Here is a 56,797-nt window from a genome sequence, read left to right as displayed (position 1 = left end):
CGATCGATACGTAAGGTCCAGCAACGTCATCAGCGATAGCGAAGAACACGCGTTGCCGGTTCCCCCGAAGTCCATTCGGCAGAAAACAAGTGGCATTGAGAAGCACCCGACCGTCCGGCAACTCGACCAGCTGTGCGCCTTCTATGCCCCATTCATAGTCGGGATCCTCTCTCGTATTATGGTGAGGGACATCATTATGGTCGAGGATCTTGCCGATCCGCTTCCAGGGACCGAACCACGAGTCGGATTGGCTCCGTGCGAGGTAGATGTCGGGTTGCGGCACCCTGGTGAATTTTGGCATCGCGGAATAGACGAGGTAGCGCTTGCCGCCAATAACTGCGGGATGCGGATCGTAAATGCCGTCCTCCTCGGTGTCCGGGATGGCAAGGATCGCCGGGCTGAGAACCACCCACTGGAATCCGTCATTGGAAACCGCGTGCTCGCACCGGCCGCCAGACTTCATGAACTCGGTCTGGATGAACATATGAAAGACGCCGCTTTCGTGGATGACACCGGGAGCCGCAACACCACTCCCGTGGATAGGAAGTTCGATCGGGGGATGCTCGGTCCACGGTCCATAGAGATCGGGCGCCGTGGCATGAAGGATCCTCCACGTCTCGGTGGTCACCGTGCCACTTGAGCCGAAGACGTGCCACAGACTGCCATCGAAGACAGGGCACGGGTCTTTGAGATCATCGACGCTTTGCGGATGAAACAGCGGAAAAACATTGGTCGCAAAGTCGATCTTCATATCAGCCCCGGAATCTTGCCCTGCCAAAACCGAATCGCCAGTCATGTAGGCGAATCAACGTGATGTTCTGCACATTTTATAGCCGACAAGTTCAACGCAAATACGGCAATGCCGTTTTCCACCAGCATTCCCCAGTCGCCCCGCGCCTCAAAGCCCGCCGACACACGACAGCCGTTCCCGACTCAGCTAGCGGGTCTCGTTTTCGTCTATCGAGCGGCGACTGAAGGCGCTCCATTTCACCTTGGAACAACTCACCTCGTTGAAAGTTAGGAGACGGGAACGAAGTTTAGTTCTCTCCCGTCCGCGACTAACAAATGTTAATCGGAACATAAACGACAGACTAAAGGAAGGAAATCTTCAATGGAAGCAGCCTTGGGTGGGGCAGTCGCCAGTAACCGCGCTGGCAGGGAAAATCTACTGGTTTGCTTCTCCCATTTGCGGTGGAATTTCGTTCATCAACGCCCGCAACATATCCTCAGTCTCGCCTCCATGCAGCAGAGAGTGGTCTACTTCGAAGAGCCTGTTTTCGAAGCCCTGCCACAGCCGCTGATGCGGACGAGCGAGGCAGCGCCAAGCATTCTAATTGTGACGCCAGTGCTTCCGCTCGGCATGTCGGCCGCGAAAGCAGATGCCGTTCAGCGGAGATTTGTCCAGCAGATCATAGCTTCAATGCCGCACAGCCGGTTGATCGCTTGGTACTACACGCCGATGGCTCTGCGCTTCACCGAGCACCTCGACCCAGACATATGCATCTATGACTGCATGGACGAACTCTCCGCATTCAAGAATGCGCCGCCCGAGTTGGGGCAGATGGAAAAGGCCCTGCTGCGCCGCGCCGATCTCGTTTTCACCGGAGGCCTAAGCCTGTTCGAGACCAAGCGTCACCTGCACCACGCGATCTTCCCTTTTCCTAGCAGCATCGATGTGAAGCACTTTCACACTGCGAGACGCCCAGGAAAGGAGCCAACCGACCAGGCCGGCGTTCCTCATCCGAGGGTCGGATATTTCGGAGTTATCGACGAGCGGCTGGACGTCGAGCTCGTAGCGCAGGCGGCGGAGACTATGTCGGACGTGCATTTCGTGATGCTTGGCCCGGTCGTCAAGATCGACCCCGCAACCCTGCCCAGAGCCGAAAACCTGCATTGGTTGGGCGCGAAGGCCTACTGCGACCTGCCCCACTATCTGCGCCATTGGGATGCCGGTTGGATGCCGTTTGCACTCAACGAAGCGACCCGCTTCATCAGTCCGACCAAGACGCCAGAGTTCCTAGCGGCCGGTCTGCCGGTGATCTCGACGGCAATCGTTGACGTTGTGCGCAGCTACGGCGCTGCTGGACTGGTGGAAATCGCCGACAGTGACGATCTGGAAATCAAGCTGCGCTCCATTCTATTGCGACCTCGTGAGACGTTCCTGCCGCAAGTCGACGCCTATCTTGCGGACATGTCTTGGCAAAAGACATGGAGTGGCATGACCGCTCACATCGAGCGTGCCTATCGAGGTAAGAAGGTCATCCCTCTCCGCAGGAGTGCATAGCCATGTTCGATTGGCTGATCGTCGGCGCGGGATTTGCCGGCAGCGTGCTTGCTGAAAGGATAGCCTCCCAGCGCCACGAAAGTGTTCTCCTGGTCGACCGCCGCAGCCATGTCGGCGGCAACGCCTATGATTGCTATAATGAAGCCGGCATCCTCATCCATCGTTATGGGCCACATATTTTTCACACCAACAGCCAGTCGATCGTGGACTACCTCTCGCAGTTCACGGAATGGCGCACATACGAGCATAGGGTGCTGGCGGCCGTGGATGAGAAACTGCTTCCCATTCCGATCAATCTCGACACGGTAAATCGCCTTTACGGTCTCGACCTGAATTCCACACAGTTGGAGGAGTTCTTCGCGTCGCGGCGCGAAACCGTAGAGGACGTACGAACGGCCGAGGACGTCGTCGTCAGCACGGTGGGACGCGAACTCTATGAGAAATTCTTCCGTGGCTACACCAGGAAGCAATGGGGCGTCGATCCTAGCCAACTGAGCAAATCAGTGACGGCACGAGTGCCGACCAGAACCAACCGCGATGACCGCTATTTTAGCGACAGCTTCCAGAAGATGCCGGCCGGCGGGTACACGAGAATGTTCGAACGCATGCTCGACCATCCGAACATCAAGGTCATGTTGCAGACCGACTTCCGCGAAATTCGTGACGAGATACCATTCAACCGCCTGATCTATACCGGCCCGATCGACGAATACTTCGGCTGGCAGCTCGGGCGTCTTCCTTATCGCTCGCTCCGTTTCGAGCACGTCACCCTCGACCAAGAGCAGTTTCAGCCGGTTGCCGTCGTCAACTACCCCCAGACGGAAGATTACACCCGCATCACCGAGTACAAACATCTGACCGGCCAGCAGAACGCGCGGACCAGCCTGACCTACGAATATCCCACCGATATCGGGGACCCGTACTATCCGGTGCCGCGGGCCGAAAACGAAGAGCTCTACAAGCGTTACGAAGCGCTCGGCGCAACCTGTCCCGACGTGTGGTTTGTCGGCCGCCTGGCAACCTACCGCTACTACAACATGGATCAGGTGGTCGGGCAGGCCCTGGCAACCTTCGCCCGCATCCAAAAGAGCGTCCCGGAATGGGCGAGCGCGGGGAAGGCGTCGTTGGCCGAAGGGGCGCTGTAGCTCCCCACCTAGACGTACTTGGGAGCATCGGACGTGGCAACGCGGCGCCAACAGGCGCTCGCAACAGTCCTCGTGCCGCTGATGTATTTAACGCGTCAGGTTCGCCGCGAACAAAGTTTGCTGGCGGGCCAATTCATCCGCGATGGGCGTGCGGACGTGTCGGCTGCCGTTCGCCTGGGTGACCGAAAACAATCCCACTTCCGCATGCCGCGAATTGTCCCAGCCCGGATAGGCGGTTATCGGGTATAGGCAAATACCTTCGATCGGCGCTTCGAGACCCATTGCGGCACGCACCTCGTCGCAGACATAATGGAGCCAAGCCGCCCCGCCCGATCCTTCGGAGCCGGTCTCGGCGATGAACATCGGCTTGCCGTATCGACGCGCGACCTCAATCAGCATCTCCGATAGGTCGCGATACTCGTGATGCCCCATCGGAATCGTCGGCCCGTTTAGGTACCACTGATTGTGTGGGTAGAAATTCAGGCCAACGACATCGACAACATCTTCGCTGCCCCCCAACTCAGGTTCTGCCCGGCCCAGCAGCATGTCGTAAGCTTCGAACTGTCCGAGACGGGCATTTTCGGCCCGGCGCCGTTCGGTCCGCGTTCGGTCGCGAGGAGCAATGTGGATAAGCGGCTCGGCCCAGACAAATCTGCAAGCGGGATCGACCTCCCGCATCGCGCGAACGCCAGCTATTGCAGCTTTCACGAGGTGCCGCTTGAACCATCCCCGCTTCTTCGGACCGACGCGCGGGAAATACCCGACCTCAACAGCCCAGGCGAAAAACGAAATTTCGTTGATTGGGCACAACAGAGGCGCTGTACCGGCGATTGAACGATGAACCCTCACAGCTTCCGCGGCGAACGAGGCATAGGCATCGATGAAATGCATCGATCCCTGATCAACGTGGTCTGGAGATCCGTAGTGGAAAATGTCCCAGATGACCTGGACACCTGCCGATTGCGCTGCTTCGACCATCGGCGTCCAGCTTGACCAGTCATAGGTCCCAGGAGCGGTTTCGATGAGGTGCCAGCGCAAACCGTCGCGGATGGTACGAAGACCGAGTTCGGCGCAACCGCGGTAGTCGCCCAGGGCATGCAAATAATGCGACGTCGCGCGGATAAGATCGAGGCGAACGCCGTCCTTGCGCCGGTGCGACGAGCACTCAAAGCCAGCCATGAAAAAACTGGCGAACGCCGACGTGCCCGCAATCGAAGTCAAGCCATCGCTATCGCTTTGTGCTGCTTCGCTCATGCGGCAACCCCTTCTCATTTGCCATGCTGCACCATCGTCCAGTGTATTACTGAGGGCCAAACCCGGATGGTCGAGCCTTTGTTCCCCGATCGAGCCCACCGAGCCGGTGGAGCAGACAGGAGCCAGGGAACAAGGTGCGCCGAGGCAAGTTCGGGACCGAGCCGTCATCGATTGTCCGGCGGTTACAACGGAGGCAGGGAACAGCATGACCGTTCAGATTCGACTTTCCGACATCGACCATGCCAGGCGCGAGGATCGTGGCGACGGCGTCTGGAGCATCGCGCCGGATTTGGCCTATTTGCGGCTGACAATCGTGAATGTCGTGTTCTTCGGCGCTCCCGGCAGCGGAGATCGAAACTGGGTCCTGATCGATACGGGTTTGCCGACGTCGCAAAGCAGCATCCTGGCGGTCGCGGAAAAGCGCTTTGGAGCCGGCGCGCGGCCCGCCGCGATCATCTTGACCCATGGCCATTTCGACCATGTGGGAGCGGTTGTGGATCTGGCCGGCACATGGGATGCGCCCGTTTTCGCGCACCCGCTCGAGCGTCCCTATTTGGACGGAACCGAGTCCTATCCACCGCCTGATCCTTGGGTGGGGGGCGGCCTGATGGCGCTGCTTTCGCCACTCTTTCCTCGTGGCCCAATCGATCTCGGAGATCGCCTGCAACTCTTGCCGGCCGACGGATCGGTCCCCGGCATGCCCGGATGGCGCTGGCTGCACACGCCCGGGCATGCGCCGGGGCATGTCTCTCTCTGGCGCGAAGAAGACCGCTCGCTGATCGCTGGGGACGCCTTCATCACCACGGGTCAGGAGTCGGTCTATGAAGTCGCCGTTCAGGACTTGGAGATGCATGGTCCACCGCGCTACTTCACACCGGATTGGGATGCGGCGGAAAAATCCGTGAAACAACTGGCTGCGCTGAAGCCGCAGATGGTGATCAGCGGACACGGAGCGCCAGTTGCGGGAGTTGGCATGCGCCAAGCCCTCGACAGACTGGCTGAGCGGTTCACGGCATTCGCCGTGCCGCCGCGGATGAAGTTCGTGCGTGAGCCAGCCACTGTTTCAGATGGCGGAGCTTAGCGGAGCGTCAGGAGCTGTATTGCCGCTCCAAGTTGCTTGCAGATTGTCTCGGCTGAACAACCTCGTAGCGCCAGTTGGGGCATATGTTCCGTTGCGGACGTCAAAGCCTTGCCGAATTGGCGCCGATGGTTATCTCAGCGACAATTTCGAACACAGTCCATGTCATAGGTTAATGCGTAGCTCCGCAGGCTCCCCTATGGGCGGCATAACTGCGGGCTCGATTGTGCGGCGGTCCAATCACCCGCCGAACCGCGCCCGTTCTCCGCCGCCGCTCTGTAATGTCACGGAACTTTCAGCGCGATTGCAAGTTCGATAAATAACATAAGCTAGGTAGCCAATTTGTCTCCCACCTCATCCTCGGATGTACTTATCCGCAAACTCCTGAGCATCTCGGATGTTCGACAGACCGACATCGACGTTTTGAAGAGCATCCCGATCCAGGAGAAGGATTTTTTGCCCAACTACGACCTGGTGCGTGAGGGGGACCGTCCTGTCAGTTCGTTTGTCGTTTTGGATGGCCTGCTCGGTTCCACCAAACTTACCGGCGACGGCAAACGGCAGATTACATCCTTCTTTGTGGCTGGGGATATTCCGGATCTGCACGGACTGCATCTGTCGATCATGGATTGCAATTTTACGACCCTCACAGCAGCTAGACTGGGCTTCATACGACATGACGCTCTTCGCGCCGTTTGCGAACAGCATCCTCGAATCGCGACGGCTTTTTGGCGGTCGACCCTGATCGATGCAGCTATTTACAGGGAATGGGTCACTAATGTGGGAAGACGCGAGGCATACACGCGCATGGCGCACATATTGTGCGAATTGATTTTTCGCTTGCGCTCGGTTGGACGCATCCAGGATCACGTCGCGGATCTTCCCATTACCCAGGCAGCCCTTGGCGATGCATTGGGCTTGTCCACAGTCCACGTCAACCGAATGCTTCAGGAACTTCGACGTAGAGGCCTCATCGCCACCACAGGATCAAGAGTGCATGTTCTGGATTGGCTTGGCCTCACTCATGCAGGTGATTTCGACACGACCTACCTGCACCAAAGGAACCCTGCAGTTTAGTGGTGACGGAAGCTCTCGCATGGCACGATTTTTCTTTGATAGTGGCGATCACGATCTGGTCTTCGAGGACCAAATCGGCATCGAATGTGCCGGTTTGGAGGAGGTGCGCCGCGTGGGCTTCGAGGGTCTTATCGACCTTACGAGAGATGCACTCACTGAGGTGGACGGGCAGCAAGTGTTTGTTGAAGTGCGGAACGAAAACGGCGACAGGATTCTGAGGCTGAGCATCTCGCTTCAGATCAAGTTGATGAGGTGACGTGCGCACCGGACTTGCTGCGTCAGAAGGCTGCCGAGCGACGGCACATAAACCCGAACGCCGCGTGATCGGACAGTCGCACGAAGATGTCGCCGCATTTGCGACCTACAGGCAAGCTTCGGTTCCCCGCAGGGAAGAAATCGGCAAGGCACAGCAGAAGGCCATGACCCGTCCCATACTTGGCCCAACCCGACTGATTTTAATCGGTGTCGCGTATTTTTTGATGAAGTTCTGGAACGCGCACTTTCGGCGCTCGTTCATGTTGTCTCAGCAGTGGGTGTCGAAGTGCAACGAAAAGCGAACGAAGCAAGCCGGGTAGCGAAAGGCCAGGAACTTGAGGTCGAACATCTGGTCGAGCTCACGGACATTGACCCCAAGCAGGCCCGAACGCTGCTTCGCAAGCACGGCGCCGATTGGCCGAAGCTCAAAGACGAGGCGGAAGCTCTGAAGAAGGAAGACTAATCGTCACCTTCCCAGCGGTTGGCGAGAAAGCTGTTCTAGCTCATCCTCGTCCGTGATCCCCGCCTGGTAGTAGGCCAGAATACGTGATGCGCGGCGTTCCCTCTCGGTTGCGGTTTCGTTTTTGATTTTGCTGCGTGCGAATACGCGACTGAGTAGGGCAAGTTCTGATGGCGTGAAGGCGTCTCTATGCATCGCATCTCAACTCCGCGCGCCGCCCGTCTCGAGAGGGGCCGAGGCGGGCTGAAGCTGTGGTTGCAACCTCTGATGCCGGCCAGCAAGAGATCGCAGAACAGGTCGTCCGGCGCGCGCTAACGCTGGACGAGAAAGAATGTTCCACGTGTTCTCGGGAGCAAACAAAATGGCGTCCGCTCGAACCAGCAACGGCCTTTTATCGGTCTACGGCGTGATCTGCCTCAACTACATCCGGAAAGCCTCTTCTTAGATGGAAAGCCCGCCCCGGACAAAGCCGAGACGGGCCGAAGCTGCTTCGGCAGCCTCAAGGCCCAGACAATGAGGGAGGATTGTAGGCCTGCAGCCAAACTTCGTGCCGCAGTGAATGTTCCGGGGCTGTAACTGTTGGCGGGATCATCTGCTGCGATTGCAGGGCGCGGCAACTTCTTGTCGGCCGGGGTCGAGACGTTCCGACGCGCCGTCAAGCGGCCGACATCCCGATCAGCCGCGTGGTGTCATGTTCATTGAGAAGGCTGATCTGCAAATCCAGTCCGCTCAGCACTCTCCAACTCTCTATGGGCATGCGACGCGGCAATGGCAGCCTGTCCAAAAGCGACAGCTATCTGGTTCAACGCTTTGACAACGTCACCGATGGCGTACATGCCGTGGATGGAAGTCTGCTGATGCTCGTCGACTGTGACATAGCCGTCTTCACAACATCTTGCGCCAATGGCCTCGGCGAGTTGAGAACGAACCTTGCATCCCAGTGCCAGATAAATGGCATCGAAGCGGTATGACGTCCCATCTTTCAAAATCGCCTCGCAGCCATCTGCTGCCGGACAGAGCGTGTCGAGAGCGTCACCGATGACTATGCCTCTTGCCCTCGCCGCGCGACGAGTGCTGAGCGAAAAGTCGGATGCGTCGCTCCCAAGCATCGTTATGAGCGGTGTAAACCGACTGAGGAAAATGGCCTCTTTCAAGGCTCTCACGTCGTGCCCGACGACCGCAATCTTCTGGTCGATCGCCTCATACCCGTCGCATACCGGGCAGAGTCGAATGACACCTGCGGCAATTGCCTCGCGTAGACGCGGAATGACGGGTGTCGTGTCGGTGATCCCTGTCGCCAAAAACACCTTGCGTGTCCGGATTGCGCCAATCGATGTCTCAATGACGAACCCCCCATGGGCAGAGGCGAGGGAATAGACCTGCCCTCCAACCAGAGTGGCTCCATACAAGGTGGCGTGACGTCGAAGGCGATCCAGAATATCGGCTCCACTTATCCCTTCGGGAAAGCCAGGACAGTTATGGCTCGTTGGAATCAAAGCGGCACGAGGATCGCCGGCATCGATCACCAGCACGCGATGGCGAAAACGGGCAAGATATTGAGCGGCGGTCAGTCCTGCCGGCCCGCCTCCGACGATCAGGACATCTTCGGTCTCGGCGGCCGGTCGACTGACGTGGCTATCGTGCATGGTTCGGCGCATCACCGGCGAACGATTTGGTTCGTACGATGTTCCAAGGGCGGTCTTCGGGACATCCGGCTCGATGGCGACAGCGTAGACACCGGGCTTCAACCCGACCGCAAGACGCCAGGCTCCTCTGTTTCCTTGAACTCTTCCGTATCCTTGGGCGCGGCGACCAGATCCTGGAATCCGAGAGTGGCGACGAGATAGCCTGCCTCATCGTAAACCTTCGTCACCCAACTGGTCGGGTCCACGCCATCGACAATTCCGTCGAGCATGGCCTCTTTGGCAGCGCGCTTTGCCTCCCTGACAGCCTCATCTCGATCAGCCATATCGGCGAAGATCGCAGGCTGCGACATGCCTTCGATAAACTCGAAGCGAAATTTCGGCATCGGTTGCTCCAGTCGGTGTGCCAGCGGGTCGGCCATTCTGGCAGGTTTGACGGTCAACGCGGTGGTGCCGAAAAGGATGCAGCGGGTGGTGTTCGCATGACCATCCAACGTCAGGCAGCGTTGCTGCGCCCCATCTCCCAATCGTCCCGCCAACGTGCGCGCACGGCAATCATCAGCGTGGCCGCTTCCGTCATTCCTGTTTGGAACAGCCTGATCAGCTCTCTTGCGACGGCATAGGCCGCCGCCGTGTCAGGCAAAATGGCAAATTCCTGGCACAGCGCGTCAAATGCCGCGCGAAGGATGTTCAGGTCACTGGGGTAGAGAGCTTCTGTGTTCATGCGGATGGGTCGGTTAAGCATCAGGCTCCTCCAAACGGGCGAGAGTGCGATAGTGCTCCAAGCAGCGAAACCCGTTACACAGCCGCTGACCACGGCTTTATGCGGCACAGCCCACCAGCTGTCATTAAACTATGATGCACTCGGCCGTTGTTCATGCGTGAAGATCGCCCCACCGCCCATTCATCGCTTAACCTTCGCGCAAGGGTGTAGACGGCGAAGCCCTATACTCCAGCGACTATAACTCTTCGCGGCGCGATTGATGGGGCACAACGTGCAGCAGAATTTACCAAGCGGGTGCCGAAGCGGCTGAATCCAAATCGCCTCGTCGCCGATATGAGCGTTTGCTGAACCGAACGCTTGGCGAGACTATCCAAATCAAGACCGTTCTCGATGCCGGATGGCATGTGGGAGGGCCGACGCAGGACACCTGGAAAGCGCGCGCTGCTCAACTGTACCTTTTGTTGATTCATGGCGGGGGGATATAATGCCCCGCGGAACCAGGGGCACTGCCGCGAGTTCTTTGGAATGGCAAATCATCCGGTCACGAGCGCCCTTACCTCAATCGGCACATTGACTTCCCGTCCCGCAGCGTTCCTGGTGTTGCTGGCCTATGCAATCCTTTGGATGATTTTCGAGCGACAGAGCTTGGATTGGCATGGAGCCGCTACATTGTTTACTTGGGCGATGACGCTGTTCATCCAGCGCGCGGAGCACCGCGACACTCAAGCGATCCACGCCAAGCTTGACGAGATTCTGCGGTCAGATCACGCGGCTTCAAACATCACGCGGATCGACGATGAAGAGCCCGAGGAGATCGAGAAACATCGCCATCGCCAGCAGCGGGGCGATTGACGTGCAGCCTTTCGGTTCCGTTGCGTCAGGCGCCCGCAAGAAGACCTCCGGCATTGAGTTCTGGCGAAAGGTGCTCATTTATCTGGCCATTGCCGCTATCGCCAGCCTGCTCACGGTGTTGATCATAAATCTCACTCCAGAGTCGCGCGTTCTACGATCAATCGTTCCCCATCGGTTCGACGCTACGGATCCCCAATTTTCCAAGACGATGAGCAGCTATTCGCAAGGGCAGATGTTCGGTTCCAATGCGGTCCAAACTCTCATCAACGGGGACGAAATATTTCCGTCAATGCTGCAAGCAATCGGGGCGGCTCGATCCAGCGTCGACATCGAGACATATATTTATTGGTCGGGAGCCATCGGCTACGAGTTCGCAATCGCATTGGCGGCCAAGGCCAGCGAAGGCGTCGAAGTCCGCGTGAACGTCGACGGGGTTGGCAGCCTTCCCTTCGACGAGGACTTGATCCACATCATGACCACGGCCGGTGTGAGGTTCGAACGCTATCGGCCGCTACGCTGGTATACGTTGGACCGTGTAAACAACCGAACTCATCGCAAGCTGCTGATCGTCGATGGCCGGGTCGCTTTCACTGGCGGGGTCGGCATTGCCGATAATTGGCGCGGGAACGCACGCAACTCAAATGAATGGCGCGACACGCACTACCGGATCGAAGGACCCGCCGTGGCCGCATTCCAGGCGGCGTTCGCCGAAAACTGGCTGGAGACGACCGGTGAGACATTGCAGGGCGGGAAGTTCTACCCTGCAGTTGCGCCCGCTGGTGGGCTCGATGCCCAACTAATACTTTCTTCGCAGCCAAACGGCTCGGAGAACATGGAGTTGATGATGTTGGCGGCAATAGCCGCGGCCAAGGACCATCTGCGCATCGGCATGGCCTACTTCGTGCCGGACGACATAGCCCTGCAGCAGATTCTTGATGCAAGGAGGCGAGGCGTCTCGGTCGATGTCATCGTTCCCAATTGGCTGACGGACGTGCCTATAGTGCGAAAGGGTTCACGTTACTTCTGGGGCGAATTGCTCAAGGCCGGTGTGCGCATCTTTGAGTTTCAACCCACAATGTACCATCCGAAGCTTTTGATCGTCGACGATGTCTGGGTGAGCTTTGGCTCGGCTAATTTGGATGAGCGTTCCTTGCGCCTCAACGATGAGGCCACTCTGAATGTCTACGGCATGGAATTCGCGCGGACGCAAATAGACGTTTTCAACGAGGACCTGAAACGATCAAGGCAGGTCAGTGTGGAAGAATGGCAAGCTCGTCCGCTAAGCGAAAAGGTCACCGACTACTTTGCGAGCAGGTTTCGCTCCCAGCTTTAATAATAGCGAGGGTGCGGAGATGCAAAGTACCCGCGATTGCTCGCCATTGGTATTGATAGACGCTCTCGGTCGAAGTTAAACGCCGTGCCGTGGTTCTGCACGGATGTGGAGATCCTAAAATACTTCAATCACCTTACGGCTTCTCTTTTTGAGAGCCTGTATGGATTTGCGATGAATTTGCGGTTGCGCCGGCGACGTCTCCACCAGATGCTGTGCAAGCCTTGCTTGTCTCAGCCGCACCGTCTTCTCGGCCCGTTCCGCTCGTTCAGCGTCCAGCATCTCTTGGCTGATACGCTTGGCGCGGTCGTATCTTTCCTTGTCGTGATTGCGAGTCACGGACACCTCCTAGCCAGCAACAAAAATCCTGCGAACCTTTTTGGTGACACGTGGCTTGCGTTCGATGGGACCGCGCGTGACGGCTTGTGCCAGGCGCGCTTCCTTCAATCGCGCCGTCTTGGCGGCGCGCTCAGCACGTTCCTTGTCGACAATGAGTGCTGCAGCCGATGTGGTCTTCTCGTTGCGACCGTCATCATTGGTCCGCGGCATCTCAGCGCCTCGCCTTAATTCTTGCCGCCCGCGGAGCCATTTTGTACCTGGGTCGTGCTCTAACCTGGTCTATCGTCCTCTTGGCGGAGCTTTTGCCTGCATGAGCCGGCTTCTTGCGCAGGTGGTTGTCGTTGTCCGCTTGTGGGATGGCCATCTCGGTTCTCCTATGCGGGCCCAACTTCGAAATGGCGGAAGTGTTCCCAGCCAACTCGCAAGTTGCTGGGCTATTTCGGATGCAGCGGCGGATCCCAAGGCATGCGATCCGGGCTTGGCGTCGTTTGCCAACTCGCGTCCAGCGATTGATAACGGCCCACCTTGCAGGTGCGCGAATGAGCAGCGGGACGGCTCGAGGCAGGTTCAAGCTGATTTGACTTGGAACACGTTGTCGGTCTTTAGGTTGTCCAAACGGTGTGAGGCCGCAGGTGTCGACGATGAACTTTCCTCGCGACGCGATGGTTCAGACTTTGCTGCAGCAAGGGATCCCACGGAAACGCATAAGCTCGGCATTGCAGGGAATTGGGCGCTTGAGTCGTTGAACCACTACCGGGTGCGTCTGCAGTCAACCTTACAGGCAGCCGCAGTTCCAGACGAGGAGCACGGTTCCAAGCGCATACGGGACAAGAAGCAAACCTATCGACACCCAGAAAGCCGGCTCTGCCAAGGTGGCCATGTCCTTGCGAAACTGCTCCATAGGGCTACCCCGGCAACTTCGACAAACGAATAGAGCTAATCTGGTAAGACCTATGGCCCGCTTTTGGCATCTTCGACCTCCAGCGCATCCATGACGGCTGCCACATCGCTGGCTTCTCCGTCGATGCCACCATGCACCCCAGTTCCGGCATTCTTTAGCGCTTGCTGGATCGCATCTTCAATGTTTCCGAGCTCCTCCTCACGCACCTCGCGACCATAACCGGCTGCTTCGGCATCCTGCCCGAATTGCTGGGCCAGCACGGCGAAGCTGACTTCCTCTTCGCCAGCGAGAGTGCCGACATTCTCCTGCAGCCAGTTTTCAAAAAATTCTTTGGTCGCGTTCATCTGATAACTCCTCCGCCGGGTTAAGCGCGGCGGCGATCCGAAGTTCCGCCATGCCGTCACTTTCCCAATCAGCAAGGGCTACGCTCAGGATAGGCTTGGCTGATCATCTTACGAACAGACGCTCGTGCGCTGACATTCATGGAAGACAGCCTGAACTTTCAGGGGTTCACATGGACCGGGCGCTTCATTTGGTCTTTTGCGCATCCGGCGCAAACAGGGCCTGCCCCGCCAGCTTCGCGTGCAATGCGCGGGCTAGGTCAAGATGTTCCAGCACCGTCGGCAGCTTTTCGGAGGCGAAGCGCTGAAGCGCTGCATCCTCGCCCGAGCCTATCTCCCAAGCCAGGAGTTGCGCCGTCTTTTGGTGATCGACGATCTGCGCTCCCAGGTAAGCCAGCTCAAACGCGGTGCCGTCGAGTTTTTCGAGATCGGAACGGATTTTTTTGTGATCTGGGTCGAGCCCTTCGGGAAGTGGAATTTTGCTTTTATCTGCCACGGATTTCAGCTGCTCATTGGCCTTGTCGTGATCATCGACCATCCGATTTGCAAATTCCCGAACGTCATCGTGACTTGTCTTTCCAGCCGCGAGCCGACCTAGCTCTATCTCGGACCTGCCGCCTACCGTAATCAGCTGGGCGAAAAGCCGATCCTGATAATTCGTCTGATGCGGTGCTGGAACTCCAGGCTTCTCCATACTCGTATCGGGAGCAAGGCCGGCTGGATTGCCGATTTGCGCCAGCGCACAGCAGGGCGACAATGCCAGGGCTACTGTCATTACGGCAGCACGCATGATGTCCTCCATTCAGTACCGAATTAACTTCGGCCGCGGTTTCCCCGGTGTTCTAGAGCGTGAGCAGATAGGCCACCAATGCATCCTTTTCCGATTGGTCGAGCTTCGTTCCGAGCACCAGGTTGAAGAACTCTACGGTATCGCCCAGCGTCATTAGGCGGCCGTCATGAAGATAGGGCGGAGAATCCTTGATCCCGCGCAACGTGAAGGTCTTGATCGGTCCATCCGGTATGGCAACCTGATCGTTGAACGTCTGGCCAACTTTGTAGAATCGCTCAAGCTTTAGATCGTGCATGTTGTTGTCCATGAAGGACAGACTTGGAACATGACATTCGCCGCAGCGGCCCTTTCCCATGAACACCTGCTCGCCCTTGATCTCCAGCGCATTGGCGGCAGCCGGGTCAAGTCGTCCGAACGGATCGAGCTTCGGTGCCGGCGGAAAATCGACGATGTTCTGCATCTGCGCCATCATCGCAACCTGGTTGGGCCGATCCGGCAGATTCACGCCCTTGCGGGTGGCGCTCACGTGATCGCCGTTGAAATAGGCGGTGCGCTGTTCGAACTCCGTAAAGTCCTCCACGGAACGCAGCGAGCGTTTGGACCCGTGGATCTGCTGGTTGAACAAGCCGCGCAGACTGGTCGTGTCGAGCCGGAAGCGCTCGGCTTGCGGCCGCACGTCCGGGGTGAGGTGAAACGCCGCGTTGGTGTGGAAATTGGAATGGCAATCGAGGCACGCCACACCCGTGCTTTGCATCGCTACCTTCCTGTCCTCGGTCTGATTGAATTCCTCCTGCGGAAATGGCGTCAGCAGCAGACGAAGCCCTTCCATCTGCACGGGCGTGATGATGCCGTTCATGTATTCATAGAAGTTGCGTATCGTCAGCAGATCACCTCGCGACACATCGCCAAGCTCCGGGTGCGTGGTGAGAAATATTGGAGGTGGAAATTCCGGCGTAAGATAATCCGGCAGGTCGAAATCGACATCGAAGCGACGCAGATCCCGTCCTTCATCAGCGCCGATCTCTCTTATCTGACTTTCAGGAAAGACCTGACCTCCAGTGGCCTGCTTGACGTGCGGCAACGGCAGGAAACCTTGCGGCAACAGACCACGATCACGAATTTCCTGAGGAGTTTTCGCTGCCAGGCTGCTCCAGGTTTCGCCTGCCGGCAGTTTCACTCGCGAGCCTTCTTGCACAGCTTTGCGCCCGCCCGACATCATGACGCCCCGCATCGGCCGGTCAGCCAGATCGTAACGTCTCTCAAGCAGGCCGCGTTGCCGTTGTGTCACTGCCGGTTTTTGCGCTTCGTCAGTCTCCTTGACCGCGGAAAAAGGCAAGCTTGGCAATGGACGATATGTCAAATCCGGCGGCAGCGGGTCCGAAGCAACATTGAGCGCGAATGTCGCAGCCCCAAGCAGGACTGGCAAACCAAGATTGAAGATACGCGACATATCTCCTCCCCACAGCGTTGAATTTGACCCCAACCAGTGCGCGCCAGCTTTGTTCCCGAGCTTTGGAAAAAGCCGATCAGCCGCCGACTGGACAACGCAACGCATGATCGTCCCACGCTCGGCTTCTCGGTGATCACCGGTGTCGCTGTTTTGGAGATGCGTCGATCTGCGTGCCTGAACGCGGACCACGATTGTGTGCTCGAACTATTGCCCGCGATCTCGCCATTTTCTGGCTGATGACTGCACGCCCGCCGATCGACTGGTGCCCTGTAACCCTGCGAAGCTATTCTATCCCGACAGTTCGGATTGAATAACCTCATCGGTTGGCGACCCGTCAGACGTGACTGCGCTTTTGACCTGGTCCATCCCGAACTGAGCGACCTGAACCATCATAGCCTTGGCCTTTGCGATGAGTTCGTCGTCGGGAAGACTATGCCCGGCCTGCAGGGTGACTGTAATACACTCGCCTCCCTCCCCGCGGAATTCCACGACCGGTGCCTGGTCTCGGCTGACGACAATTTCCGTCATCTGCATAAGAACCTCCTCCTCGCTTCGACTGTAGCGGCCAGCCGAAACTAAACGCACGGCCGTCTAATCCTTGACATAAGCCCCAGGCTGACGACCGCCTCTGGGCGCCTTGGCGTCTTTCGAACGCTCGGCGATCGCAGGACCTGCTCCAGAGGTTTTCTCTGCGGCCGGTGAAGGTGTCGCCTGCTTTGGCGGGGTCCTGCCGCCCGATTTTTCGGGGCGGGGTGATATGCCAACTGAAGAATTGTCTGAAGAAGTCATGGCCCGTTTCCTTGGCTGCGAAATTCCATTACAAACCTCCGAAACGCCGTGACGTTCCATCGTGAAATAGATCTCCCGTGACGTTCCATCGTGAAAAAAAGATCTCCGCTGGTGAACCTGGGGCCACGCTGAGGCGCATCAGCAACGAGCTGTTTTCGCAAGATAAACGGTAAATGCAGACAGTTCGGGCAATACACAGCTTAGCCTGACACATGGCAGGGTGCAGCAGAATACGAGCCAACACGAAACTCGTAGAGATACCCATCGCCGAACGCGGTGACGGCAGCAGCTTCGGTCATTCTGCAGAATGCGTTTCAGCGCCGCGGCAATGCCCATCGCCCGAGGTCCAGGAGGCTGAATCCAGCGCCGACCAGCAAAAGGCTCGCGATACAGGCCGAGGCCGCAGCTCAACCGATGAGGAACAATATCTCCCTTTGAAAGTTCTGGCCGACCCGTGAAGGAGAATGAAAAATGTCAGAATCGCGCGAATGGCTTGTCCAATGGCTTAGGGATGCTCACGCTATGGAGGAGCAGGCCGAGACCATGTTGAATGGGCAGCTGAACCGAATTCAGAACTATCCTGAGCTCAGCGACCGGATTCGCCAGCACGTTCAGGAGACCAGACAGCAGGCTGCTCGGCTGGAAACTTGTCTCGACCGCATCGGACAAGGATCTTCCACATTGAAGGATGCCGGCGGCAAGCTGACGGCAATGGCGCAGTCGCTCAGTGGGGTCTTCGCCGGTGACGAAGTGATGAAAGGATCGCTTGCAAGCTACACGTTCGAGCACATGGAAATCGCCTCCTACACGATCCTTATCGCCGCTGCCAAATCGCTAGGTGAAGCAGAGGTCGCCCAGGTCTGCGAAGAGAACCTGCGTGAGGAAGTCGCGATGGCGGACTGGCTGAAAAGCCATATTCCAGCGACAACCGAACAGTTCCTCGCGCGGACCGACTCGGAGAGTGAGAACGCCAAGCGTTGATCGGTCGGTAGAGTCATTTGCCGGCTAAGAGATCGCGCGTTGCGCCGAGTTCGGCGCAACGCGCATTGAGGTTGAGGCGTTACCGGTGTGAAAGGCACTTCGAAGTAAAGGCAGTTTTCGTTAGTTTCTCCGTGCCGCGATTCAGCATCCCGACATGCAGGTCGAGCCAAGGACATCTCCATCTAACTCAAGAGCCAGGCGAAGCACGTCATGTGCGGCAAGATGTTGAGGGCCGGAATTGAACATTGAAATTCCGGACGGAGCTCTCTGCTATGCGGCCGTTTCTTGAGAGCTCGCCGAACTGCCGTTTACCCCGATAGTTCCTATTGCTCGCTGTTTTGCGACAGTTCCCCATCCCCAACCATCTCCGCCAGCCGGCTGAGGAAGTCCATCAAAGCAGCTTGCGGCTCGTCGATTTCGCCTACGACGACCGAAATGCCCCAACGCCCAAGAACGGCCTCCTCCACAGAGTTTCGGCTGGTCATGAGGATGAACGAGGGCGGGCGATCTTTCTCATAGCCGGACCGATGCCACGTCTGCCAGAGACGGTGCAACAGCAACCGAATATTTGGGTCGGAAAGGCTACGCCAATGAAGAGGATCGTGCTGCCGAGTGCATCCGAGCGAAAACGCACGTCCAGCGGAGAATTGAAGGACAGGCGATCGAGGTAGTCCGTTTCGGTCAGGACGAGGGACGAATCCTCGTCGAAATCACCATGGAACTTGACGATGTGGGTAACGCCTTGGCGGCCTGCGCTACATCGCGTGCATTGGCCACTTTCACGTAGTCCCGGCCGTATATCTCATAAGCCGGTTCTAGGTTCCGGTCATAATTAGTTGTGTAGATGACAGGGAAGTCGAGCCTCACGATGAGACGATGCAACTCGGATTTCTCGATCCGGTCCTTGGGGACGGACCAGTTTCTCCATCCAACTGCGAAGTGGCCCGATGCTGCCATGCTTGATCCGATAGTACTCGGCCAGGGTTTGAAAACGATCGCGTCGCGTGGAAAATTCGTCGTCGACGCCGAGCTCCTTTGCCATTCGCACTATCAGCTTCTCCCAGGAGGGTAGTCCAACACTGATCGACACCCCTGCCCCAACAAACGGAATTGCGCTGCGATGGCGAATTGCGTTGGCGAGAATCTACAGGGTCATCGTTCATCAAGTCTTTCGAGGCCAGCCGCGCAGGTCGACCCTCCTCCCTCACATCTGGTCGTTGTTAGGCTGCTTGGTGATCCCCACCTGCCTGGCCAGCTCGGAAAACGGTGGCACACTCGCTTCGAACTGCTTGGTGTTAGCCAGCCGCAAAAGACGCAAAGGGAAACACACTGCGTCGCGGTTAGCAGGCGACATATCCTCGAAGAGGCGCTCATCGACCGTGAACGAGGCTTCCGCGTTTTTCAACGCCGTGTCGATATCATCGACAGAGAGAAGGCCTCTGCGGACCAAGGCGTTATTGACGGCCGCGACCGCCATAAGCAAACCTTCCAATTGCAGGTTGGCGACGTTCATGGGCCATGTCCTTCATATCGTTGGAAGCCCGTCGATAGATAATCCTGCTCCGGAGGCCTTGTGCCGTGCCGGTGATGGGGTTGTCGCTTGCCAGAGCGTTTCGGCTGCGCGGCGGCGCCGGGATTGGCATCTGGTGGCGCCATGGCTTGGATCTCCGCTGGGCTGCTGGACAACTCTCCACATGCCTCGAGGTTCCGGATCGCCATGGCAAGCTTGCAAGGTAGAGGCAAGGCTTCGGCGGGAGCCACCCAGCGTGTCTGCCGGCGAGCCATGCGCGGGAAAACTCGCGGATGGAACCGGAATACCACATCCGAACTCAGGGCTGTTGAGTACCGTTCACCGTAGCCACGCGCAGGCCGAGCCGCCTTCGGCAAAAGATGCCGGCCGCGTGCCGCTCGTAGCCAAAAGCAACCGTTGCAAGGCGTTCGGCAACTTTAAAGCTCCGACTGTGCCTCCGGGATGGGCCATATAGAAACGACCAAGCTGATGCCTGCTAAGGTCTCGGGATCTCGTTTTATCGACGACATCAGGCTGCCGCGCTCGGCAGGTCAGCAGATCCGATGGATGGGAACAACCCGGCACGGTGATGGTTCGGTGGCATCAAAGGTGATAGAGAACGATGGGTAAAAAGCCCAAACAGCACACAGAAGCCACGGCGGATCGTGAAAAGGCGATCGAAGCGCTCTACTTTGCGCGCAAGTGCGGCCTCACCAAGGAAGAGGCACTCAAGATGTTCAGGGAAGCCCAAATCAGGATCGATGATGGACCCAAAAGGCGCTCCGGCAAGCGAACTTAGAAGCGTTCGTCGAGCGCTCGTCTCAGCCAGCGGCGGCGCATGATCTTCTTCACCTCCGACACGCATTTCAACGATCCCCGCATTCTGCGGCTCGACCCCCGCCCCTTCAGTTCATTGGCGGCGCATGACCAGGCACTGACTGAACTTTGGAACGAGACTGTTGCTCCAAGCGACGAGGTTTGGCACCTCGGCGACTTTGCCAAAGGATCGGCGGAGACAGTGTCTTCGCTGCTGTCCTGCCTCCATGGCACCAAGCACCTGATCATCGGCAACAACGACGGCGTGGTAACGCTCCGCGCTTCGGCTTGGGCTAGCGTGCAACACTACAAGGAGCTGACGGTCGAGGGCCGTTTCTTGGTTCTTTGCCACTACCCGTTCCGCACCTGGAACCAGATCGGCAAGAAATCGATAAACCTGCACGGCCATTCTCATGGCCGGCTGAAGCCAATGACGCGGCAACACGACGTCGGCGTGGACGCCTGGGATTTTCGCCCCGTCACTTTTGCTGCCATACAGGCCAGGCGGCGCCGCCGAGGTTAGCGCAGCAGATGGTCGAACGATCGACGTCTTTACGTGGTGATGCTAGCCGCAAACAGGAATCCAGAAATCCTGCCCCTGGGGTATTGCAGCCTTGCCTGGAACGCACCGCGAGTAAACCGGACCGAGGAGCGCCCCACCCGTCTGCACAGCCGTCACAACCTTTGGGACAGGCGCCGACCCCCGTCGTCACCCCGGCGGCGCGCCACTGGCGCCCAATCGTTCATCCACCTCGCTTGAAACGAGCTTCAATCGCCGTCCTTGGCGATCTCAGTGCCACATTCTCTCTCTAAGCCACTTAAGAAACCTGTTCCCTCCAATCGACCGGCGGACTCTAGCGGCAGCCCACTGCCCTCTGAACGTGGTTCCGACATGGCAACTGCAGACGATGTCATGCAACTCACCGTCAGACAGTTCGAAGAAGCGCTTTGCTTCCCCATAGGTGTCATCCTTCAGGCCTAACGCACGCAGTAGCGGGTCCTCGAAGGCCACTGTAATTGGCGAGCCCTCACCGCGTGCTGCGTCGCGGGCTTCCCGCTTCAGATACTCAGTGCCGGTAAGGGCTCTCAGGCGTCGCTCGGGATGTTGTGCCAGCAACTCTGCCCAGCGCTCAATACGCTGTTGCCGGGTCATGATCGGGTATGTCGACAGGGGTTCTACTTCTGCAATGGTCTGCAGTTGGCTTAGAGTTTGGTGTTCCATCGTCGGCTCCTTTTGATTGAAGTCCCTTCCCCACAAAAATTATCGTGCACCGAGGCGCTGACAAGAGCTGATAAGGCGGCCTTACCCGAGAATGGATCGCGATGACTGCGTGCTGACCTTCAGGACAGGAACCAAAGCGCGCAAACGATGTTTATTGACGGAAGGGCATCTTAATTCCTTGGAGAGTTGAAAATGAGAACCACCCTGATTCTGGGCGCGCTGGCCCTTTGCCTGGCCGCCCCTGCCGTGGCTTCGGCGGACTCAATCGTCATCACCACGAACAAGCATCACCGTCACCATAACAACCGCATTGCCGTCATCAATGAGGATGGAGCTCGCCTTCACCATCGCCGTCACGGCACGGAAGCCTTTTACGACAACGGCCAGCGCCATTGGCATCGCAAGCACCATCGCCGCGATCACGTGGTCGTCACCACGGGCTCGATCGAACGCCGCCATCACCGGCGCCACGTGATCATCGAGGACAACGACGACTAAGATAAGTCGTTTGCCTGGCTCCTGGTAAAAACTGGGAGCCGGGTCGCGATTGCTCTTGTTGGCCGGAACCAAACAGAACAGACGTACTTTATCGGTCGAAGGGACCGCAACCGAATTGGAAGCGCAACAATGGCTGAAAGTCTTGATTTCGAACTTGGACGTCAAAGGTTAAGCGTCAAACGAGCCGAGAAATCGCTGTCGCGCGCGAAGGAGGAAACGGACCGGGAAAATGGCGTCGCGGTCAATATTGCCTTGTGCTGCAGGATTTGGGCAGCCCGACACTGCGTTATGGAGGCTCGGAGCGCCAGACCAGCATCGTTACGGGGCGTCATCAAATGACCTCCTATCGCAATGAAACGGAGGATTTGTCGTCATGACAATATTGTTTGGGCCGCTGGACTCGGACTATCACAAGCGCAGCGTGCTTTATCACGCGACGCGGTTGTCGATGCTACACGATCGAATGCTGATGCGTTTCGACAAGGTAGACGAAGCGGCCGATAAGGTTGAAGCCGCAGCGGCCGTGCTGGTCGATATCACCCACGGCTCTGCCGTCGAGGCGTTCCAAGACTCGGTGTTGCGGAATTCGCCGGCAGGTTTCCTTCGGATGGAAACGGGTCAGACCCTCGGGCTCTGAGCTGCGAGGAATGGCGCAAGCGCTTCCGCAGCTATGAGGGCCGACTAGCGAGGTCGCGCATCACGCGCCTGATGGGCGGGCTCTCGCGCGCGCTCAGCCACGCTTGCAATAGGGGTCCAAGGGGCCGCTCAGAACCCTGCCAGGTTTCGACAGCGTACGCTCTTCGCCCGTGGAGACCGGCCCGGGTCGCCCCCTTCACGCATATGCCACCTTTCCGTGGCCATGCGGATGCCCCCGTGTGCACGCTCTCGGCGTTCGATGCTTTCGCTCGCCGTGAATCTCTTCTCGGTCGGCTATTCACAAGCTGCGCCAAAGCGCGGCGGGCATTGCTGTTGTCGGAAATCGCCGGCAGCTATCCACCACCACCAACGGATCCTCCTCTGACCCGAGGTGAGCAGGACATTGGAATTACCCGGTGCTGCGCGACAAGCACGCGTACCTCCAGGCACTGCACGACCAGCGCAATGCGCAACAATCTGGGCTCAGAAGGGCACGCCCTTCAACGAAGTCGCGGTGAAGGACGCAAAGACAACGGTGCGTACGTGGCGACCAGCCTTGAAGCGACGCGATTCAGGATTGCTCCTGAATGCGCTGAGGAACGTCAATGCAAGGGCCGCGAGCCTTACTGGCGGCACAATCGTCGCTCGCCTATGTCGATATGATCCGGCTTGCGAGGCTCGTTCGTGATGATGGAACAAGGCACGATGAGCGGGCATGTACGCTTCAGTACTCAACCAGCGCGGGTTAAGGACCGAGCGAAGCCCTGTGCCCGTTGAGGGTGGCTGCAGCATAGTCTGACCGACTTCTCGCGGGCAACGTCAAGACAGGAATGGATCCCTCGCCAGGAGTCAATTCGTGCTTGACATGTATGTTCCCTTTTTGTTCACGGCGCATGCCGGAGAGGCCGCCCCGCAATGCTGATCATCGCAGTCCACATAAAGGCGCTCAAAGGGATGATGCTGCTCAACGGCGCTCAATACATCACGCCTACGACACGCAAGGAGAACCGAGATGGGAACGATGTACCTGGACGCCGAGGCCAAAGCCGAGCTGCACTCTGAAGCCGTGAAGCTTATCGCCCGCTACGACAGCCCACTTGAGACCGTGAAGGCGCTGATGACCTACAACTGCGAGCTAGAGACTCAGATACTCGCTATAGCCCACAGGCATCCGGGGATAGTCTCCATTGGCTATGACGATACGCCCCCCGTCGTGGGATGACTGGCGTGGACATTGCGAACTGATCCGTCCCGCCCTACGATGACGACGATGGCGCGGATGAATGGAACGAGTCCTGACGCACTCGCGGCGCTCCGCACGGCAGGGCGGCCGGAGGGCGAAATTGCCCATAAGCTGGCCGGATGCGACTTGGATTGCGATCCCTTGCGCGACAACCGGCAGTGTGAATTGTCCCCGGCGTGACAGGAGTGCTCTTTGGCCATGCATGACCTTATCGCTTTCATTCAAAGCAACTCTGCGCTCGATCGTCCCCAATGACCTGATCTCGCTCGGATGAAAACCGCTGGAGCGCGACCGTATCTTCTTTGATCATTGCCTGATGAACATGCCCGTATGGGTCTGGCCGGCGAGCGCATGGGTTCCGGCCAGCGTTCCGTCGGGCATCATCTTAAAACTGACGTCCGCGCCATTCGGGAGGCGCCCCAGCTTCAACGTAGTCCCTACAATTTTTCCTTCGCCTGCGGCCTCTCCCGGGTTGTTATCGCCCAGAATTCCCCACGCGTAAGTTACGGTCACGTTTCCGTTCGAGGAAACAGATTGAACAGCCAGTTTACCTTCATATGTGCCTTCCAATCGTCCGGCCCAATTGCCCGAAAAAGCAGCGTACTTTGTTGGAACGCCCTTTGAAGGAGGAGTGATTGTCACGGATTGATCCATGATTGCCGGGCCAGGCGGAACAACGGTAGGATCCAAGGCGGGTCGGGAGCGAATGGTAGCAGGTTCGATAGCGGCGGGTTGCGGCGGTTCAGGAGCCGATTGGCACGTGGCTAGGGAAAGTGCCGCGAAGGGCAGTTATAAGGTTCCGCATCAATTTCTCCACATCGCTCTCCGACGGGACGTATCCGAAAGCCCACTGAAGGCAGTAAGTTCCATTCCCCACCAGGCCGGATCTTTGGAGGCGCCTGGTAGACCGACGAGTGGCCATAATAGATAGCCGCTCGTCAACCGTGTAGCGACATTGCGCGGACGGACCTCAGGTGGCATGTTGGTGAGGCGCACTGCGCTTGATCTACTGTTTGGTATCTGGCTCTGAAACAGCTTGGTCCGGGCGTGCTGGGGACTGGCGAACAAGCTGTCATCACTGCCTTCCTGGAAAATCTGACCGGCTTCCATAAGCGTGAAAGCTGTCCTGAATACAACGGTCCCGCAATCTCACTGCAATCAGAGAACGCCCTCCGGAACCAGTTGCCCCTGATCGAGTTGCTATCCTGCCTCGCTTTGAGCGCGAATGGGAGAACACAGGATGGCAACCACTAAGAAGGCTTCACCGAAGGGCCTGAACGAACTTTTCCACGACACGTTGAAGGACATCTATTTCGCCGAAAAGAAGATTCTTGCGACGCTGCCGAAAATGGCGAAGGCCGCTCGAAGCCCGGGTTTGAAGGCGGCGTTCGAAAAGCACCGCGACGAAACGAAGGAACACGTTGCCCGCCTCGAACAGGTTTTCGAAGTGATCGGCAAGAAGCCGCAGGGTAAGACGTGTGCAGCTATTGTGGGCATCACCGAGGAAGGTGCCGAGATCATGGAAGAATACAAGGGCGCGCCTGCCCTGGACGCCGGTCTGCTGGCTGCGGCCCAGGCTGTGGAGCACTACGAAATCTCACGCTATGGCACACTGAAAACCTGGGCCTCCGAACTCGGGCTTGATGAAGCGGTTTCTCTCCTCAATTTAACGCTTGGAGAGGAGAAAGCGACTGACGAGGCGCTGACACAGCTCGCTGAATCGGCTGTCAACATGGCGGCCGAAAACGCGTAGTAGTCCGCATTAGGCGAAGTCTGGCACGTTGGTGCATGCATCTCAACGGGAACTATCAATGGCTATCTAAGTACGCTCGTTTCAAGAGTGCTCGGCAAGAAGTCCGGTCCAGCTAGGGGTAACGGCGATATGCGCAAAGCGACCGGCGCGGGTCCGGCAATAGCGGCGCATTCGAAAGACCCGAGGACAACGGCGCCGACCGGCCAGAACCGATCGGCGGCAAGAAAAGGCAAATGACCGAGTCGCAGGAAACGTCGTCACTGAACAGCCAACAATCCCCTTGGATAGCCATTCCGGCCAACCTTTGACGCAGGCGGTCAGACGACTTCCAACCTGCCCCATTAGGTCGAGATGCGTGACTTGCAACACGAGGGCCGAAGTACAAGCTGCCCCTCTCGAGAGTCTACATGCTGGTCAGTTGAACTGCCCGGCAAGCGTGAATGCTCGGCTTGGGGCAGCCAGATCGCGGATGCAGCCTTGCCAGGCGGCCGGTCACAGGGATGGATGCGGGCCCATACTATCAGGCCGCATCGCTGATGGCTATGTCGCTGCCGGACGCTTCGGAACAGCCGGCGCTGGCATCGAGCCAAGTTTCCCTCGGCAAATCCATCCTTCCCAGCTAAGCCGTTCATGAAGCGCGCAGCCAAGCGCTCCCGCTTTGGCGACTTGGCACGACACCGCGCACGTTACTGATCGTCTCAGCAACCCGGTATGCCGCTCTCCTGAAAAGCCACGGCGTCCAATTGCGCAGGTCGCAGAGGCTCGCAGTTAACTATGATAGCAACCCATTTCAGATTTCGTCGAATGCCGCGGTTGCTGTTCGGCCCGGGACGGGCGTGGCAAACACGTTGATCAACCAGAGGCATCTGAACCTCTCAGGCTGCTTAGACCAATGCCATCGGTAGATATCGGATAATGATCTCCTCCTGCCGGAAACGGCGCTCCAACTCCGCTCGGCGCCTTCGCCAATCGGGCAGATCGACTTCTTCCGTCATCACCTCGAAGATGACGATCTCGTCCATGTCGGACTCTTTTCCCTGCCTCCACACCCCTTCCGCGGGAGCCCGAAGATACGCAGTGACACCTTCGAAGGTATCGGCGAGTTCTTGCTTCACACGGTCGAAGTCTTCATTGGCGAACGGCTCTCCCGCGTTGTCGGAACGAGGAAGCAGGATCTGGACAAGGTGCATGCGGCCACCTCCAAGATTTTTAAACGGCCGCGACATTTCGATGTTCCAGCAGCCGCCGCATTGCACCGGCCGAGGCGCAAACCAGCCCGCGATAGGTTGCAAAACGCGTTCGGACTCGTTTGGACTGGTGGCTCGCACCTGGCACTGTTCTCGGCGGCGGACCGGGCGGCCCCCGATCAGCGTCATCTAAAGCGACACGAACGGCGCTCCAAGACTGCCTTCCGGCCGCGGCTGCAAGTCTATCGTGTCACCATCACCGTGCATCTCCCAATCATTCGTTTTATCCGGGGTTTTGGCGGCAGCCTCTTGCGTGCGGCTGGCCTTATCCTTGCGAGGGCTAGGCTGCGTCGCGAGATGATTTGGCGCCCAGGGATTTCCCTTCGGTTTTTCTTTTCCCTGGCGAAACATGCCAGGGAAAAGGTTCCCCTCACCTGCGCCCAAGCACGCGCCGGATATTCACCGATACGCGATCACGAGCCATGCCGCGGCACTTTAAACCGTTGTGGTGCGCATTTGCTCGCCACCCCAGAACCTCATGAGCAGCCTCGTGCCTTCAGAGACCGGACCATACGCACGACAATTGGATCATACGGTTCCTTTTCCGATTGCCTATAGTTGATTGTGAAAAGTGCGGCCCGCTCGTCGCACACCATAATTGCGCGGACATAGCGAATCGCCCCATTCTTGACACCGGAGTAGCTCGCCCATCCGGGGGCAATGCGCCGATAGGTCAGTCGACGGCCTTTTCGTCCTCGATCATGCGATGCTCGATCTCGGCGCGAAAACTGGCTTTCCCCAGTCGCGCCCCCCAAACGACCAGAAACGCATCCCTTGGGCCACGAAAGGCCGCCCCCTGATGCGAATGCTGCGTCAGGGCGAAGCCTGGAGGGATACGAATGTGAAGCCAAGCTGCCGGACCCCGAAGGGCTTCCAGGCTTCGGCCTGAAGCCACGTCGTCCAGATGAGGAAGGCTGTAAGGCCTAAAAGTAAGCGTCGCATTGCTTTGATTTAGCGTCGGCTGAAAAGGGGTCCAGACGGAAAGAGGGTCCGTGACATTAAATGCAGTTCGAAGCTCGAGCGCGAACGGGGGGATAGGCGATCTTGCCGGCGACTTCGATGTTAGCGGTGTCGAGACTGAGAGCAAGCTTTCGGGGGCTATTGCTGTCGTTGATCTCGTCGGTTTTTTTTGCGCATATCTCTTGATATAGCGACCGGCCCAGAGATACCCGCCCAAGATGGCCACGCATCGCTCCAGGATTCCGCCGCGGCGCGGCTTCCGCTCGCCAAACCGAGCTCAAAAGCCAGGCACGGCAGAACTTCAACGACCAGAGGCGGCTGGGCAGGGCCACAAAAAGCTCCTCCACCACAACAATTTAGCGCATCAATCCCGCCGCGCGCAGCGCATCTTCGATGACCTTGGAAATCCCGCTCGCCGGGCCACGCGCATTGGCTCGCTCCGGCGTGCGATCGATACGGACTGCCCGCGGTTTTTCCATTGGTGCAAAGAACTGCAACGCGGCAGCTGAAGCGACGTCGGCTTTGCCTTTGCGTCGCACGACGGGCTTCATCAATTCCCAGAAGCGGGCGATGTGGCGTGTCGAGGAAATCCCAACATCCAGCATGAAAGGCCCTGCTTTGCCGAGACCATCGCCGCCGCCAGTTTGCAGTGGCGTTCCATGCCCCATCCCGGCAATGGTGAACGTCTCGACCACGTCGCGACCTTTGCTGTCGGACCAGATCTTGCGCGTCTGGCCGTCTATCTTCTCTATGCGTGTTGGCTTTTCGCTGAGGCTGTGCACGCTTTGCCACTGCGCCAGCACCGCGTCCGCATTCGCTGGCACGACGGTCGTGTCGGCCGAGCCCTGCCACAGCGAAAGCCGCGGCCACGGGCCGTTGTGCGGCGAGGCTGCCCGCAACAGGCGCTGGAGGTCGGTTCGGGACGGACCGCCATGGCCGCGCATGCGGCTGAAGGCTTCGGGGATGGTCGAGGCAGTGCCATAGGCAAGCCCGGCAATGATGGCGCCGCCGGCAAACAGTTCGGGATAGTTTGCCAGCATCACCGCCGCCATGGCGCCCCCTGCGGACAGACCTGTGATAAAGATCCTCTTGCGATCAAGACCATGCGTAACGACTACCGCCTCGATCATCTGGCGGATGGAAAGTGCCTCGCCGCTGTCGCGGCTGATATCGCCTGGCACAAACCAGTTGAAGCAAAGATTGGCATTGTTGGCGCGCTGCTGCTCGGGGAAAAGCACGGCAAAATCATGCTTGGCGGCGAGCTCGGTCCAGCCGGAGCCATGATCATAGCTGGCCGCATTCTGGGTGCAGCCATGCAGCACAACGACCAGCGCCGCCTGCCGGGTTGGATTCTCCGGAAGATAAAACCACGCACGCAAGGCCCCAGGATTGGACCCGAACCCTGTGATTTCGGACAAGTGAGCGTCCTTCCGGCCCCCGGATCCGGCTGGCCGCGCGCTCAGGCGAGCGATCGTGTCGGATATACTTGGCAAATCAGTGTCCTTGCGCGCCGGAATGGCACAGTCGTGCACAACGCACATGCAACCATATGGTTGCTGCAATGCACAATACGAGCCGCCTCATCCGGGAACCTTGTTGATGTATTGCCACGCTCAATGCGCGCTCTGTGCCGTCGTACCCCGAACCGAAGCAAAACGGCCAGCAGGCAGACGGGCGAAACGGCTATCGCCCTCCACCTCTGAGGCCGGCCCCGCACGAAAGTCCGCGAGCTGAACATGTAAACGGCGTAGCTATCCGGTCATTCTCGGCTGCTGGCCGGCAATCATCTCTCTGATAACCCGGACCACCTCTGCAGATTCGGCGGGCTTCATCACTGTGACGCCGAATGAGAATGCTTCGTGGCTCTCCTCGACACCTAGGCCGGAATAGACGACGAAAGGAACAGCCCGGCCAGCCAAGGTTTTTGCCGCTTCAACGCTCTCGCCGTCCGACAACCTGACGTCCAGGACCGCTGCGGCGGGTGTGTGGTTTGCGAGAAAACGCTTCGCTTCGGAACATAGGATGCCAATGCTACGGCAAAGCCTGGCTCGCGAAGGCGGCCTCGACCTCCACGGTAATTAAAGCTTCGTTGTCTACGACATGCACCAGGGATTTTTCCATTTGAGGCCCGATTTGCACGTTCGTAGGTCAAACACGAGGTCGTTTTTCCGTCCGGGTCTAAGCTTGCATGTCGCAAAAGGCTGAATCAAGAGCAGCATCGTACGCAGGCCGCGAAGGACGAGCTATAGGAACAAATTGGCGACACCCCGCGTTATGGCGGGTTAAACAGAGAGGGGTTTTGGATGAATGGAGTACCGCAGGCGAATGGTATCGCCTTCAAGAACCCGGAAATGCCCGGTGAGGATAACCGGAACTTCGACTACCAGGATTTCTTCGAAAACGGCGCCGTCGCCCTCCATCTGGTCAGCGCAGATGGGGTTATCCTGCATGCCAACCAAGCCGAGCTCGATCTTCTCGGCTATTCTTCACAGGACTATATCGGCCGCCATATCGCGGATTTCTATCCGGACCGGAGGGTGATCGAGGATATTTTGGGGCGCCTTACACGTGGCGAAAAGATCGCGAGATATCCGGCGCGATTGAGGGCTCGCAATGGCTCAATCAAGCATGTCGAAATCACGTCGAGCGGCCAGTTCCGAGCCGGCGATCTGGTCCACACAAGATGCTTCACCGTTGATGTAACCGACCTCGTGCGGACGCGGACTGAACTGCGGCGGCAGGACAGCACCTATCATCAGGTGCTCGATAGTCTCCCAGTCGCCATCTACACGACTGACCCGGATGGCGTCATCACCTACTACAACCGAGCCGCCGCCGAGCTGGCGGGCCGGGAGCCCGAAATCGGCAAGGACAAGTGGTGCGTGACGTTCAAGCTGTTCATGCCCGACGGCACGGAATTGCCGCACGACGAGTGCCCGATGGCGATCGCGCTCAAGGAAAACCGCCCGGTGCGTGGCCAGCAGGCCATAGCGCAACGCCCTGACGGATCCTTCTTCCCCTTCGAGCCGTACCCGACACCGATCCGCGATGAGAGCGGCGATCTGATCGGCGCTGTCAACATGCTGTTTGATCTCACCGACCGCCAGCGTGCCGAGGAGGCCAGGCACCATCTGTCAGCCATCGTGGAATCCTCGTTCGACGCAATCGTCAGCAAGGATCTGAACACCGTCATCAAGAGCTGGAATCGCGGTGCCGAACGGCTGTTCGGCTATACCGCCGAGGAAGCGATCGGCCGGTCGGTGGCCATGCTGATCCCGGATGATCACCAGGACGAGGAACCCCGCATCCTTGAACGCATCCGCCGCGGCGAAGCGGTCGACACATACGAAACGATCCGTCGGCGCAAGGATGGCAGCCTGGTTCCCGTCTCGCTGACGGTGTCACCCGTGCGCAGCGCAACCGGGCAGATCATCGGCGCCTCCAAGATCGCCCGAGACATCACGTCGGCTAGGGAAAACGAGCATCGTATCCGCATGCTGATGCGGGAGGTCAATCATCGGGTCAAGAACCAGTATTCCGTCATTCTTTCGATGATCAGGGAAACCAACAAACGTGCCGAAAATCCCGCGGTGTTCGAACGGCAGGTGCGGGAGCGGATCATGGCGCTGTCACGCTCGCACGATCTGCTAGTCGCCGGCGACTGGAGAGGCGTCACCCTCTTTGAACTGTTGCTGTCGCAGGCCAAACCCTTCGGCAATGAGGGACGGATTTCCATGGCGGGACCATCCATTGTGCTGAGCCCCAACGCCGTCCAGTATTTCGGCATTGCCTTCCACGAACTCGCGACCAACTCAGCCAAATACGGCGTGCTTTCGGGAGACAAGGGCACGATTTCGGTCCAATGGAACGCGACCGGCTCCGGTGGCTCGAAGCTCTTCCACCTCACTTGGGCCGAAACAGATGGCCCGAAGGTCCAGAAGATCGGCCAGGGCGGTTTTGGAACCGTGGTGCTCAAGCGGGTGGCGCCTGAGGCGGTCGGAGGGAAGGCCAATCTTGAGTATGGGCCGTACGGGATCAATTGGACGTTGGAAGCGCCGTTGGTTTCCGTGGAGGCATCTGTCGCCAGCGAGGCGTAGGCGTCGAGGGGTCAGCACCTCAGCTTTGTCCGTTCAACCCCCGCGAATTCTCAGAGCCGAGTAGCAAGCCGCTGCGGCAGCTTGCAGCCCTGACGCCTCGATTGTGACGCCCGATACCCCTGGTAGCATCACGTCCTTTGGCTTTTCGGCTCCACTACGACAGCCTTGACTCGTTCTCAGTCCCGCACCGTCCGATCCGTGCGCCGCGTTGACGCTTGGGACAGCGCGCTTCAGTGGCCGGACGATGGCCTTACCTAGTCGCCATACCGCACTTGGGCAAGATCGCTGACGGATGCTCGTCATTGGCGCAACATTAGCGGCGACCTTTGCCCGGCATCCTAGTCGACGCGGTACGTCGTGCCATGGCAGAAGGGAAGACAACGGCAGACAACAAGTCGAAGCGAGGCGCCGCCGACCGTCGGCAGATTGCTGGCGGTGAAGGCTCCGAGGTCAATTCCTTCGCCCGCAAGCAACGGCATCAGCAAAGATCAGGCCGAGGCTGATGAAGCGGGGCGGCTCCGTGACAACTTATGGCGGCGCGCAGAAACTAAAGAAATAGGCCGCGGGTCGGGGATGGCGGGTCGGACAATTCGTTTTGGTGAGAGACCAATTCAGTGAGCAAGTCAGCGTCGCGTCGCCTCACAATCGGAGGATCTTCAACTCAGACCGGCATGCATCCAAGCCATCTCATTCATGGCGCTACGGGCAAAGCCGCCCTATCTGGCTACTCTGCAACTGACCGAACCGATGGGGCAGCCATGTGCAATGACTACGAGCAGCATATCGCCTGGGCTGAATATTGCAGGATGATGCAATCGCTGGCGCTCGCCATTCCCTCCCGTCAAACTGAACTGGATTTGCCGCAGGCGGACGACATCCGCATCAGTGATCCCGCCCCGATCATGCGCGCCGCCGGCGAGACCATCGAACTCACGCGCATGACCTTTGCCTTTCCACCCTCCGGGCCCAAAGGCGGGCCGGTCTTCAACTTTCGCTCGGACGGACGGAGTTTCGCCAACAGCAAGCGCTGCCTTATTCCGGCATCAGCTTTCTTCGAATTCACCGGAAAGAAGTCGCCAAAGGCGAAGCATCGCTTCACCCTCAACGGCGCTCCGTTCATGGCCATCGCCGGACTGTGGCGGGACGGCGAAGGCAACAAGCCGCCCACATTCGCAATGCTGACGACTGCACCCGGGCCGGATGTGGCGCCTATCCACAATCGCCAAATTGTGGTGCTGCGCCCGGAGGATTGGGCGGCATGGATCTACCTCACGAAACCCGAGGTGGAGCTGTTGAAGGCCCTGCCTGCCGGCTCGTTGGCGGTAGAAACCGTGCGACAAGGAAGCGACTAGCTCAGATGCCGGTGCGTTTTGCGGGAACCCGGAAGATTCTTGGCGGCATCGCTGCGGCTATTGTGACTCCTCGAGATCGCGGCTCTCGCCAAAGCATCAGCACCTCGTTGTCACTGATTGCCGAGTGGCCACTTCAGCCATCAGCGACGCTTGGCTCGTCGGTGCGCACGAAAGGTATCGAGCGTGAAATACGTGCCCGCCTGCCATGGGCGGTGAGAAAATACATCACAGCCGAGACTGGCCGCATGACATTGCGGATGCGCGAAGACGATGCCGAAGAGTTCGAGGCCGCCTCCAACAAGCTCGCCAAGATGCTGGAAACCATCGAAGTACTCCCGGTCCTGCCAAGCGAGGCCGAGGACATCCTCGCGATCACTTCGCGAGAGCGTCACAAGTGGCTGAAAGACGGACGGCTGCAAAGCATTGGCACCCGCACCGTGAAGATGCGCGGTCGATCCAAGGCCGTCACCTTCCACGTGTTCGATCCCAAGCACATAGAGGACATCCTTGATCGTGATCTGCCAAGCCTTTGGCGCGAAGAGGACGCGCAGCAAGTTACAGAGAACAGGCGACGCGGTGCCGGCAAGGCTGCCCTCACGCGGGCGGGAAAGGGTAGCGAGAAGGTTCGCGGTGCCGGGAATAACCCCAGAGATGACGCTCTCGGGCCTAAGTTGAAGGGCTGGGACGCGTTCGACGACGAGGGCCTGCTCCGCTAGATCATCTTGAAGGAGCGGTGAACCGTTCGGCAAAGACAGTGGGTGTCGGCTTACCCGGAAGGCCGGGATCTGAGCAGGCTTCGCAAGCAAGCTGCCGGCAGTATCAATCCTGGTTTCGAGCGCTACAGCAGCACAGGATACCGGAAACGTTCAGAAGCGTCAGGATTGCCGAAACCCAGGCGTTAGTGGATGCTCCGTACCCAGAGGAGTGCCCCCATGATCGACGTCACAAAACACTACGGCAGCGACGGGATCGTTGAGCGCATACTGGCCGCGATCCCCGACCCAAAACCCGATGGCCTCAGTGCCGCGCAATTCTATCCGTTCGACCAGCTTCACGGCCGCGAGCTCATCGCCACGCAGGACCATGGAGCTCGTCTTGCCCCCTCGCCAACCGATCGGATCCTGGATATCGGCAGCGGCATCGGCGGCCCGGCGCGCTTCCTGGCCGCCACCTATGGCTGCCAAGTCGAAGGCGTCGACCTCACACCTGCCTTCGTCGAGGCATCCGGCCGACTGACCACGCTCAGCGGCCTTGGCGACAAGGTTCGCTCCCACGAAGCCGACGCGGCGAAACTGGCCCTTTGCCGACAACACATTCGACGCAGCAATCTGCTTCTATGTCGGCATGAACATCGCCGACAAGGCCGCCGTCATCGGGCAGGCTTTTCGCGTTCTGAAGCCGGGCGGCAAACTGATCTGGACCGAAGCCGTGCTGGCTGGCGGCGAACCAAATTACCCCTTGCCCTGGGCGGTTGGGCCGGTAACGAGCCACCTTGTTGACCGGGATACCCTGAAGACCCTTTTCGCCGACGCGGGCTTCCATATTGACGAAGTCATCGACGAGACCGGCGAACATGTCGAACTGGCGATGCAAAGGGCCAGTTCCGACATCATTCCTTCGCCTGCGCAACAGCAGGCCAATGAAATCGTCCTCGGCACCGAATTCGTGCAGCGACGCAAGAACTATATCCGCAGCCTGTGTGAAGGCAAGCTGGCGTCGCTGGCCGTCATCGTCTCACGCAGCTAAATTTATTCCGGGAGTGCGGCCCGGCCATCTCTCCGAAAAGCAGCTCGTCCCAACCAAGCCTACCTGAAATCTCGCGTCTTCACCTTGATCTGTTCGATGTGCAGATAGGGATCGATGATGTTCCGCGGCCGCGGCCCCTTCGGCAGTCCACGCGGATCAGGCGTCGGACTGCCGTGATGAAACTCGTCACCGCGCCCATGCGGCAGCGGGAAGGCAGCATCCCGATCACCAACGCTCGCCAGATCGGCGGATAGATCGCTGAGCCGATGAGCGACGAGATGAACCACCTCGCCTTCCCGCTGAACGCGCCCATGGACGGCGATCATGCCGGCGCCGAGCACGACGCGGCGATATTTCTCGAACACCTTCACCCAAACGACCAGATTGGCGATCCCAGTCTCGTCTTCAATCGTGATGAACATCACGCCCCTGGCCGAGCCGGGGCGTTGACGGACCAATACGAGTCCAGCCGCTTCAAGCCATTGGCCATCGCGCGCCTGCATGGCCTCGCGGCACGAGACAATGCGCCGGCGACGCAGGTCGGCGCGCAGGAAGGAAACGGGATGGTCACGCAACGTGAGCCCGACATGCCCGTAATCTTCAACGACCTCCCCCCCCGCTGTCATGGCGCGTAGCATGACGCCCGGTTCCTGGATCTCCGGCACCGTTTGCTGCTCGCGGCTGGAGGCGGCCGAAAACAGCGGCAACGGGGCGTCGCGCAGCGCCTTGATCGCCCACAGGGCCTCACGCCTCGCCAACGACAATGAAGGTTGAAACGCGTCGGCCTGGGCGAGTTCAACCAGCGACGCTGCGCGAACGCCGGCCCGGCGCCATAGATCATCGATGGAGGCAAATGGCCGGTCGGCACGTGCGCCAACTATGGTTGCCGCGTCTGCGTTGGCCAGCCCGCGGACCATGCGCAGGCCAAGGCGAACGGCAAACCGATCCTCGTTCTCTTTGGGTTCGAGCGTGCAGTCCCAGCGCGAGGCGTTCACACAGACCGGACGCACCTCAACACCGTGGTCGCGGGCATCGCGGGCGATCTGCGCCGGTGCGTAGAATCCCATCGGCTGGGCATTGAGCAGGGCCGCACAGAAGACATCGGGGTGATGACATTTCATCCAGGAGGATGCATAGGCGATCAGTGCGAAGCTGGCGGCATGGCTCTCTGGAAAGCCATAGCTGCCGAAGCCTTCCAGCTGCTTGAATGTCTTTTCGGCGAACTCGCGCTCGTAACCATTCTTGACCATGCCGCCGATCAGCTTGGCGCCGAAGCTGGAGACGCCACCGGTGTGCTTGAAGGTCGCCATGGCGCGGCGAAGCTGATCCGCCTCACCAGGCGTGAAGCCGGCGCATTCGATCGCCACCCGCATCGCCTGTTCCTGGAACAGCGGCACGCCCAGTGTTTTTCCGAGCACTTTTTCCAACTCAGGCTTGGGATAGACGACGTCTTCCTTGCCTTCGCGCCGGCGCAGATAGGGATGCACCATGTCGCCCTGGATCGGACCGGGCCGCACGATCGCCACCTCGATGACCAGGTCGTAAAAAGTTCGCGGTTTGATGCGCGGCAGCATCGACATCTGGGCGCGGGATTCGATCTGGAAGGTGCCCAGCGTATCCGCCCTGCGGATCATCGCATAGGTGCGCGGATCCTCGGCCGGGATCGTCGCGAGATCGAGAGTGATGCCCTTGTGCTGCGCCAGGAGATCGAAGCCGCGCTTCATGCAGGACAGCATGCCGAGCGCCAGCACGTCGACCTTCATGAACTTGAGCGCGTCTATGTCATCCTTGTCCCATTCGATGACCTGGCGGTCCTTCATCGCGGCCGGCTCGATTGGCACCAGGTCGTCCAGCCTGTCGCGGGTCAAGACGAAGCCACCGGGATGTTGCGACAGATGGCGCGGCGCGCCGATGAGCTGCTTGGCGAGGTCCAACGCCAGGCGCAGGCGGCGATCGCCGAGATTGAGATTCAGCTCCTCGGCATGCTTGGATTGAACGCCTTCATCCGACCAGCCCCACACCTGCGACGACAGCATCTTGATCAGGTCTTCAGGCAGCCCCAGAGCCTTGCCGACGTCCCGCAAGGCGCCTTTCGACCGATAACGGATGACGGTCGAGCACAGTGCTGCATGCTCACGGCCATAGGTGTCGAACACCCATTGCATGACGATTTCGCGCCGCTCATGCTCGAAATCGACATCGATATCGGGCGGCTCGCGGCGTTCCTCGGAGACAAAGCGTTCGAACAGAAGATCGTTGCGGTCGGGATCGATCGAGGTGATGCCAAGGACATAGCAGACGGCGCTGTTGGCCGCCGACCCCCTGCCCTGGCAGAGGATGTCCTGGCTGCGGGCAAAGCGCACGATCGCATTGACGGTCAGAAAATACGGCGCGTATCGCAGCTTCTCGATGAGCTGCAATTCATGCCTGAGCGTGGCGACAACCTTGTCCGGCACACCTTCGGGAAACCGCTCCATCGCGCCTTCCCAGGTGAGTTTTTCCAAGGCTTGCTGCGGCGTTAGGCCCGGCAGCATGCGCTCCTCGGGATATTGATAGGCGAGCTCGTCCAGTGAAAACCGGCAGCGCTCGGCGATTTCAACCGTCCGAGCGATCGCCTCGGGATGGCGGCCGAAAAGACGAGCCATTTCTTCCGGCGGTTTCAGGTAGCGGTCGGCATGCCGCTCGCGCCGAAACCCGGCACCATCGATCGTGACATTGTGGCGGATGCAGGTGACGACGTCCTGCAAGATGCGCCGTGACGGTTCATGGAAGAGCACATCGTTGGTAACAACCGTCGGCACGCCGGCCTCTCCGGCAAGGTTGGACAGTTCGTGCAGCCGCAGCGCGTCATTTGGGCGGCGAAACAAGGTCAGGGCCAAATAGGCTCGATCGCCGAATGCCTGGTGTAGCCGCCGCAGCCAGAGCGAGCATGTGTCATCAGCCTGATCCGGAATGAACACGGCAATAAGGCCTTCGCCATAGGCGACAAGGTCTGCCCAATGCAGAAGGCATTTCGCCTTGCCGCCACGCTTCTTGCCCAGCGACAGCAAACGGCAAAGCCGCGAATAGGCCGCGCGATCGGTTGGATAGACCAGGATGGAAATCTTTTCCGCCAGATCAAGCCGGCAGCCGACGATCAGCCTGACGCCGGTTGCCTTTGCAGCCTCGTGAGCCCGAACAACGCCAGCCAGGCTGTTGCGGTCACAGATGGCAAGCGCCGGCAGGGCCATGATTGCGGCCTGCGCAAACAATTCCTCGCAGGAGCTGGCGCCGCGCAGGAAGGAAAAATGCGAGGTGCACTGGAGTTCGATATAGGACGCAGTCATCCGAAGATGCCATGCAGGAACCAGCGATGCGAACCGGTCGCGGCATCCTCGCCGTCGCCGGCGCGATAGATCCAGAACCGCTCGCCGGCCTCGTCCTCGACCTGAAAATAGTCGCGCACGGCGGCAAGCTCGGCATCACGCTTCCACCATTCGCCAAAGACCCGCTCGGGGCCATCGGCGCGCTTGACCCGTCGGCGGATGCCTCTCCAGGTAAAGCTAGCCGGCGGATGATCCGGCAGCAACGCTATCGCCTCGATGGGCTCCGGCACGGCAAACAGACGAGCCGGCCGCGGCCAATGATCTGGCCATGCCTGGCCGGTTTCGGCCGATGCCGGCGCCACGCGCCGGAACGATCGCTCGGGCACGTCGCTTGCCACGGGGGTAAACCGATACAGCTTCTCCTCGCCGACACGATTGCCGAGGATGTCGATCAGGTCTGAGATGTCAGCGTCCGGTTGCTCGATGAGTGAGGAGATGGTCTGCTTGGGCGTCAACGGCTCGGCCATGGGTGCGGACAAGCGCATCAACTCGATGCCGAAACCCGGATCGATCTTCTCGATCTTGTCGCATAACAAACGCGTCAGCCGCTTCACGTCGCGGACCGGCAAGGCAGTGCCGACGCGAATGGCTTGGATGCTGTTGTCGACCCGGTAGAACAGCAGGTCGAGCCGCCGGGCGCCAAGGCCCTTGGTCTCCAGCTCGACACATAGCGCTTGAACAAGCTTGCCGATGTAGCGGGCGATCGTCTCGGCCGCACCGATGGGTTCGCCGAAGGCTCGTTTTACCTCGACCACATCGGCTGGCCGCACGGGTTCTATCGGTTCGGCAAGGCGTCCAGCAGCCTGGTCAAGGCGACGACCCAGTTCCGGTCCGAAGCGCAGGGTCAGTGGCCCGCGTGGTTGCTTCAGAAGCTCGCCTACTCTGTCGAAGCCCAAAACCCGCAGACCGCTGACGATCGCATCGGGCAACCGCAGTGCCGCGATGGGCAGAGGAAGGATCGCATCACAGGTTGCATTGACAGCGACCACGCTGACGGTCTGCCGCACGTAGCGCGCAACGGCATGAGCGGCACCCCAGCTATCGGCAATCGCTGACCGCGCCGAGAAGCCGACCTGGCCGAGACGCTCGACCATATCGGCCAGCATCAACTGTTCGCCGCCATGAAGGTGATCGGCGCCAGTGGTCTCCATGACCAATCCGTCCGGAGTATCCACAGCGGCGATGGGCGCATAGCGTCTCAACGCCCATAGCGCCAGCCGCTCCAATGCCTCCGCGTCGGCATCGGGCTCGGCGTCCATAACCGCCAGGCCCTGCACGAGGGCCTGTGCCTTCGTCGCGAGCATTCCGACGCGCAAGCCTGCTTCTATTGCCGCGCGATCCACCGCAGTCACCAGTCGACGGTTGCCTTGCCGCCCCACTGTCACCAAAGGCTTATCCGGTGGCGGCGAGACGTCGCCCAATTTCCTTCTGAGCCGGTCGGTCGACCAGTTTGGAAGGAAGAGCGAGACGACCCTTGGCATCACAAGCCTCCACTTCGATATCGAGTGTTTCCCCTCCACGAGATCTGATCAGTTCAAGTTGCCATCGCGCCCGGCCAACGCCGGGCACCGGCAGCGCTTGCGACGGCAACACGGAAACCCGCCAGCGGGTGACAGAGGCCGTCGGCTGCCCGAAATCGACGGCTTCGGTCTGGCGGCGCCAGCGGCGGATGGCGATGCCTATCGCGCCGGAGCCTTCCGATGCCAGTTGCAACCGGCGCGAGGCAGTCATGGACAGGCGCGCCACTTCCGCGACCACAGCTCCAAGCCCGACATGCCGCAGACCTTCCTCGAAGCAGGCGAGCAAGGATTTGTCGTCACCGGCTTCGACATAAACCACCCGGTCGGGATGCAGTCCGACCTGGGCGATTGCCGGCGCAAACAGATCCTGGCGCGTCACGCACCACAGCACCTTGCCTTGGGTCCTCGCTGCAATCCCGGCTGCAAAAAGCGACGCTGCGGCGCCATCGATCGCTCCATTGCCGCCGCCGGCAACTTCATGAAGTGCGCCAAGCGCCACACCCCCGCCTGGCAGATGACTGTCGATAGAGGAGATACCGAATGGGAGCACCGCTCTTTCGCGCGCATTACCGCCTTCGAGACGCGAAATGCGATTTCGAAGATCGGATATGGCAGCGTTTGGCGCCGATGCACTCATTTGTCCCCTGAACGCGAAATGCTAATGATATGTTCCTCATTTGTTCTCTTCCTAATGAAGAGTCAATGGCGTGGTGAGGTGGCGCTGCGGAAGAAATGTTTGTCGCGACCGCCCCCGGGACACCGGCAGAACCGTTTGCCAACAGACGAGGCGTCGAAGGCCACCTGTCCTGTTGGATGTTCGCGCCGGCGGCCGACGGCGCCCAAAAACGGCGTATACCGCAGTCCTGCGCGCGACAATGTCCGCAATTGCGGACATTGTCGCGCGCGGGATGGAGGAAATTCGCGCCGCCGCGGGCGGTTAACAGGACAGCCGTAGGAGCGTCAGCATAGCGCCGGCCGCAGGACGGGACGCGGGACCGACTGTCCCCGTCGGAGGGGTCCGCGTGTAGACCATCAGGAGTCTATTGACACCTTTGTTCTTATTTTGTTCACTACAGGGAGGATCGATACAGGAGGCGAACCATGGAACTTCGCTTGAACATTGAAGGGGCAACGCCCGAGGAACTGGCACGCGGGGTCGCGGCAGCCGAAGCAGTCTTCGCACGCGCCGGCATTACGGCTTTGCAAGGCGCGGAAGGTTTATTCGCGTTGGAAGGGTGGGATATCAAAGGCTTTCCGGAAGACGACCAGCCAACCGAGAACGAGGGCCAGGCTGCTTCGGCCTGGGAAGAAGCCGACGAGGCTGCGACAATTGCATGTTGTGCGGGCTGGCCGCAGGACAAAGTCCCGCACCATCAGGTCATGGAACTGATCGACGTTCCCCGCACGAGATTGCGAGCCGAGGCGCTTTCGGACACGTGGCCGGCGCGCAAGCAGCTCTATCCTGACGTCGTCAAACGGCTTGAGGTTACAGCCGGTCCGGACCGCCAGATCGATTTCGATATTGCCTTCGTTCTTGGTTGGGTGCCCGAGCGGCCGACGCAGGATCGGGTTGAGCCGCTTTCGGAAGATGGCGACCCTATCCCCTTCTTCACCAGCGACCTCGCCCAGGTTGAAGAAATGGCTCGCAAGGCGCTCAAGGGCTGGACGATCGAGATTGACCGGGATCCCTATGATGCCCACGTTTTTGATCCTGCAGCCAGCGAAGACGATGAAGAATTGCGCATGGCGGCATGGCGCGATTTCGACGGCTCCCTGCTTATGGAGAAGCCACCTGCAAATGCTGCAATTGCACTGACCCTGGCGATGATGCGCGGCCAGTCGATGCATTTCGAATAGACGGGTTACACGGCCATCGTCGATCGATCGTGCTTGGCCACTCCAAGTCGCACGCCGGATGGCCAAAAGCCCGACAAGCCCACACCGCATCCGAGGAGAGAACCATGTCAGAAAAACCACCCTATATGCCGACCGGCATTGGAATAGGCATGATGAGCGACGACTTAGCCAAGGTCGGCGTTCTGATATTCGAAACGGCGCAAGGGAACTTCGACTTCGCGGTCAATCTGCAGGCAGTCGATGTCCTCACCAAGGCAATCAATAAGATCGAGATGCATCTCCGCTCCGGCCGGACGCACTGAGTGTACGATGTGCCAGGTCAGAAAAAGCCGAAGCCAGGAGCTTCGGTAGATCACGCAGGGACGAGGCGTATCGTGGCGGGCGTCGCGAATCCGTTGTCAGTCGCCGAATGGCTCGGCTGGAGGAAACGCTCGGAAGCCAGTGCTCTCGCGCACAACTCGCGGCGCCGGGTTGACGGACTGCCGCTGCGATCGATCACGACTTGCTCACGCTGCATGCCGGCGGTAGTAAAAGACGCGCCCAATGGTGGGCCCGGCGATGTAGCGCTCTCCGCTAACATCGTTCCCGGATTTGGGAGGGCCGGCTAAGTCTTGGTCAACCAATTTCGACAGGACAGCCGTCAATCTGGATTGCCAGTTTGCCGTCCAACGCGACCGAAGTTCTTCGCCCGCTGGTTCGCGCCGGATCATCCCTCCGTCTCCTTCTGCGATGATCGCGACGCGTGGCGTGCGTCACCGCTCTTGCCCTCGACCCTGCCGTTATCCTGGCCAGCGAGCCCACACCTAGCTGCCGCCGCTTAGCGATCGCTCAAACCAGGTTGTCGTGTTGCCGTCGGGGTGCGTTACCCTGATCCATCCGCCAATGTCAGGCTCTTCGGCGTACGGGATGGTTACCGGTCCCCACATCTTCGCGGCTTCCACAACATTTTCGGCCTGAATCTCGGCACGTTCCACGACTCTGCCGTCGCGTATCAGCTCGACGGTGAAACTCTGCATAGGTCGCCTCCTGCCGCCACGACGATACCCCTATCGCTACCCGAGATGAAAAATCATGGCTGTTTCCCGCCAGAAGGAATCGCTTGCCAAGGTGCTGATGCAGGAAGGCGGCAATGTGCAGAATAGGGGCGCTTCGGCATTTTAAGGTTGGCCAGCCACCCACAGATAAAGAGGGAGACGCTTAGCGAGCAATCTCGAACGCGGCCTCCTTCGACTCGGAGAAAAGTATGCACCATCAAAGCCTGGGATCAAACACCTAGCCTGTCGAAAGCTGGCGGCCTTTTTAGCATCAGCTTGACGAGTTAATTGCCCCAAACCAGTTCGGTGTGTGAAAAAGCGAGGAGCAGCTATGAAAAAAGCCTATGAAAAGCCGGTCCTGACGAAGCAGGGAATTCTTTCCTCAATCACGGCGCAAGTCATCGAGTCGGGTCTTTCTGCGACTGAGCAGGTCTTTTGACCACTGGAATCCCGCTGGCACCGGCTGGCGGGTTTTTCGTCTTTCAGGCGTGGATTAGGTCCTAACCGACAAAAGGTGCTACATGGGCAATGAAAAATGCCCGCCCAGCGTACGTTGTCTACGCACCACCGCTGATCGGCCTTCCGTTCCTGGCTGTGATACTGGCTCCGGATGGGACGACCGTCGCAATGCCCTTTGACACCGCAGATGAAGCGGCCGCCCACAACAAGGTGATGGCGGTTACAGACCAATCCGGTGCGATACGGCAATAAACGCAAATGATAAACCAGGACAATAGGAGAACCCGTCCGTGAAACTGCTACGCACCGCACCGATTGTCATTCTTGCCTTTGCTTTGGCCCTTACGGCTTGCGCCAACACCGTCCGCGGCGTCGGCAGGGACGTCAAATCGACGGCCAACGCAGTCGACGACACGGTCAACAAACCCTGATGCAGAGGACCGTCACGGTTATCGAGAAGACGACAGGCCGCGTGATCGGAGCACTGTCGATCGATATTGCCCTGCAGGATCACGAAGCCTCCGATGATCAGTATCTCACCAAGGCCTTCGAAACCGCTATGGACAGCGGCCTTATTAGTGATGCCGACAAGCATGCGGTTGAATTCCGGCTTGAATAACGTCGACGTTGCGACGGCTTTCTGTCGCGCATCAGGCATTGTGGTTGCATCGTTTTGCACCTCAGCCATCCAGCAGGGGTGTACCCACCGTTTAGTCCAACTATCCCTAGGCACGGCCCGCCGCTGCTATGAATGGGGCGGCGGGTTTTGACGCGTGAAGCAGCCGCCGCTCCTCATAGCCACTCAGCAGAGCAAGTCGGCGTTTTGGTAGGCGAACACTCTTCCGTTGCTCTCGTCGGTCACCTCAAGAAAGTCGTTTTCGGATCGGGGGAGCGTCACGCGCCTTTTCGTTGCCTGTTCGGCTGCACAATAGGACGTCGGAGCCTCTGCACGATATTCCCCGCTATCACCTGGCCCGCAGGGATATTCTCGGATTTGATACGACACGGTCAGCCCCAGGGTCCGAATCATGCATTAGCGATATCTAAGGTTTCCCTTTTGGCGAGGCGGGGTGTACTTTAGTACCGCTGGGTGATCCTAGCGACCTACACTGCCCGCTGCCGAGAGGTGGCGGGCCTTTTTGTTTATGTGTGGAACGCCGAAATCCAATGAGAGTTGGAATGCCGTCACCGTCCCTTCCGTGGAGGCGATGATGGCCATGGACGTACAGCCGTGGTCGGCCCGCTCGCTGCTTCCTCAGTGGGCGGGCCATCTCGCGGGTCGCTCACCGGAACAGCTGGTGCACCATGCCGTCGACCTCAATACACAAATTCGAATACGATCCGGAAACCAGGGTTCTCTCAGTGTGGTTTGTAGCGAGTGGCAGGCAGTACGACTTTCTGGACGTACCGCTTGAGACCTTCACCGCGTTCAAAGCCGCCTTCGCCAAGGGCCGCTATTTCAACGACCACGTTCGCAATCGGTATCCATTCCGGCTCGTGACATAGGGCTCCAGTTCCAACGGCTCGTGTTGGGGCTGATCGTGCCAAGCGACCTGGCGGAAGTCACGCATGTCGAGCCGCTGGCCGCATACCGGGCAAATCATGAAATTCTCTTGATCGTCGGCAGGCTCGCCGTCGTGCTGCTCGCCAAGGATCGGCGGGCCAAGGTCGGATAGTTTCGTCATAGCTATCAAACATTCAAATCGTCTAAAATGTTCCGGAACCATTTTAGCGATCGCTAATTGAATCGCACTATGCGAGTCAGCGCATGCCTCTGAAGTTCATCAAGCCCATGGAACCCGAGCTGGTCGACACGCCACCGCAGGGCGACGAATGGCTTCATGAGATCAAATTTGACGGGTATCGCACTCAGATTATCAAGGATGAAAACGGGATCCGGCTGTTCACCAAGAACGGATACGATTGGACCGGCCGCTATATCGAACTTGCCGGAGAGGCGGAGGCGATCGAGGCGGAAAGTTTCATCATTGATGGCGAAACAATCACGGTCAACGAGGCCGGCCTGTCCGACTTCCACGCCCTGCAATCAGCCGTCACCCGCCGTAAGCCGTCGCGCGACCTGTATTTGGTGGCGTTCGACCTCCTGCACCTGAACGGGCATGATTTGCGCAACATGCCGGTGGAAGACCGCCGCGAAATCCTGCGGGCACTGATTCCAGCCGTCGGCCGCATTCAGGTCAGCAAGGCCATGCCTGGCACAGGCGACGCGGTTTATCACCTGGTCGACAAGGCGGGGCTCGAGGGCATGGTCTCGAAGCGAAAGGACAGCATCTACCGCAGCGGGCCGACGATGAACTGGCGCAAGATCAAGTGCTATGCCGAAAAGGAAATGGACATCATTGGCGTGCAGCGCGAGGCCGGAAAGCCCGCAATGGTGCTCATGGCCGACAAGGGCCAATATGCCGGCGGCGCGTTCGTTGCCTTTAAAGCCGACAAGCGTCGGCGACTATGGGATCGTGTTCAAGGGAAGGTCGGGGGACCAGTTCCGATCGGTCTAAAGAAGGAAAAGGCCGAATGGCTGAAGCCTGGTCTCGTCGGCCGCGTCAGGTTCCTGAAGGGCGAGGAAAGGCTACGCCATGCGAAGCTGCTCGATTATCGAGAGGAGGAATGACTAACGCTTGCGACGAGGGCTCCCCCTGCGGAACAGAACCGTGTGCCTGGCGTTGTGCGGAACATCGGCACGTCTAGGAGAAACGGCATGGTGGCGCCACGCGCGGTCTGGAAGGGATTTCTGAGGGTTGGTTCCGTGTCATGCGGGGTGAAGATAGTTGGTGCCACAAGCGAGGCATCCAAGATCCACTTCAAGATTTTGAACCGCAAAGACGGTTTACCCGTCAAGAGCGCTTATGTCGATGAAGAGACCGGCGATGTTGTCGAAGCAGAGGATCAGATTAAAGGCTATGAAGCGGACAAGGACGATTTCATCCACGTCGAGCCGGACGAGATCAAGAAACTGAAACTGACGTCGCAGCATACACTTGACGTCGATTCCTTCGTTCCGGTTGCCGAGATCGACACACGTTATCTGGAAAAACCATACTACTTGATCCCGGCAGATGGCGCCTCCCTGGAGGCCTTTGCCGTCCTGCGCGATGCGATGGCCAAAAAGCGCGTCGCGGCACGCTCCTGCGTCGTACTCTATCAGCGCGGGCGCGAAGTGTTGATACAGCCCCTTGGAAAAGGGATGTTGCTGACCGAGCTACGGACCCACGATGAGATGACGTCGGAAGAGACCGTCTTCGACGATGTAAAAAGCCCAAAATACGATTCGGATCTGCTCGAAATCGCGGGGCTCCTTATCGACAAGAAGGTGACGAAGTTCGATCCTTCGAAATTCGAGGACACCTACGAGGATGCGTTAATTGCCATGATTGACGCCAAACGCAAGGGCAAAAAACCCCCGAAACCGGCGCCGAAACCCAGGGAGAACGTGGTCGACTTGGCCTCAGTTCTTCGAAAGAGCCTCGCCAAGGAAGGCATCGGCCAAGATCGGCCAAAGGCCAAGAGCCGCAAATCGGCATAGTTAAAGAGAGCAATCACCAGCAAGTCCAGTGCTTTTGGCACGCTCGCGTCATGGCTTCCGCCAAATTTCACCGGCTCGTCGCACGGCAATTCCTCCTTCAATGAGGTCGAGACGCCCCGACCGGACAGCGCGCTTATCGGTCAGGCGATACCGAAGCCTAGGGACCGCCGGTTCAAACATACTGCTCATCAGCTTCACAACTCTGGTGCGCTCCGGTAGTCGGCCAGCCCAACAGCAGAGATCGCGACGCCGTCTGGCCTGTCAGTCAAGAGTTTGCCACAGCAACGAAAAGCGATTGTCCCTGCCGAGCGATACGGAACAGTATTGGCTTTTTCTGCTGACGGGATTTCGCCCATTCCTCGCGGACGTCGGACGGCTGGGTCATGTTTCGGTTGTTGGCCGACACGATAACGTCGCCTGGCCGGATGCCGCTTTCGGCTGCAAGACTGTTCGGAGCGACATCCTGGACGAACACGCCCATGGTGTCGGCTTGCAGGCCGAGTTGCTGGCGCGCTTCGTCCGGAATGGCGCTCAGCGATAGGCCAAGGCGCTGGTCCTCAGTCCCCAGGCTTGGAATGGCACCGGTCTGTTCCTCCTGATCCCTGCGTTGATCGACAGTCAGCGACAATTCCTGGTTTGTGCCGCCCCGGTTCGTTGTCACGGTCACTTTCGATCCCGGCTTTTGGCTTGCTGCCGCCAGCGTCAGGTCATGGACGCCTTGGATGTCCTTGCCGTTGAACCGGGTGATCACGTCGCCGGACTGGATTCCCGCTTTCTGCGCCGGGCTGCCAGCCTCGACCGAGGCAACCAGCGCTCCCTTGGCGCCCGGTATTCCGAGCGCCTCGGCAATGGAGGGCGTGACCTCCTGAAGACGCACGCCGATGAAGCCGCGCTCGATGCGGCCAGTGCTGATCAGTTGGTTGACGATAGTCCGAGCTGTGCGCGATGGCACCGCGAACCCAATGCCTATGCTGCCGCCTGACGGCGACACGATTGCCGTGTTGACGCCGATGACTTCGCCGCGCGCGTTGAACAAAGGGCCTCCCGAGTTACCTCTGTTGATCGAGGCGTCTGTCTGCAGGAAGTCGTCGTATGGACCGGCCTGGATATCGCGAGAGCGCGCAGAAAGGACGCCGACGGTGACGGTGCCCCCGAGGCCGAAGGGACTGCCGATGGCGATGGTCCAGGCCCCTGGTTGCATTGCGTCCGAATCCCCCCAGGCCGTCGCCGTCATGTTGGGCCGAGGATCGACTTTCAATACCGCGATGTCAGTTGCCGGATCGCGGCCCACCACCCGCGCAGGCGCCGTCTCCTTGTCGGAGAACACGACATGAATCTCAGTTGCGTCGGCGACGACATGGTTATTGGTGACGATGTAGCCTTCGGGACTGATCACAAAGCCGGAGCCGAGTGCTTCCCGCACCTGGGGCTGGATACGCCCTCCCCCGTCGAAGGGATTGAGAAAGTCGTTGAGCGTCGTTTGATCCTGGATGATCTGCCTGGTCGTGATTGCGACAACCGCTGGCAGCTTCTGACGCACGATTGCGCTGAAATCGTTCGGAATTTCCTGTGCGGTGGCCGGAGCAAGGCCGCCACTCGAGAGCATCAGGGCTCCTGTGATCAAGCCAATGGACAAGTTCCTAGAGAGGTAAGACATGACTGGTTCTCCTGCCGGATTCGGCCTTCGAGTTCGCCAAACGTCAGAACTGAGATTCTCGCCGATTGTTTCACCGGCCCGATAAAATGGTTCTGAGGCGTTGACGACGGGAATGTGACCCGTGCCGAGCCATTGAAACTTGCTTGAGACGTTCCAAAATTTCGTCTGGCGGGAATCGCCAGAGCCGCCACACTCAAACACGCAGGAGATTTTCGGAAGCGGAGAACCATCAATGGAAGCAGCCATTTCGACCCATTTTGCATCGATTGAACCCGTGGCCCCTGATGTTTTTCTGGATCGCTTGCTGCATCCGGCACGGCATTTCAAACATCCCCACGACGTTTTGGCCGACGTTGCCTTGGACGTTCAGGAGAAGCGGGCCATCCTTTCGTCATGGGCGTCGGATGCCTGCGCGGTAGAATCCGTGCCAGCGCTTCGCATGCTGCCCGGGGCGGGTGAACCGGTCAGCTTCGACGCGATCATGGATGCGTTGCAACAATTGGATCAATCGGACGAGCTTACCGGTCCTGACGGCAGTGACAGCGCGGTAGTGGCCGCGTTCGTACCATTCGTCGATCGGATTTAAGCGCGACGTAATTGTTCTTGGACCATGGGCCCGTCGGCGAGTGACCCCGCCGGCGGGTGGCATGGGTGCGTTCGCCCAGATTGCCGCTGAAAATTTTCCTATTCTTCCTCTTGAAGGTGCAAGTCGCGATTCTAAATTGATGGTCGCCGGTCGCCCAATGGGGCCGGCAAGACCAGGAGGCGGCAAGGCTCTTGGCGCCTCCTATGATCCATGTTGCTCAAAGGAGGATGTGGTTATGAACGTCGATTTTACCCCCCTGTACCGGTCCAGCATCGGCTTCGACCGCATGGTCGACATGCTTGAAAGTGCGAGCCGTGTGGCCTCGTTCGACAACTGGCCGCCCTACGATATCGCCAAGGTCGGTGATGATGAGTATCGCATCACCATGGCGGTCGCCGGTTTCTCGCAGGACCAGCTGACCATCACTCACCAGCCCAACATGCTGGTTGTGAGCGGGTCGCAATCCGGCCATGAGAACGGCCAGTATCTCTACCGCGGCATTAACGGGCGCGCTTTCGAGCGTCGGTTCGAACTGGCCGACCACGTGAAGGCCGCTGGAGCCAGCCTTGAGGACGGGCTGCTGAGCATCGATCTCAAGCGCGTGGTTCCCGAGGAGATGAAACCGCGCAAGATCGAAATCTCCAGCGGGGCTCCCATGCCGAAGATTGAGGCGCCCAAGGTAGAGGCCGGCAAGCTGGCCGCCTGAGCAATCCACCATGAAGACTTCCGCTTGAGCCGGGCGTCCCGCCCGGCTCAGAGACCTACGAAAGGAGAAAGACAATGAGCGTACGTGACTTGATCCCATGGGGCCGGGGCAACGGAAACTCGGCGCCCAGTCTCTTCCCTGATGGAGATCGAGACCCCTTCGTCTCCCTCCACCGGGAGGTAAACCGGTTGTTCGATGACGCCTTCCGCAGCTTTGGCACCAGATCACCGGCCTTCGGTCCCTCTTTCGCCGCCAGTTGGCCGAGTGTCGAAATCTCCGACACGGACAAGGAAGTCCGTGTGACCGCGGAAATCCCTGGCCTGGACGAGAACGACATAGAAGTCCTGCTGGAAGATGGGGCGCTCAAGCTTAAAGGCGAGAAGCGTTCCGAGACCGAGGACAAGGACCGGCAGTTCTCCGAGCGCTTCTACGGTCGCTTCGAGCGCCTCATTCCGCTCGGCTACGAGGTCCAGGAAGACAAGGTCAACGCCGCCTTCAAGAACGGCGTGCTGACCGTGACCTTGCCCAAGACCGAGCGGGCGCAGGCGAAGGCCAAACGGATCGCGATCAACGGCAAGAACTAACGCATGGCAGTATGGGTGGCGGCCCTTACGGCCGCTGCCCGTACGACCCTTCATAATCGGGAGGGAAAGGCAATGGAGACAGTTCATAGCAGTGACATCAGAAACCCAACCAGAACCTCCGTCCGGCCGGACAATGACAATCGGCCTCGTCTCGATGAGCCGGCTTTGTCAATGGGGCGATCACTGTTTCCGGACGGCGCGACGGCGCGGATCTACCAGCCATGCCGCTCGGCCATGACCTCCGCAAAGCCCCGGAAGGACTGGCGATTGGTCTTCGAACCTCGCACAGCCCCGTTCATCGAGCCGCTGATGGGCTATACGGGCGGCCGGGACACCCTGACCCAGGTTGAACTGAACTTTCCGACGCTGGAAGCGGCGATCCGTTATGCCGAGCGTCAAGGCCTCAACTACGTGTTGCAGGCGGCACCTCCTGCTTCCCAGGCCAAGGTCAGGAGTCAGCATGTATTGGAGGAGAAACAGGCCTTTTCCGACGTGGTTTGGCAGCGGCTGCAATTGGCTTGGCTTCAGGCAAGCCGTGGTTATGGCGCGGGTGCACAGGCAGCGCACATACAGACGGTGCTTTCCGACCCCGAGACATTCTACACCTCTCCGATGGAGGTAGTGGATGATCCGGTGCTTTCACCCGACGAGAAACGCGCTCTGCTCAAGAACTGGGCCTGGAACGAGTACCTGATCGACCTGGCCACCGCCGAAGGCATGCCGGAAAATGCACGCCCGACGCGATTGGACGAGGTCGAACTCGCTTTGCTGGCCTTGGAAGCCCGAAACCGGGGCTTCCAGACTCGGACCAGCCCGGTGCACTCCCGGATGGCCGCATGATTGGAGGACCCACTGATCGTCTTCGACGCCCCACGGACCATCCCGAACCCCTTCGTGCTGAGTGCGGCAGCAGGGCGGCCCGCGCGCATTAGCGCGCGCCGCAGAGCCCGGCTTCCGGCCAGCCCGAAGAGCCGGCCGCATCTCGCATTGAGTGAGATTGCCCGCAATGCTTTCGAACTCAGGAGATCGAACCCTTCCTCCTGACTGGATCGATCTCGCCGAGGGACTGCGTCCGTAGCAAATCCGTGCAGCCTGATCATAGCCGCTGGCGGGTCCGGATTTTCCGGGCCCGCTCTTTTCTTCGCGAGACCGCAATCGATGCTGCCCCGGTTTGGCGACCTATATCCCCCACCTGTGTGGAGTGACCGCAATGGAAATGAATAACCGAAAACATAGTCCAACATTAGTAGTGGAAGCGCCTTTGGCTGCGCTGATGCTGCTCTTCCAGTACATCTACACTGCTACGCAGCACGTGACGCGAACTTCCCATAGCCGGTTCGAGGCCCTGCTACGCGACGGCAAGATCGCTGACGTGCAGGTGGTGGCTCGAAGCCCTGCGGACTGAACCACACCGCGCCGCCAGCGGGATGAGGTGCCACGGCGATACGATTGCCAAGAGGCTGCTGCGCTCGGCCGGCCACTTCTCTCTTGAACTGAAAAGTGGCATTTCCAATATCCTCTCTGTGCCGAGAAGACGTCACGCAGACCGACATATTTTGCCGAGGAATCATCCTGCGTCACCCGAAGAGGCACAAGCGTCGCTTTAGGGATTGAAGGGAGGTCACGATGGAAAGCGCTACGTTCAAACAGCCGATTTTCGTCCGAGATGACAGTTTCGTCATCAAAAAGATCGGTTGCGTCATGGATGCCATAGAATTTCTGGAAGAATGGCCGGTCGAAAGGCGCGGCCTTCTCCACGGAGCGGCCTGTGATACGTGCTACTCGGCGTATGATGGTCGCAGGTCGGTCGAGGCCGCGCACAAGACGTTTGCGACCTGGGCACGCAGGGTGGGGGTGATCGAAGACATTCCCGTGGCGCCGCCTTGGATGACAGGGCCGAAGATTAGCGGTGCAGACGAACTTATAGAAAGTGACCGTTAAAACTCTCTGCGGCGGCAATCATACCGCCGCAGCAAATTACGCTGCATGGCTGGCGCTACGAACAGGATGCTCCCATCTGCTGCCGACCAGACATTCGGATTGGCCTGTATCGGTCGAGGGGGCGTCAATTTCGTTCCGGAGGTAGTCGCCGATGAGCGCGATATAAACCAAGGGCAGCGGTGCGAGCTGGGACAAAAGCCCGTCGCCCTATCTCGTCTGCGTTCCGGCTGCAAGCAGTGCGGGTCGATGTCGGCCCCCTCACGACGTCGCCTTCAGCGCGCGGATCACTGCGGCCACCGTCTTGGCATCAGCGCCCCGGCCGACGCGCATCGCGATGCCGTCGATCTCAAGCTCGATCATGCCGGCATCTCGGATGGCTTTCCGTTTCCGCTGCTTCGGTGAATGCCTGGCCCAGGCTCCGCCGTTGCCACAACCGCCGGCACGAAGGCAGGAGAACCTTGCTGCACCGAAGCGGCCTGTTTGCGCGCTTCGCGGCGCCAGGCGAAGACCTGCTGCGGCCTGGGGCCATACCGGACGGGCGGGCGACCTCGGAACGCCGAAGGTTGCCGCTCCGGGTCAAGCGTAAGGTCAAGTCCAGACACAAGCCGATCTCCAATCTCAATACACGATCGGCAACCTCACAGATCGCGACCACTCCCGAAAGGTGGTCCCGAAACACCGGTTGCATTCCAGCATGAAGGGTTTGTTGCTGATTTAGGTCTTGTTGCTGCCCTGGATGAAATAACGCCGCCCCGGGAGTGCGCCTATGCGTTCGAGGCGACGTTCCTTCAGTACGAAATCATGCACCAGGGCTGCCGCGGGAATAAGCCGAAGGCGGGTAACGATCGCCCTGCCGACCCAATCGTGCCAGGCAAACGCCAGGCCTGACATCTAGCTGGCCGCGCGCAGACGCCGAGAGCGAACAAAGGCCTTTAAGCCATTGGAATCCAACGCCTTCCCAAAAGCATAACCCTGCAGTATGTCGCAGCCCAACCCCTTGAGTACGCGGGCGTGCTCCATCGTCTCGACGCCTTCCGCTATGACCTCGATACCCAAGGACTTGCCGATTTCGATGATCGACGAGACAACCTGCCTTCGTTGCGGCGATTCGACGATTGGGATGACCAGTTGCCGATCTATCTTCAGTCGGCGTGGCTGTATCTTGAGTAGGCTGACAATGGAGGCATAGCCCGTACCAAAATCATCTATCTCTATATCAATGCCCAGTTGCTTGATTTGATCGACATTCCAGGTCACCAGATCATCGTTTTCGTCAAGGAAAATGGACTCAACAAGTTCGAACGAAACCGTTCCCTTCTTGATATTCAGTTCTCTCAAGCTCTTTATAAGTTCTTCATCTTGGAGGCGCCGCGCCGAAACGTTGACTGATACTCGCGGTATATGAAGGTTCGCGGCAGACCAGTCTTCAAAATCTGAAAGCGCATGGTTCAGTATGGTTCGATCGATCATAGAGACGACATTTAGTTCCTCTGCAATCCTGAGGAAGACATCCGGCGCTAGAATACCCTTGTTTGGGTGCCTCCATCGCGCAAGCGCCTCGACACCGACAATTTCGAGCGTTTTTGCGCTAAACTGGGGTTGGTAGAAAGCGATGAACTCATTGCGCTCGAGGCCACCGAGAACTTCATCGGCAATCCGCTTCGTGTCGACAATTTCGCTTTGCATCGCCTCAGTGAAGAATTCGTATCGATTGCGCCCGCGACTTTTCGCTCGGTAAAGCGCGATGTCGGCGTTCACCAGCAGGTGCTTGGCTTCGGTGTCTTTTCCGTTGTCGACCGCAATTCCCACGCTGACACCAAACCGGCATCGGTGACTGTGGTAGTAGACGGGTTCGCCCATCTGGCCGATGATGCGGTCAGCCAGCACCGCCAGTTGCTTGATATCGTCATGCACCGTGCACAGTACGACGAATTCGTCTCCTCCGATCCGAGCGACGAATCCCCCATCCTCGACCTTGGACCGGAGGACGGCAGATGCGTGTACCAACATCGCGTCACCTGCGGCATGGCCAAGCGTATCGTTGATGTGCTTGAACCGATCCAGGTCGATGTGAAGCAGGGCCGCATGGCCGCCGTCGCGCTTTGCGTTTGCTGCGTACTCCTCCAGCACCTGGTCGAGGTAACGGCGGTTGGGCAAACCAGTCAGCGAATCGTGAAACGCGATATGCTCTATATGTGCCCTGGCCGTCTCGAGTTCGGCGTTTTTCGACTCGGACAGCTGTTTTGCACGAACCAGATCGCTATTCAGCAAAACGTCGGCTGTCACATCCCATTCCGCACCAATCATTTTGAGCGTCTCGTTTGGGGCCTGGTATATGGCCGCCTTGGATCGGACATGACGAACCTCGCCATCCGGACGAACAATCCGGTATTCCGACGAATATGTTCCGCGGCTGGCCACAGCGCGGTCGAAATCTGCGTTGGCGCTAGCTAAATCCTGGGGGTGAATTGCCCCAGCCCAATCCAAGTAGCCGCGAGGCCCCCCATCGCTGGGTTTGCCGTATATTTCGTTGACGCGATCGTCCCACGACAGGTCATTGGTCGCGAGATCGTGTTCCCAAACGCCAATAGCCGACGCCTCCAGAGCGAGTTCGAGGCGTCTCGACAATCGACGCAGTTCCGCATAATTGCGCTGTCTCTCGCCAATCAGACGACCTGTGACCAAGAATGGGATCACAACCAGCGCCCCGGCCGCGGCCATGATCGCGCGCAAGAGCCACGCGTTGCCAGGTGTCGAAGGCCAGCCGTTTTTGGGGATGGCCGCTATTTGCCAGGAACCTGACGGGAGCAGAACTTCGGCCGTTACTGGATTGCTTCGGGGGACGCCCAGATCGCCGAAGAATTGATCTCCGCTCGGGCCGAGGGCGTCTTTACCGATGAGCGCAACGTCAATCCCGAGATCATCGTCAAACAGGCCGCTCGCCTTGTAAAGGCGCTGCACGTCAACAACGGCGGAAATGATGCCCCAGAATCTTTCAGTATTGCCCGCGCTCGGCACAAAAACTGGAAAACGGCCGATGAAGCCTTGGCCGCCCTGCTTCAGATCAACCGGGCCGGCAAGAATCAATTTGCGCTCGTCTCGCGCCCGCAGCGCGGCGTTACGCTGCCGATCGTCCTTACGGTAATCGAGGCCCACGGCTTTCTCGTTGCCTTTTAGCGGGTACATCAAGGAAACGACCAGATCGGGTGCGCCGGCAATGTTGTTCAATTGCGAGCTCTCGCCAAACAGATTACCCGCGAGCGAGGCGAAGCGTTGCTGTCCCATGTAGGGTTCAGTCACGACCGTCGCGACCAGCCCATGCACAAGTTGAAGGTTTCCGTTGATATTCCCTTCCAGCTTGGCTCGGATCAGATTGACCTTGGCTAGGACATCCGCGCGGACGGCTTGGTCCGAAACGATTTTGTTCTGGTGCTCCGCATACGCCGCGCTGATGGCAATAACCAAAACCGCCACTGCCGCCGGAATATTTGCCGACGAAAACACGGCATCCTTTATGCCGCCTAACCTAGCGCCGGAAAGAGCCAATAGGGTGAAAACCCCCTTGTGTTATTCAGGTTCTCGGATCGACCTGCCCATGGGACATTAGCTTTCATTAATTAATTTTGAACTTCACAGTCCTGAAAACTTTGCACTGTCCGACCGCTGAGGTCGTTCTGGCGCGCCGCCGGAGCGGTTGGAACCAGCCGCCGCTCAATGAGGCAACGTATCGGCTGGGGACGATTCCGGGGTTGTGGCAATCGTGCTCGGCGATGACAATGCAAAACCGAATTAATAGTAGAACTAGTGGCCCTCAATCGCTTTGGGAGCAACAAGGTATGGTATCTTGCCGACGCTTCGCTTCGTCGCGCCAATGGAATAGGCCATTGGGATCTTGGGCGAGGTGTTTGGCAAGCCGTACATATCCTTGCCTGCCCTCATTGCAAATGAAAAGTGCTGCCACGAAACCATGTCATGCTCATTCAGAAAATCGAGCGTCAGCCCCGCTGAAATCAGCGCGTTCACCACATCGCTGATCGGATGGATCCACTCATAATACCGAGGATGCTTCAAAACGCGGTCGTCGCCGGTATAGGTCCGTTCCTCGTTCCATGCGAGCGGTCGAGCTATAGGCGTTCGCCAATCGTGCTTAAACTCCAGCGCCGCGGCCTTACGATCACACTGAAACATCAACGGATGGCCCTCGGCCATATAGAGCCGGCCGCCTGGGCTCAGGAGATCGGCAACGACCCGCGCCCAGCGGAACACATCGTCCAGCCAATTTACCGAACCCCAGGTAACATAAGCAATGTCGAAGGTCCGGCCGAGCGCTTCGACTGCCTCGAATAGTGGCGCTTCCACGAAGCGCACGTCAGTGCCTGCCTTCGCCGCGAAATCGCGCGCAGCTGCGATCGCGGTCGGTGAAAAGTCGAGGCCGGTCACGCTGCCCGCGCCGAGATTCTTCAAGCTGATCGTGTCGAGCCCGATATGACATTGCAAGTGGACGATATCCTTGCCGACAATATCACCCACCTCGCCCGTTTCCAATTCATAGAGATTGGATCCGCCTGCCAGCACATTTTCAATCTGGTAGCTGCCGGTCGTATCGGTCGAATGCAGTTCAGCCCGATCATCCCAATTTAGGCGATTTGCTCCAAGAAACGGTTCCAAATTCCCCCCTATTTCCAGCGGCGACTGACGCTTAGTTAACAAGTCGTTAATATACCTTTGCGCAGAAAGAGTCGCGCGTCAATGTGGGCCAACGGGTGGGTGG

The 56,797-nt window shown here is 58.9% G+C and carries 58 protein-coding genes and 3 pseudogenes (1 of these 61 cut by a window edge); 33 read left to right on the top strand and 28 right to left on the bottom strand.

The genetic code is table 11. The features are described 5' to 3' along the window. Positions 1-751, bottom strand: the 5' portion of a protein-coding gene (locus tag EOA13_RS23660; protein ID WP_164780270.1) for a hypothetical protein. 167 nt of this gene lie to the left of the window's left edge; the window shows 751 of its 918 coding nt (coding positions 1-751); it begins with the start codon at positions 749-751; the stop codon falls past the left edge of the window. 360 nt (positions 752-1,111) lie between these two features. On the opposite strand from EOA13_RS23660, the gene EOA13_RS23655 reads away from it, so the two are divergent. After that, positions 1,112-2,284, top strand: a complete 1,173-nt coding sequence (locus EOA13_RS23655) for a glycosyltransferase (protein ID WP_127296103.1) — start codon at positions 1,112-1,114, stop codon at positions 2,282-2,284. Between the two features lie 2 nt (positions 2,285-2,286). Beyond that, a complete protein-coding gene (glf, locus tag EOA13_RS23650) occupies positions 2,287-3,429 on the top strand; it encodes a UDP-galactopyranose mutase (protein ID WP_127296102.1) in 1,143 nt (380 codons plus the stop codon). Positions 3,430-3,516: 87 nt separating this feature from the next. On the opposite strand, the gene EOA13_RS23645 is transcribed toward glf, so the two are convergent. Continuing rightward, positions 3,517-4,683 carry a beta-glucosidase gene (locus EOA13_RS23645; RefSeq protein ID WP_127296101.1) on the bottom strand — a complete coding sequence of 389 codons (1,167 nt, stop codon included), beginning with the start codon at positions 4,681-4,683 and terminating at the stop codon, positions 3,517-3,519. A 205-nt stretch (positions 4,684-4,888) separates the two neighbouring features. Between EOA13_RS23645 and EOA13_RS23640 the strand changes: the two genes are divergently transcribed. From EOA13_RS23640 to EOA13_RS37995, 4 genes are all read left to right on the top strand, one after another. After that, the gene (locus EOA13_RS23640) at positions 4,889-5,764 is read left to right on the top strand and encodes an MBL fold metallo-hydrolase (protein ID WP_127296100.1); all 876 of its coding nucleotides are present in this window, start codon (positions 4,889-4,891) and stop codon (positions 5,762-5,764) included. 339 nt (positions 5,765-6,103) lie between these two features. Continuing rightward, positions 6,104-6,838 carry a Crp/Fnr family transcriptional regulator gene (locus EOA13_RS23635; protein ID WP_127296099.1) on the top strand — a complete coding sequence of 245 codons (735 nt, stop codon included), beginning with the start codon at positions 6,104-6,106 and terminating at the stop codon, positions 6,836-6,838. 19 nt (positions 6,839-6,857) lie between these two features. Then, positions 6,858-7,094 (top strand): hypothetical protein, encoded by a 237-nt coding sequence (locus tag EOA13_RS23630; protein WP_127296098.1) that lies wholly within the window; start codon positions 6,858-6,860, stop codon positions 7,092-7,094. A 1-nt stretch (position 7,095) separates the two neighbouring features. Beyond that, entirely contained in the window at positions 7,096-7,413 is a 318-nt protein-coding gene (locus EOA13_RS37995; RefSeq protein WP_164780268.1) for a hypothetical protein, read from the top strand. 835 nt (positions 7,414-8,248) lie between these two features. Here EOA13_RS37995 and EOA13_RS23615 read toward each other — a convergent pair. The 3 genes from EOA13_RS23615 to EOA13_RS23605 are packed head-to-tail and all read right to left on the bottom strand — an operon-like array spanning position 8,249 to position 9,941. Further along, positions 8,249-9,301, bottom strand: a complete 1,053-nt coding sequence (locus EOA13_RS23615) for an NAD(P)/FAD-dependent oxidoreductase (RefSeq protein WP_245490464.1) — start codon at positions 9,299-9,301, stop codon at positions 8,249-8,251. Continuing rightward, positions 9,298-9,723, bottom strand: coding sequence for a hypothetical protein (locus tag EOA13_RS23610; protein ID WP_245490463.1), 426 nt, complete (start codon positions 9,721-9,723; stop codon positions 9,298-9,300). The genes EOA13_RS23615 and EOA13_RS23610 overlap by 4 nt, the downstream gene beginning before the upstream one ends. Continuing rightward, complete coding sequence (locus tag EOA13_RS23605) at positions 9,693-9,941, bottom strand: hypothetical protein (protein ID WP_127296096.1); 249 nt, start codon at positions 9,939-9,941, stop codon at positions 9,693-9,695. The genes EOA13_RS23610 and EOA13_RS23605 overlap by 31 nt, the downstream gene beginning before the upstream one ends. A gap of 504 nt (positions 9,942-10,445) precedes the next feature. On the opposite strand from EOA13_RS23605, the gene EOA13_RS23595 reads away from it, so the two are divergent. Beyond that, positions 10,446-10,772, top strand: a complete 327-nt coding sequence (locus EOA13_RS23595; RefSeq protein ID WP_023811908.1) for a low affinity iron permease family protein — start codon at positions 10,446-10,448, stop codon at positions 10,770-10,772. After that, positions 10,717-12,105 carry a phospholipase D-like domain-containing protein gene (locus tag EOA13_RS23590; protein ID WP_127296095.1) on the top strand — a complete coding sequence of 463 codons (1,389 nt, stop codon included), beginning with the start codon at positions 10,717-10,719 and terminating at the stop codon, positions 12,103-12,105. The genes EOA13_RS23595 and EOA13_RS23590 overlap by 56 nt, the downstream gene beginning before the upstream one ends. 114 nt (positions 12,106-12,219) lie before the next feature. On the opposite strand, the gene EOA13_RS23585 is transcribed toward EOA13_RS23590, so the two are convergent. From EOA13_RS23585 to EOA13_RS23555, 6 genes are all read right to left on the bottom strand, one after another. Then, positions 12,220-12,441: a hypothetical protein gene (locus tag EOA13_RS23585; RefSeq protein ID WP_127296094.1), complete on the bottom strand. Its 222-nt coding sequence runs from the start codon at positions 12,439-12,441 to the stop codon at positions 12,220-12,222. 9 nt (positions 12,442-12,450) lie between these two features. After that, positions 12,451-12,651, bottom strand: a complete 201-nt coding sequence (locus tag EOA13_RS23580) for a hypothetical protein (protein WP_127296093.1) — start codon at positions 12,649-12,651, stop codon at positions 12,451-12,453. A gap of 741 nt (positions 12,652-13,392) precedes the next feature. Next, positions 13,393-13,686: a DUF768 domain-containing protein gene (locus EOA13_RS23570; RefSeq protein ID WP_127296092.1), complete on the bottom strand. Its 294-nt coding sequence runs from the start codon at positions 13,684-13,686 to the stop codon at positions 13,393-13,395. Between the two features lie 184 nt (positions 13,687-13,870). Further along, positions 13,871-14,473, bottom strand: coding sequence for a DUF4142 domain-containing protein (locus EOA13_RS23565; protein ID WP_127296091.1), 603 nt, complete (start codon positions 14,471-14,473; stop codon positions 13,871-13,873). A gap of 52 nt (positions 14,474-14,525) precedes the next feature. After that, on the bottom strand, positions 14,526-15,923 hold the full coding sequence (locus tag EOA13_RS23560; RefSeq protein ID WP_127296090.1) for a cytochrome B6: 1,398 nt from the start codon (positions 15,921-15,923) through the stop codon (positions 14,526-14,528). Positions 15,924-16,211: 288 nt separating this feature from the next. Next, a complete protein-coding gene (locus EOA13_RS23555) occupies positions 16,212-16,457 on the bottom strand; it encodes a hypothetical protein (RefSeq protein ID WP_127296089.1) in 246 nt (81 codons plus the stop codon). 726 nt (positions 16,458-17,183) lie between these two features. On the opposite strand from EOA13_RS23555, the gene EOA13_RS23545 reads away from it, so the two are divergent. Further along, a complete protein-coding gene (locus tag EOA13_RS23545) occupies positions 17,184-17,693 on the top strand; it encodes a DUF892 family protein (protein ID WP_127296088.1) in 510 nt (169 codons plus the stop codon). A 115-nt stretch (positions 17,694-17,808) separates the two neighbouring features. On the opposite strand, the pseudogene EOA13_RS38870 reads toward EOA13_RS23545, so the two are convergent. The 4 genes and pseudogenes from EOA13_RS38870 to EOA13_RS37990 all read right to left on the bottom strand — a co-directional run. Then, positions 17,809-17,967 (bottom strand): annotated as a pseudogene (locus EOA13_RS38870) (NADH-quinone oxidoreductase subunit D); the annotation flags it as partial. A gap of 49 nt (positions 17,968-18,016) precedes the next feature. Beyond that, positions 18,017-18,837: pseudogene (locus EOA13_RS23540) on the bottom strand (SIR2 family protein). A gap of 60 nt (positions 18,838-18,897) precedes the next feature. Next, complete coding sequence (locus EOA13_RS23535; protein WP_023811900.1) at positions 18,898-19,206, bottom strand: hypothetical protein; 309 nt, start codon at positions 19,204-19,206, stop codon at positions 18,898-18,900. Between the two features lie 526 nt (positions 19,207-19,732). Next, positions 19,733-20,068, bottom strand: a complete 336-nt coding sequence (locus tag EOA13_RS37990) for a hypothetical protein (RefSeq protein WP_164780266.1) — start codon at positions 20,066-20,068, stop codon at positions 19,733-19,735. On the opposite strand from EOA13_RS37990, the gene EOA13_RS23525 reads away from it, so the two are divergent. Continuing rightward, positions 20,042-20,542 (top strand): metallophosphoesterase family protein, encoded by a 501-nt coding sequence (locus EOA13_RS23525; protein WP_127296086.1) that lies wholly within the window; start codon positions 20,042-20,044, stop codon positions 20,540-20,542. The genes EOA13_RS37990 and EOA13_RS23525 overlap by 27 nt on opposite strands. Positions 20,543-20,809: 267 nt before the next feature. Here the strand turns inward: EOA13_RS23525 and EOA13_RS23520 are convergent, their stop codons facing one another. Then, positions 20,810-21,241, bottom strand: a complete 432-nt coding sequence (locus EOA13_RS23520) for a hypothetical protein (protein WP_023811898.1) — start codon at positions 21,239-21,241, stop codon at positions 20,810-20,812. Between the two features lie 261 nt (positions 21,242-21,502). After that, entirely contained in the window at positions 21,503-21,904 is a 402-nt protein-coding gene (locus EOA13_RS39585) for a hypothetical protein (RefSeq protein ID WP_164780265.1), read from the bottom strand. Positions 21,905-22,112: 208 nt separating this feature from the next. Here EOA13_RS39585 and EOA13_RS23505 point away from each other — a divergent pair, with 208 nt between their 5' ends. Continuing rightward, positions 22,113-22,376 carry a hypothetical protein gene (locus tag EOA13_RS23505; protein ID WP_127296083.1) on the top strand — a complete coding sequence of 88 codons (264 nt, stop codon included), beginning with the start codon at positions 22,113-22,115 and terminating at the stop codon, positions 22,374-22,376. Positions 22,377-23,387: 1,011 nt separating this feature from the next. Continuing rightward, positions 23,388-23,597, top strand: coding sequence for a hypothetical protein (locus EOA13_RS23500; protein ID WP_127296082.1), 210 nt, complete (start codon positions 23,388-23,390; stop codon positions 23,595-23,597). A gap of 327 nt (positions 23,598-23,924) precedes the next feature. On the opposite strand, the gene EOA13_RS37980 is transcribed toward EOA13_RS23500, so the two are convergent. Then, a complete protein-coding gene (locus EOA13_RS37980) occupies positions 23,925-24,260 on the bottom strand; it encodes a hypothetical protein (RefSeq protein WP_245490462.1) in 336 nt (111 codons plus the stop codon). A gap of 598 nt (positions 24,261-24,858) precedes the next feature. Between EOA13_RS37980 and EOA13_RS23490 the strand changes: the two genes are divergently transcribed. Beyond that, on the top strand, positions 24,859-25,371 hold the full coding sequence (locus EOA13_RS23490; RefSeq protein ID WP_127296080.1) for a ferritin-like domain-containing protein: 513 nt from the start codon (positions 24,859-24,861) through the stop codon (positions 25,369-25,371). Positions 25,372-26,255: 884 nt separating this feature from the next. On the opposite strand, the gene EOA13_RS39580 is transcribed toward EOA13_RS23490, so the two are convergent. The 3 genes from EOA13_RS39580 to EOA13_RS23470 form a co-directional block, all read right to left on the bottom strand. Beyond that, positions 26,256-26,747, bottom strand: a complete 492-nt coding sequence (locus tag EOA13_RS39580; RefSeq protein ID WP_348629763.1) for a hypothetical protein — start codon at positions 26,745-26,747, stop codon at positions 26,256-26,258. A gap of 1,187 nt (positions 26,748-27,934) precedes the next feature. Next, the gene (locus tag EOA13_RS23475; protein ID WP_245490461.1) at positions 27,935-28,996 is read right to left on the bottom strand and encodes a PHB depolymerase family esterase; all 1,062 of its coding nucleotides are present in this window, start codon (positions 28,994-28,996) and stop codon (positions 27,935-27,937) included. Between the two features lie 333 nt (positions 28,997-29,329). Further along, positions 29,330-29,533 carry a hypothetical protein gene (locus tag EOA13_RS23470; RefSeq protein ID WP_127296079.1) on the bottom strand — a complete coding sequence of 68 codons (204 nt, stop codon included), beginning with the start codon at positions 29,531-29,533 and terminating at the stop codon, positions 29,330-29,332. A gap of 348 nt (positions 29,534-29,881) precedes the next feature. Between EOA13_RS23470 and EOA13_RS23465 the strand changes: the two genes are divergently transcribed. From EOA13_RS23465 to EOA13_RS38855, 5 genes and pseudogenes are all read left to right on the top strand, one after another. After that, positions 29,882-31,675: a PAS domain S-box protein gene (locus EOA13_RS23465; RefSeq protein ID WP_127296078.1), complete on the top strand. Its 1,794-nt coding sequence runs from the start codon at positions 29,882-29,884 to the stop codon at positions 31,673-31,675. A 758-nt stretch (positions 31,676-32,433) separates the two neighbouring features. Beyond that, positions 32,434-33,027: an SOS response-associated peptidase family protein gene (locus tag EOA13_RS23455; RefSeq protein WP_127296077.1), complete on the top strand. Its 594-nt coding sequence runs from the start codon at positions 32,434-32,436 to the stop codon at positions 33,025-33,027. 5 nt (positions 33,028-33,032) lie between these two features. Further along, positions 33,033-33,743 carry a hypothetical protein gene (locus tag EOA13_RS23450; protein ID WP_206535308.1) on the top strand — a complete coding sequence of 237 codons (711 nt, stop codon included), beginning with the start codon at positions 33,033-33,035 and terminating at the stop codon, positions 33,741-33,743. A 189-nt stretch (positions 33,744-33,932) separates the two neighbouring features. Then, a pseudogene (locus EOA13_RS38860) lies at positions 33,933-34,274 on the top strand (methyltransferase type 11); the annotation flags it as partial. Between the two features lie 4 nt (positions 34,275-34,278). Beyond that, positions 34,279-34,773 (top strand): methyltransferase domain-containing protein, encoded by a 495-nt coding sequence (locus EOA13_RS38855; RefSeq protein WP_245490460.1) that lies wholly within the window; start codon positions 34,279-34,281, stop codon positions 34,771-34,773. Between the two features lie 59 nt (positions 34,774-34,832). Here EOA13_RS38855 and EOA13_RS23440 read toward each other — a convergent pair whose 3' ends face one another. The 3 genes from EOA13_RS23440 to EOA13_RS23430 are packed head-to-tail and all read right to left on the bottom strand — an operon-like array spanning position 34,833 to position 40,295. Next, on the bottom strand, positions 34,833-38,099 hold the full coding sequence (locus EOA13_RS23440; protein WP_127296076.1) for an error-prone DNA polymerase: 3,267 nt from the start codon (positions 38,097-38,099) through the stop codon (positions 34,833-34,835). Beyond that, positions 38,096-39,619 carry a DUF6504 family protein gene (locus tag EOA13_RS23435; RefSeq protein WP_127296075.1) on the bottom strand — a complete coding sequence of 508 codons (1,524 nt, stop codon included), beginning with the start codon at positions 39,617-39,619 and terminating at the stop codon, positions 38,096-38,098. The genes EOA13_RS23440 and EOA13_RS23435 overlap by 4 nt, the downstream gene beginning before the upstream one ends. Further along, positions 39,531-40,295 carry an ImuA family protein gene (locus tag EOA13_RS23430; protein WP_127296074.1) on the bottom strand — a complete coding sequence of 255 codons (765 nt, stop codon included), beginning with the start codon at positions 40,293-40,295 and terminating at the stop codon, positions 39,531-39,533. Before EOA13_RS23430 ends, EOA13_RS23435 begins: the two co-directional genes overlap by 89 nt. A gap of 563 nt (positions 40,296-40,858) precedes the next feature. On the opposite strand from EOA13_RS23430, the gene EOA13_RS23425 reads away from it, so the two are divergent. Both EOA13_RS23425 and EOA13_RS23420 read left to right on the top strand, forming a co-directional pair. After that, the gene (locus tag EOA13_RS23425; protein WP_245490459.1) at positions 40,859-41,515 is read left to right on the top strand and encodes a hypothetical protein; all 657 of its coding nucleotides are present in this window, start codon (positions 40,859-40,861) and stop codon (positions 41,513-41,515) included. 104 nt (positions 41,516-41,619) lie between these two features. Continuing rightward, positions 41,620-41,817, top strand: a complete 198-nt coding sequence (locus EOA13_RS23420; RefSeq protein ID WP_127296072.1) for a hypothetical protein — start codon at positions 41,620-41,622, stop codon at positions 41,815-41,817. 501 nt (positions 41,818-42,318) lie between these two features. On the opposite strand, the gene EOA13_RS23415 is transcribed toward EOA13_RS23420, so the two are convergent. Beyond that, positions 42,319-42,531, bottom strand: a complete 213-nt coding sequence (locus EOA13_RS23415; protein WP_127296071.1) for a hypothetical protein — start codon at positions 42,529-42,531, stop codon at positions 42,319-42,321. 349 nt (positions 42,532-42,880) lie between these two features. Here EOA13_RS23415 and EOA13_RS23410 point away from each other — a divergent pair, with 349 nt between their 5' ends. From EOA13_RS23410 to EOA13_RS23380, 7 genes are all read left to right on the top strand, one after another. After that, entirely contained in the window at positions 42,881-42,988 is a 108-nt protein-coding gene (locus EOA13_RS23410) for a putative RiPP precursor (protein ID WP_127296070.1), read from the top strand. A 310-nt stretch (positions 42,989-43,298) separates the two neighbouring features. After that, on the top strand, positions 43,299-43,439 hold the full coding sequence (locus EOA13_RS23405) for an entericidin A/B family lipoprotein (protein ID WP_127296069.1): 141 nt from the start codon (positions 43,299-43,301) through the stop codon (positions 43,437-43,439). Continuing rightward, a complete protein-coding gene (locus EOA13_RS23400; RefSeq protein WP_245490458.1) occupies positions 43,439-43,627 on the top strand; it encodes a hypothetical protein in 189 nt (62 codons plus the stop codon). The genes EOA13_RS23405 and EOA13_RS23400 overlap by 1 nt, the downstream gene beginning before the upstream one ends. Before the next feature lie 686 nt (positions 43,628-44,313). Continuing rightward, positions 44,314-44,514 carry a KTSC domain-containing protein gene (locus EOA13_RS23395; RefSeq protein WP_164780261.1) on the top strand — a complete coding sequence of 67 codons (201 nt, stop codon included), beginning with the start codon at positions 44,314-44,316 and terminating at the stop codon, positions 44,512-44,514. Positions 44,515-44,549: 35 nt separating this feature from the next. Continuing rightward, on the top strand, positions 44,550-44,684 hold the full coding sequence (locus tag EOA13_RS39415; RefSeq protein ID WP_281040874.1) for a hypothetical protein: 135 nt from the start codon (positions 44,550-44,552) through the stop codon (positions 44,682-44,684). Positions 44,685-44,776: 92 nt separating this feature from the next. Next, a complete protein-coding gene (locus EOA13_RS23385; RefSeq protein WP_127296068.1) occupies positions 44,777-45,640 on the top strand; it encodes an ATP-dependent DNA ligase in 864 nt (287 codons plus the stop codon). Between the two features lie 87 nt (positions 45,641-45,727). After that, positions 45,728-46,552: a Ku protein gene (locus EOA13_RS23380; RefSeq protein WP_127296067.1), complete on the top strand. Its 825-nt coding sequence runs from the start codon at positions 45,728-45,730 to the stop codon at positions 46,550-46,552. A 265-nt stretch (positions 46,553-46,817) separates the two neighbouring features. Here EOA13_RS23380 and EOA13_RS23375 read toward each other — a convergent pair whose 3' ends face one another. Continuing rightward, on the bottom strand, positions 46,818-48,455 hold the full coding sequence (locus EOA13_RS23375; protein WP_245490457.1) for a Do family serine endopeptidase: 1,638 nt from the start codon (positions 48,453-48,455) through the stop codon (positions 46,818-46,820). On the opposite strand from EOA13_RS23375, the gene EOA13_RS23370 reads away from it, so the two are divergent. From EOA13_RS23370 to EOA13_RS23340, 6 genes are all read left to right on the top strand, one after another. Continuing rightward, positions 48,442-48,795 carry a hypothetical protein gene (locus EOA13_RS23370; protein WP_127296066.1) on the top strand — a complete coding sequence of 118 codons (354 nt, stop codon included), beginning with the start codon at positions 48,442-48,444 and terminating at the stop codon, positions 48,793-48,795. The genes EOA13_RS23375 and EOA13_RS23370 overlap by 14 nt on opposite strands. Positions 48,796-49,024: 229 nt before the next feature. Further along, a complete protein-coding gene (locus EOA13_RS23365; protein ID WP_164780274.1) occupies positions 49,025-49,501 on the top strand; it encodes an Hsp20 family protein in 477 nt (158 codons plus the stop codon). Positions 49,502-49,575: 74 nt separating this feature from the next. Beyond that, complete coding sequence (locus EOA13_RS23360) at positions 49,576-50,085, top strand: Hsp20/alpha crystallin family protein (RefSeq protein WP_127296065.1); 510 nt, start codon at positions 49,576-49,578, stop codon at positions 50,083-50,085. A gap of 72 nt (positions 50,086-50,157) precedes the next feature. Next, the gene (locus EOA13_RS23355; RefSeq protein ID WP_127296064.1) at positions 50,158-50,925 is read left to right on the top strand and encodes an NADH dehydrogenase ubiquinone Fe-S protein 4; all 768 of its coding nucleotides are present in this window, start codon (positions 50,158-50,160) and stop codon (positions 50,923-50,925) included. 370 nt (positions 50,926-51,295) lie between these two features. After that, a complete protein-coding gene (locus EOA13_RS23345; RefSeq protein WP_127296063.1) occupies positions 51,296-51,490 on the top strand; it encodes a hypothetical protein in 195 nt (64 codons plus the stop codon). Positions 51,491-51,711: 221 nt separating this feature from the next. After that, complete coding sequence (locus tag EOA13_RS23340; RefSeq protein WP_127296062.1) at positions 51,712-52,026, top strand: DUF982 domain-containing protein; 315 nt, start codon at positions 51,712-51,714, stop codon at positions 52,024-52,026. 891 nt (positions 52,027-52,917) lie between these two features. On the opposite strand, the gene EOA13_RS23335 is transcribed toward EOA13_RS23340, so the two are convergent. Next, positions 52,918-55,572 carry an EAL domain-containing protein gene (locus EOA13_RS23335; protein WP_245490456.1) on the bottom strand — a complete coding sequence of 885 codons (2,655 nt, stop codon included), beginning with the start codon at positions 55,570-55,572 and terminating at the stop codon, positions 52,918-52,920. Positions 55,573-55,827: 255 nt separating this feature from the next. Then, entirely contained in the window at positions 55,828-56,694 is an 867-nt protein-coding gene (locus EOA13_RS23330) for a class I SAM-dependent methyltransferase (protein WP_127296061.1), read from the bottom strand. Positions 56,695-56,797 lie beyond the last annotated feature (103 nt).

The sequence above is a fragment of the Mesorhizobium sp. M7A.F.Ca.US.011.01.1.1 genome (assembly GCF_003998295.1).
Taxonomy (GTDB): Bacteria; Pseudomonadota; Alphaproteobacteria; order Rhizobiales; family Rhizobiaceae; genus Mesorhizobium.
The sequence above is the reverse complement of the archived record's forward strand: the minus strand, read 5'-3'. Positions and strand labels throughout refer to the sequence as shown.

Coding starts and splice junctions, on each gene's coding strand:
- EOA13_RS23655 (WP_127296103.1), top strand. CDS start 1,112: ATGGAAGCAGCCTTGGGTGGGGCAGTCGCCAGTAACCGCGCTGGCAGG.
- glf (WP_127296102.1), top strand. CDS start 2,287: ATGTTCGATTGGCTGATCGTCGGCGCGGGATTTGCCGGCAGCGTGCTT.
- EOA13_RS23645 (WP_127296101.1), bottom strand. CDS start 4,683: ATGAGCGAAGCAGCACAAAGCGATAGCGATGGCTTGACTTCGATTGCG.
- EOA13_RS23640 (WP_127296100.1), top strand. CDS start 4,889: ATGACCGTTCAGATTCGACTTTCCGACATCGACCATGCCAGGCGCGAG.
- EOA13_RS23630 (WP_127296098.1), top strand. CDS start 6,858: ATGGCACGATTTTTCTTTGATAGTGGCGATCACGATCTGGTCTTCGAG.
- EOA13_RS23605 (WP_127296096.1), bottom strand. CDS start 9,941: ATGCTTAACCGACCCATCCGCATGAACACAGAAGCTCTCTACCCCAGT.
- EOA13_RS23595 (WP_023811908.1), top strand. CDS start 10,446: ATGGCAAATCATCCGGTCACGAGCGCCCTTACCTCAATCGGCACATTG.
- EOA13_RS23590 (WP_127296095.1), top strand. CDS start 10,717: ATGAAGAGCCCGAGGAGATCGAGAAACATCGCCATCGCCAGCAGCGGG.
- EOA13_RS23580 (WP_127296093.1), bottom strand. CDS start 12,651: ATGCCGCGGACCAATGATGACGGTCGCAACGAGAAGACCACATCGGCT.
- EOA13_RS23570 (WP_127296092.1), bottom strand. CDS start 13,686: ATGAACGCGACCAAAGAATTTTTTGAAAACTGGCTGCAGGAGAATGTC.
- EOA13_RS23565 (WP_127296091.1), bottom strand. CDS start 14,473: ATGCGTGCTGCCGTAATGACAGTAGCCCTGGCATTGTCGCCCTGCTGT.
- EOA13_RS23560 (WP_127296090.1), bottom strand. CDS start 15,923: ATGTCGCGTATCTTCAATCTTGGTTTGCCAGTCCTGCTTGGGGCTGCG.
- EOA13_RS23555 (WP_127296089.1), bottom strand. CDS start 16,457: ATGCAGATGACGGAAATTGTCGTCAGCCGAGACCAGGCACCGGTCGTG.
- EOA13_RS23545 (WP_127296088.1), top strand. CDS start 17,184: ATGTCAGAATCGCGCGAATGGCTTGTCCAATGGCTTAGGGATGCTCAC.
- EOA13_RS23535 (WP_023811900.1), bottom strand. CDS start 19,206: ATGAACGTCGCCAACCTGCAATTGGAAGGTTTGCTTATGGCGGTCGCG.
- EOA13_RS23525 (WP_127296086.1), top strand. CDS start 20,042: ATGATCTTCTTCACCTCCGACACGCATTTCAACGATCCCCGCATTCTG.
- EOA13_RS37990 (WP_164780266.1), bottom strand. CDS start 20,068: ATGCGTGTCGGAGGTGAAGAAGATCATGCGCCGCCGCTGGCTGAGACG.
- EOA13_RS23520 (WP_023811898.1), bottom strand. CDS start 21,241: ATGGAACACCAAACTCTAAGCCAACTGCAGACCATTGCAGAAGTAGAA.
- EOA13_RS23505 (WP_127296083.1), top strand. CDS start 22,113: ATGACAATATTGTTTGGGCCGCTGGACTCGGACTATCACAAGCGCAGC.
- EOA13_RS23500 (WP_127296082.1), top strand. CDS start 23,388: ATGGGAACGATGTACCTGGACGCCGAGGCCAAAGCCGAGCTGCACTCT.
- EOA13_RS23490 (WP_127296080.1), top strand. CDS start 24,859: ATGGCAACCACTAAGAAGGCTTCACCGAAGGGCCTGAACGAACTTTTC.
- EOA13_RS39580 (WP_348629763.1), bottom strand. CDS start 26,747: ATGACGCTGATCGGGGGCCGCCCGGTCCGCCGCCGAGAACAGTGCCAG.
- EOA13_RS23465 (WP_127296078.1), top strand. CDS start 29,882: ATGAATGGAGTACCGCAGGCGAATGGTATCGCCTTCAAGAACCCGGAA.
- EOA13_RS23455 (WP_127296077.1), top strand. CDS start 32,434: ATGTGCAATGACTACGAGCAGCATATCGCCTGGGCTGAATATTGCAGG.
- EOA13_RS23450 (WP_206535308.1), top strand. CDS start 33,033: ATGCCGGTGCGTTTTGCGGGAACCCGGAAGATTCTTGGCGGCATCGCT.
- EOA13_RS23440 (WP_127296076.1), bottom strand. CDS start 38,099: ATGACTGCGTCCTATATCGAACTCCAGTGCACCTCGCATTTTTCCTTC.
- EOA13_RS23435 (WP_127296075.1), bottom strand. CDS start 39,619: ATGCCAAGGGTCGTCTCGCTCTTCCTTCCAAACTGGTCGACCGACCGG.
- EOA13_RS23430 (WP_127296074.1), bottom strand. CDS start 40,295: ATGAGTGCATCGGCGCCAAACGCTGCCATATCCGATCTTCGAAATCGC.
- EOA13_RS23420 (WP_127296072.1), top strand. CDS start 41,620: ATGTCAGAAAAACCACCCTATATGCCGACCGGCATTGGAATAGGCATG.
- EOA13_RS23415 (WP_127296071.1), bottom strand. CDS start 42,531: ATGCAGAGTTTCACCGTCGAGCTGATACGCGACGGCAGAGTCGTGGAA.
- EOA13_RS23410 (WP_127296070.1), top strand. CDS start 42,881: ATGAAAAAAGCCTATGAAAAGCCGGTCCTGACGAAGCAGGGAATTCTT.
- EOA13_RS23400 (WP_245490458.1), top strand. CDS start 43,439: ATGCAGAGGACCGTCACGGTTATCGAGAAGACGACAGGCCGCGTGATC.
- EOA13_RS23395 (WP_164780261.1), top strand. CDS start 44,314: ATGCCGTCGACCTCAATACACAAATTCGAATACGATCCGGAAACCAGG.
- EOA13_RS23385 (WP_127296068.1), top strand. CDS start 44,777: ATGCCTCTGAAGTTCATCAAGCCCATGGAACCCGAGCTGGTCGACACG.
- EOA13_RS23380 (WP_127296067.1), top strand. CDS start 45,728: ATGGTGGCGCCACGCGCGGTCTGGAAGGGATTTCTGAGGGTTGGTTCC.
- EOA13_RS23370 (WP_127296066.1), top strand. CDS start 48,442: ATGGAAGCAGCCATTTCGACCCATTTTGCATCGATTGAACCCGTGGCC.
- EOA13_RS23375 (WP_245490457.1), bottom strand. CDS start 48,455: ATGGCTGCTTCCATTGATGGTTCTCCGCTTCCGAAAATCTCCTGCGTG.
- EOA13_RS23360 (WP_127296065.1), top strand. CDS start 49,576: ATGAGCGTACGTGACTTGATCCCATGGGGCCGGGGCAACGGAAACTCG.
- EOA13_RS23355 (WP_127296064.1), top strand. CDS start 50,158: ATGGAGACAGTTCATAGCAGTGACATCAGAAACCCAACCAGAACCTCC.
- EOA13_RS23345 (WP_127296063.1), top strand. CDS start 51,296: ATGGAAATGAATAACCGAAAACATAGTCCAACATTAGTAGTGGAAGCG.
- EOA13_RS23340 (WP_127296062.1), top strand. CDS start 51,712: ATGGAAAGCGCTACGTTCAAACAGCCGATTTTCGTCCGAGATGACAGT.